At 56.8% G+C, this 57671-nt stretch carries 44 protein-coding genes, 2 tRNA genes and 3 rRNA genes (2 of these 49 running past the window's edge); 26 read left to right on the forward strand and 23 right to left on the reverse strand.

The features are described from left to right. Positions 1-27 carry the start of a helix-turn-helix domain-containing protein gene (locus AC3CHX_RS09570; RefSeq protein ID WP_488643792.1) on the reverse strand. Its footprint begins 723 nt before the window's first position, so the window shows 27 of its 750 coding nt (coding positions 1-27); it begins with the start codon at positions 25-27; its stop codon lies beyond the left edge, outside the window. A gap of 297 nt (positions 28-324) precedes the next feature. Between AC3CHX_RS09570 and AC3CHX_RS09575 the strand changes: the two genes are divergently transcribed. Beyond that, entirely contained in the window at positions 325-762 is a 438-nt protein-coding gene (locus tag AC3CHX_RS09575) for a sll1863 family stress response protein (RefSeq protein ID WP_488643793.1), read from the forward strand. A gap of 49 nt (positions 763-811) precedes the next feature. Continuing rightward, the gene (locus AC3CHX_RS09580) at positions 812-1945 is read left to right on the forward strand and encodes an SLC13 family permease (RefSeq protein ID WP_488643794.1); all 1134 of its coding nucleotides are present in this window, start codon (positions 812-814) and stop codon (positions 1943-1945) included. Positions 1946-1972: 27 nt separating this feature from the next. Here AC3CHX_RS09580 and AC3CHX_RS09585 read toward each other — a convergent pair whose 3' ends face one another. Next, positions 1973-2569, reverse strand: coding sequence for a YceI family protein (locus AC3CHX_RS09585; protein WP_488643795.1), 597 nt, complete (start codon positions 2567-2569; stop codon positions 1973-1975). Between the two features lie 79 nt (positions 2570-2648). Here AC3CHX_RS09585 and arfB point away from each other — a divergent pair, with 79 nt between their 5' ends. Next, positions 2649-3086 carry an alternative ribosome rescue aminoacyl-tRNA hydrolase ArfB gene (gene arfB / locus AC3CHX_RS09590; RefSeq protein ID WP_488643796.1) on the forward strand — a complete coding sequence of 146 codons (438 nt, stop codon included), beginning with the start codon at positions 2649-2651 and terminating at the stop codon, positions 3084-3086. Positions 3087-3148: 62 nt separating this feature from the next. On the opposite strand, the gene AC3CHX_RS09595 is transcribed toward arfB, so the two are convergent. The 5 genes from AC3CHX_RS09595 to AC3CHX_RS09615 all read right to left on the reverse strand — a co-directional run bounded on the left by AC3CHX_RS09595 (position 3149) and on the right by AC3CHX_RS09615 (position 11509). Continuing rightward, positions 3149-3400 (reverse strand): transcriptional regulator, encoded by a 252-nt coding sequence (locus AC3CHX_RS09595; RefSeq protein WP_488643797.1) that lies wholly within the window; start codon positions 3398-3400, stop codon positions 3149-3151. 267 nt (positions 3401-3667) lie between these two features. Continuing rightward, positions 3668-4279 (reverse strand): 4'-phosphopantetheinyl transferase family protein, encoded by a 612-nt coding sequence (locus AC3CHX_RS09600; protein ID WP_488643798.1) that lies wholly within the window; start codon positions 4277-4279, stop codon positions 3668-3670. A gap of 25 nt (positions 4280-4304) precedes the next feature. Then, positions 4305-8342, reverse strand: a complete 4038-nt coding sequence (locus tag AC3CHX_RS09605; RefSeq protein WP_488643799.1) for a Pls/PosA family non-ribosomal peptide synthetase — start codon at positions 8340-8342, stop codon at positions 4305-4307. A 200-nt stretch (positions 8343-8542) separates the two neighbouring features. After that, positions 8543-10174, reverse strand: coding sequence for an HAL/PAL/TAL family ammonia-lyase (locus AC3CHX_RS09610; protein WP_488643800.1), 1632 nt, complete (start codon positions 10172-10174; stop codon positions 8543-8545). 69 nt (positions 10175-10243) lie between these two features. Further along, entirely contained in the window at positions 10244-11509 is a 1266-nt protein-coding gene (locus tag AC3CHX_RS09615) for an allantoate amidohydrolase (RefSeq protein ID WP_488643801.1), read from the reverse strand. 169 nt (positions 11510-11678) lie between these two features. On the opposite strand from AC3CHX_RS09615, the gene AC3CHX_RS09620 reads away from it, so the two are divergent. Next, the gene (locus AC3CHX_RS09620) at positions 11679-13037 is read left to right on the forward strand and encodes a C4-dicarboxylate transporter DctA (RefSeq protein ID WP_488643802.1); all 1359 of its coding nucleotides are present in this window, start codon (positions 11679-11681) and stop codon (positions 13035-13037) included. 218 nt (positions 13038-13255) lie between these two features. Further along, positions 13256-13945: a GntR family transcriptional regulator gene (locus tag AC3CHX_RS09625; protein WP_488644784.1), complete on the forward strand. Its 690-nt coding sequence runs from the start codon at positions 13256-13258 to the stop codon at positions 13943-13945. Positions 13946-14196: 251 nt separating this feature from the next. On the opposite strand, the gene pgm is transcribed toward AC3CHX_RS09625, so the two are convergent. Beyond that, positions 14197-15852, reverse strand: a complete 1656-nt coding sequence (gene pgm, locus AC3CHX_RS09630) for a phosphoglucomutase (alpha-D-glucose-1,6-bisphosphate-dependent) (RefSeq protein ID WP_488643803.1) — start codon at positions 15850-15852, stop codon at positions 14197-14199. A gap of 856 nt (positions 15853-16708) precedes the next feature. On the opposite strand from pgm, the gene AC3CHX_RS09635 reads away from it, so the two are divergent. From AC3CHX_RS09635 to rrf, 5 genes are all read left to right on the forward strand, one after another. Further along, positions 16709-18241: ribosomal RNA gene (locus tag AC3CHX_RS09635) — 16S ribosomal RNA — on the forward strand. Positions 18242-18366: 125 nt separating this feature from the next. Then, positions 18367-18443: transfer RNA gene (locus AC3CHX_RS09640), tRNA-Ile, on the forward strand. 8 nt (positions 18444-18451) lie between these two features. Then, a tRNA-Ala gene (locus tag AC3CHX_RS09645) sits at positions 18452-18527 on the forward strand. Between the two features lie 293 nt (positions 18528-18820). Continuing rightward, positions 18821-21696: ribosomal RNA gene (locus tag AC3CHX_RS09650) — 23S ribosomal RNA — on the forward strand. Between the two features lie 173 nt (positions 21697-21869). After that, a 5S ribosomal RNA gene (rrf, locus tag AC3CHX_RS09655) occupies positions 21870-21982 on the forward strand. Together the 16S, 23S and 5S rRNA genes with 2 tRNA genes alongside form the textbook arrangement of a ribosomal RNA operon. A gap of 200 nt (positions 21983-22182) precedes the next feature. Here rrf and tnpC read toward each other — a convergent pair. From tnpC to tnpA, 3 genes are all read right to left on the reverse strand, one after another. Next, on the reverse strand, positions 22183-23718 hold the full coding sequence (gene tnpC / locus AC3CHX_RS09660; protein WP_488629138.1) for an IS66 family transposase: 1536 nt from the start codon (positions 23716-23718) through the stop codon (positions 22183-22185). 68 nt (positions 23719-23786) lie between these two features. Further along, positions 23787-24122 (reverse strand): IS66 family insertion sequence element accessory protein TnpB, encoded by a 336-nt coding sequence (gene tnpB / locus AC3CHX_RS09665; RefSeq protein ID WP_488629139.1) that lies wholly within the window; start codon positions 24120-24122, stop codon positions 23787-23789. Then, positions 24119-24529: an IS66-like element accessory protein TnpA gene (gene tnpA / locus AC3CHX_RS09670; RefSeq protein WP_488629140.1), complete on the reverse strand. Its 411-nt coding sequence runs from the start codon at positions 24527-24529 to the stop codon at positions 24119-24121. Before tnpA ends, tnpB begins: the two co-directional genes overlap by 4 nt. 291 nt (positions 24530-24820) lie before the next feature. Here tnpA and sbcD point away from each other — a divergent pair, with 291 nt between their 5' ends. After that, on the forward strand, positions 24821-26053 hold the full coding sequence (gene sbcD / locus AC3CHX_RS09675; protein ID WP_488643804.1) for an exonuclease subunit SbcD: 1233 nt from the start codon (positions 24821-24823) through the stop codon (positions 26051-26053). Next, on the forward strand, positions 26050-29496 hold the full coding sequence (locus AC3CHX_RS09680; RefSeq protein ID WP_488643805.1) for an AAA family ATPase: 3447 nt from the start codon (positions 26050-26052) through the stop codon (positions 29494-29496). Before sbcD ends, AC3CHX_RS09680 begins: the two co-directional genes overlap by 4 nt. A gap of 55 nt (positions 29497-29551) precedes the next feature. On the opposite strand, the gene AC3CHX_RS09685 is transcribed toward AC3CHX_RS09680, so the two are convergent. Both AC3CHX_RS09685 and trpS read right to left on the reverse strand, forming a co-directional pair. Next, entirely contained in the window at positions 29552-30439 is an 888-nt protein-coding gene (locus AC3CHX_RS09685) for an alpha/beta fold hydrolase (RefSeq protein ID WP_488643806.1), read from the reverse strand. Positions 30440-30477: 38 nt separating this feature from the next. Beyond that, positions 30478-31500 (reverse strand): tryptophan--tRNA ligase, encoded by a 1023-nt coding sequence (gene trpS / locus AC3CHX_RS09690; protein ID WP_488643807.1) that lies wholly within the window; start codon positions 31498-31500, stop codon positions 30478-30480. A gap of 602 nt (positions 31501-32102) precedes the next feature. Here trpS and AC3CHX_RS09695 point away from each other — a divergent pair. After that, a complete protein-coding gene (locus AC3CHX_RS09695; protein ID WP_488643808.1) occupies positions 32103-32420 on the forward strand; it encodes a hypothetical protein in 318 nt (105 codons plus the stop codon). A gap of 73 nt (positions 32421-32493) precedes the next feature. Here the strand turns inward: AC3CHX_RS09695 and AC3CHX_RS09700 are convergent, their stop codons facing one another. After that, complete coding sequence (locus AC3CHX_RS09700; RefSeq protein WP_488643809.1) at positions 32494-32916, reverse strand: Lrp/AsnC family transcriptional regulator; 423 nt, start codon at positions 32914-32916, stop codon at positions 32494-32496. 228 nt (positions 32917-33144) lie between these two features. On the opposite strand from AC3CHX_RS09700, the gene ocd reads away from it, so the two are divergent. Both ocd and ctlX read left to right on the forward strand, forming a co-directional pair. Beyond that, positions 33145-34224, forward strand: coding sequence for an ornithine cyclodeaminase (gene ocd, locus AC3CHX_RS09705; RefSeq protein WP_488643810.1), 1080 nt, complete (start codon positions 33145-33147; stop codon positions 34222-34224). Positions 34225-34324: 100 nt separating this feature from the next. Next, entirely contained in the window at positions 34325-35254 is a 930-nt protein-coding gene (ctlX, locus tag AC3CHX_RS09710; RefSeq protein ID WP_488643811.1) for a citrulline utilization hydrolase CtlX, read from the forward strand. Between the two features lie 187 nt (positions 35255-35441). Here ctlX and AC3CHX_RS09715 read toward each other — a convergent pair whose 3' ends face one another. Beyond that, the gene (locus AC3CHX_RS09715) at positions 35442-35879 is read right to left on the reverse strand and encodes a DUF1810 domain-containing protein (RefSeq protein ID WP_488643812.1); all 438 of its coding nucleotides are present in this window, start codon (positions 35877-35879) and stop codon (positions 35442-35444) included. A gap of 245 nt (positions 35880-36124) precedes the next feature. Here AC3CHX_RS09715 and alkB point away from each other — a divergent pair, with 245 nt between their 5' ends. The 4 genes from alkB to AC3CHX_RS09735 all read left to right on the forward strand — a co-directional run bounded on the left by alkB (position 36125) and on the right by AC3CHX_RS09735 (position 41389). After that, positions 36125-36778, forward strand: coding sequence for a DNA oxidative demethylase AlkB (gene alkB / locus AC3CHX_RS09720; RefSeq protein ID WP_488643813.1), 654 nt, complete (start codon positions 36125-36127; stop codon positions 36776-36778). 246 nt (positions 36779-37024) lie between these two features. Then, a complete protein-coding gene (locus tag AC3CHX_RS09725) occupies positions 37025-37705 on the forward strand; it encodes an ABC transporter ATP-binding protein (protein WP_488643814.1) in 681 nt (226 codons plus the stop codon). A 7-nt stretch (positions 37706-37712) separates the two neighbouring features. Then, positions 37713-40301, forward strand: coding sequence for an FtsX-like permease family protein (locus tag AC3CHX_RS09730; RefSeq protein ID WP_488643815.1), 2589 nt, complete (start codon positions 37713-37715; stop codon positions 40299-40301). Then, on the forward strand, positions 40301-41389 hold the full coding sequence (locus tag AC3CHX_RS09735; RefSeq protein ID WP_488643816.1) for a lipocalin-like domain-containing protein: 1089 nt from the start codon (positions 40301-40303) through the stop codon (positions 41387-41389). The genes AC3CHX_RS09730 and AC3CHX_RS09735 overlap by 1 nt, the downstream gene beginning before the upstream one ends. Here AC3CHX_RS09735 and AC3CHX_RS09740 read toward each other — a convergent pair. Continuing rightward, on the reverse strand, positions 41316-41657 hold the full coding sequence (locus AC3CHX_RS09740) for a hypothetical protein (RefSeq protein ID WP_488644977.1): 342 nt from the start codon (positions 41655-41657) through the stop codon (positions 41316-41318). The genes AC3CHX_RS09735 and AC3CHX_RS09740 overlap by 74 nt on opposite strands. Between AC3CHX_RS09740 and AC3CHX_RS09745 the strand changes: the two genes are divergently transcribed. After that, on the forward strand, positions 41602-42081 hold the full coding sequence (locus AC3CHX_RS09745; RefSeq protein ID WP_488643817.1) for an acyl-CoA thioesterase: 480 nt from the start codon (positions 41602-41604) through the stop codon (positions 42079-42081). The genes AC3CHX_RS09740 and AC3CHX_RS09745 overlap by 56 nt on opposite strands. 27 nt (positions 42082-42108) lie before the next feature. On the opposite strand, the gene AC3CHX_RS09750 is transcribed toward AC3CHX_RS09745, so the two are convergent. Beyond that, complete coding sequence (locus AC3CHX_RS09750; RefSeq protein ID WP_488644785.1) at positions 42109-42321, reverse strand: DUF3820 family protein; 213 nt, start codon at positions 42319-42321, stop codon at positions 42109-42111. A 176-nt stretch (positions 42322-42497) separates the two neighbouring features. On the opposite strand from AC3CHX_RS09750, the gene AC3CHX_RS09755 reads away from it, so the two are divergent. Next, complete coding sequence (locus AC3CHX_RS09755) at positions 42498-43667, forward strand: acyltransferase family protein (protein ID WP_488643818.1); 1170 nt, start codon at positions 42498-42500, stop codon at positions 43665-43667. A 4-nt stretch (positions 43668-43671) separates the two neighbouring features. Next, a complete protein-coding gene (locus AC3CHX_RS09760) occupies positions 43672-45024 on the forward strand; it encodes a TAXI family TRAP transporter solute-binding subunit (protein WP_488643819.1) in 1353 nt (450 codons plus the stop codon). A gap of 60 nt (positions 45025-45084) precedes the next feature. On the opposite strand, the gene AC3CHX_RS09765 is transcribed toward AC3CHX_RS09760, so the two are convergent. From AC3CHX_RS09765 to AC3CHX_RS09785, 5 genes are all read right to left on the reverse strand, one after another. After that, positions 45085-45693: a PqiC family protein gene (locus AC3CHX_RS09765; RefSeq protein ID WP_488643820.1), complete on the reverse strand. Its 609-nt coding sequence runs from the start codon at positions 45691-45693 to the stop codon at positions 45085-45087. Then, entirely contained in the window at positions 45690-47321 is a 1632-nt protein-coding gene (locus AC3CHX_RS09770) for a PqiB family protein (protein WP_488643821.1), read from the reverse strand. Before AC3CHX_RS09770 ends, AC3CHX_RS09765 begins: the two co-directional genes overlap by 4 nt. Further along, a complete protein-coding gene (locus AC3CHX_RS09775) occupies positions 47314-47997 on the reverse strand; it encodes a paraquat-inducible protein A (RefSeq protein ID WP_488644786.1) in 684 nt (227 codons plus the stop codon). Before AC3CHX_RS09775 ends, AC3CHX_RS09770 begins: the two co-directional genes overlap by 8 nt. 50 nt (positions 47998-48047) lie before the next feature. Then, positions 48048-48671, reverse strand: a complete 624-nt coding sequence (locus AC3CHX_RS09780; protein WP_488643822.1) for a paraquat-inducible protein A — start codon at positions 48669-48671, stop codon at positions 48048-48050. A gap of 73 nt (positions 48672-48744) precedes the next feature. Further along, the gene (locus tag AC3CHX_RS09785) at positions 48745-49431 is read right to left on the reverse strand and encodes a TetR/AcrR family transcriptional regulator (RefSeq protein ID WP_488643823.1); all 687 of its coding nucleotides are present in this window, start codon (positions 49429-49431) and stop codon (positions 48745-48747) included. 292 nt (positions 49432-49723) lie between these two features. Between AC3CHX_RS09785 and AC3CHX_RS09790 the strand changes: the two genes are divergently transcribed. The 4 genes from AC3CHX_RS09790 to AC3CHX_RS09805 all read left to right on the forward strand — a co-directional run bounded on the left by AC3CHX_RS09790 (position 49724) and on the right by AC3CHX_RS09805 (position 56454). Beyond that, on the forward strand, positions 49724-51283 hold the full coding sequence (locus AC3CHX_RS09790) for an efflux transporter outer membrane subunit (RefSeq protein ID WP_488643824.1): 1560 nt from the start codon (positions 49724-49726) through the stop codon (positions 51281-51283). 49 nt (positions 51284-51332) lie between these two features. Next, the gene (locus tag AC3CHX_RS09795; protein ID WP_488643825.1) at positions 51333-52496 is read left to right on the forward strand and encodes an efflux RND transporter periplasmic adaptor subunit; all 1164 of its coding nucleotides are present in this window, start codon (positions 51333-51335) and stop codon (positions 52494-52496) included. A gap of 23 nt (positions 52497-52519) precedes the next feature. Next, positions 52520-55585: an efflux RND transporter permease subunit gene (locus tag AC3CHX_RS09800; protein ID WP_488643826.1), complete on the forward strand. Its 3066-nt coding sequence runs from the start codon at positions 52520-52522 to the stop codon at positions 55583-55585. A 443-nt stretch (positions 55586-56028) separates the two neighbouring features. Beyond that, positions 56029-56454, forward strand: a complete 426-nt coding sequence (locus AC3CHX_RS09805) for a hypothetical protein (protein WP_488643827.1) — start codon at positions 56029-56031, stop codon at positions 56452-56454. A 142-nt stretch (positions 56455-56596) separates the two neighbouring features. Here the strand turns inward: AC3CHX_RS09805 and AC3CHX_RS09810 are convergent, their stop codons facing one another. Beyond that, positions 56597-57671: the 3' portion of a DUF2863 family protein gene (locus AC3CHX_RS09810; RefSeq protein WP_488643828.1), read on the reverse strand. The gene runs 134 nt beyond the window's last position; 1075 of the gene's 1209 nt are visible here — the last part of the coding sequence; its start codon lies beyond the right edge, outside the window; the stop codon is at positions 56597-56599.

Genomic DNA, 57671 nt, shown 5'->3' on the forward strand with positions numbered 1-57671 from the left:
GGAAAGGAATGTCGTTGTGGCGACCATCTTGACTGGTCCAATTCCAGGAATAAGAAAAGACGAGGACTGAGTACGCAATAGCAAGGTCAGCAAGCTACGCAATTTGTTTGTTTATTTGATCTGTTTACTTGACTCAGATCAGTAAAGCATAGTGTCTTAATTGCTACGATTGTAATCGTTATCGGCTGCACTTCAAGCCCATTTTTGGGTTTACCTGGAATCTGATTGCCGCCATATTTCCTTGTGGAAATCATTGCCCAGCTTGAGTCTGCGCGTTCAAAGACATAGCTTGCCAACACTATCGGGCGGAATGGGAGAAATCAAATGAAGCGCTATATCACGTTAGTCAAACCGGGCAAACGCGTTTTACTGTTGTGCCTGGTATCGCCATTGTGGCTTTGCGCCAATGCGGTGGCACAGGTGCCGCCGCGCCATCCCGAGGCGAAGAGTCAGGCGCCGTCGGATGCCAAGGAAAAAGTGTATGGATACGAGGCGCAGCGTGATATTTATTTAAAGGAAGCGCGTCAGCAAATTACCGAATTGAAAAATAAAATAGACCTGCTTAAAGTCAAGGCGAAGAAGTCCGGCGCCACCGCGAAAGCCAGAATGGAGAAAGAGATTCAGGGTTTCGAGAGTGATCTGCATGACCTTGATAAAACGTGGACGGATCTGAAGAACAGCGGTACCAATACCTGGGATGATTTAAAAGCCGCTCTGGAATCGTCCATCAAGAAATTGCGGGACGCGATTGACGGTAAGTAGTGAGTTGATACAATACGCCGCGATAAACAATAACCTTGCAAAAAAGCTGATGACAAGTAATGTTGATATTTATGTAACTCCGTCCATATTCGCCACACTACGCAAGGATTATTTTTTCTGGACTTTGCTCTTCCTGTTGTTGTTGTTAACGGTCATCGCACCTGCCCGGATTGCAGAATATCCCGGTCTGGTCGACTGGACAACCATCGCCACGCTGACCGGTTTGCTCGCTTTGACCAAAGGGGTGGAACTAAGCGGTTATTTGTCGCATCTGGGCGGGCATTTGACGGCCATGATGCCGACCGAGCGCGCACTGGCAGTTTTTCTGGTGCTGGCCACCGCCTTGCTGTCGACGCTGTTGACCAACGATGTCGGCCTGTTTGTGATGCTGCCCTTGACACTCGGTTTGCGCACTACCATCAAATTGCCGATAACCCGCCTGATCATCTTTGAAGCACTGGCCGCGAATGCCGGATCAGCGCTGACCCCGATTGGCAATCCACAAAATCTTTTCCTCTGGCAGCTCTCGCATTTGTCGTTTCAGGACTATGTCAGCGCCATGTTGCCGATGGTTTGCATACTGATGATCCCATTGGTTTTGCTCACCATCGTTGCCTTCCCCGGCCTGAAACTGGCGGTCGAGGAAGATCGGACGGCCGCACCGATAAAAAAGAAATTACTGTTTTTGTCGTTGGCCATGTATGTGCCGTTCCTGATCCTGACCGATCATCATTACGCCATCCCGGCCTTGCTGTTCGTATTGGCGGCCTTTCTATTTGCACAGCGCGATGTAGCGGCGCGCATCGACTGGCCATTGCTTCTGGTATTCATTCTGATGTTTGTCGATCTGCGTTTGCTGGCGCAGTTGCCGCTGCTGCATACGTGGATAGAAAGCGTGGGTCTGGCGCACCCCCAACGACTATATCTGGCCGGCATCGTGGCATCGCAATTCATCAGTAATGTGCCGGCGGCGATATTGCTGGCGGAGTACAGCAAGGACTGGCGACTGATTGCCTTTGCCGTTAACGTCGGCGGTTTTGGCTTCATGCTGGGCTCACTCGCCAACATTATTGCGTTGCGCATGGCGCCAGACAAAAAAGCCTGGATCAACTTTCACGCCTACTCGATTCCGTTTCTGCTGGTTGTCGCTGCTCTGGTGTATGTATGGTTGTTTGCTGTCTAGACAGAATGTATTGACCTGCCGCATTCGTCAGCTACCTGGATATTCCTTAATCGCTTCAACGATGACATGCAGCGTCACCGCGTCGCTGACAAACGGCACAAAGCGTCCCAGGTTGTAGTCGCTGCGTAGAATTTTGACAAAGCCGTTAGCGCCGCATGCGCGCTTGCCGTAGGCCAACATGAAGCGGCAATTGAAATTGGTGATCTCCAGCGTCACCGCGCGCGTGACGTCTTTGATCGTCAGCTCGCCATCGACCTGCTTCAGGTTTTCGCCGTCGAAAATCAGGCGTGAAGAGGTAAAACGGATGGTGGGATACTTTTCGACATCAAAAAAGTCGCTTGAGCGAAGCGCCTTGTTGAATAGCTCGGTGCCGGTGCTGACGGACGCCGCATCAATCTCGATTGCGATCTGGCCGGTTTCCGTGGCCGGATCAAGTTCGATAAAACCGCTGGTACGATCGAAACGACTACGCTGCATCGATAAGCCCCAATGGCTATATTCGAAAAAAGAAAAGGTGTGTTGCGGGTCGATTTTGTAACGCTCCGCAGCAAAGCCAGGGGTGCTGAAAGAAATAGCGAACAGTATCAATAACCAGCAACTTTTTTTTATCAATCCGGTGCGCATAACGAAATCTCGTTGGTGTTGACTGGGAATCAGTTGCATGTATCGGGTACTTCGAAACAGCCGCCTTATAATAGGCCAAATGTCTATTCCAAACGATCAAAATTTGCTGCACATCGCCGCAGGCCTCGCTATCTCCCTATCCGAGATCGAGATGACTGGCGTGCGCGCTCAGGGGCCGGGTGGCCAGAATGTGAATAAGGTCTCTTCGGCGATTCACTTGCGCTTTGATATCAATGCGTCGTCGCTACCGGAGGTCTACAAAGAAAAGCTACTGGCATTGAACGATCAGCGGATTACCAAGGATGGTGTCGTTATTCTCAAGGCGCAACAATCGCGCAGCCAGGAACAGAATAAGCTTGATGCCTTGCAACGCTTGCAGGAGTTATTGCTGGCGGTGACGGTGGTGCCTAAACGACGCCGTCCAACCAGACCCAGCTTTACCTCGCAGCTCAAGCGTGTCGATAAAAAAACCAGGCGCGGCAAAGACAAGGCGATGCGTGGCAAAGTGATGGTGTAGCGCCGGACATTTATAGAGAGGCTTGAATCAATTGATTTGATTCTCGCTGCAATGACGGGAATTCAGTTAAAAAATCCTTCAACAATATCCCGCTCAAATTCAGTGACCCACACCGAGCCATCGCCAATAGGGTATTGCTTTTCCTTGCCGGTAGATATTCGCGCCACGGTAAGAGTGCCCATCAGTGCGAATATTTCGTCTGTTTTAGGATCGGTAGTATCTATCTCACTGAGTTCAAAATCGTCTCTGTCCAGATTGTGCAGGGCCAATAGCGCTTCAAAATCTTCTTTTTCATCCGGCTCGACAAGTTTCATTTGGTACTCCTTAACGGGCAATGGAAAGGGCGATCTTTCTTCGGTGACTTTTAGATTTTTTCACCGTCTTCGAGATTGCCGCTACAGCTTTCACTATAGCGCTTGTTAACCTTCAAAAAAAGCTCAAACCAGCGCCACCACCAGCAGTCTCGCTGCGAATTCCATCTACGGTCTTGTCTTGACTGGATGCGGCAGTATTGGTGGTGCGACATCTCAACGACGGTGACTTATATGGAAACTGTCCGGCTTTTTTCAACGGAGGGATTTTTAAAGCAGAGTGGCGACCGCGCCGACACTACCGTTGGGCAGAGTCAGTTCAGTCACGCTACAACGTCGCAAGTTGTTTTGCAGCGCCGGATGCCATTCATTGATGCCGAGGCCGAGGCATTTAAGGCTTGCTTCGTAACGCGTCCACGCTTGCGCGAAGGCAAGCGCTTGCCGGTTTTCCGGATGCTCCAGGATGCGTTGGCATGCTTGGGGGCCGAGATAGTCGTGCGCAATCTGTTGCCAGTCGGGAACAGCGTCAGGCTGCATCAAGTCGATGCCGATGGCGCCGCGCAGGTTTATCGCCGCGACTGACAAGCCGGGTTGGTGGCTTATCGACAGCCCGCTCTGCTGGTTGGGTAAGGCGATGCGGATTGCCTCCCCAGGCGCGGAAATCAGCGGTACCGATTGCGCCGGCAGATCGAGCAGGATGCCCAGCGCTTCGCGTAGCGCGCTGCGGATACGCTCACGGGCAATATGCCGGATCGTCGTCAGCGGCGTCGTGACACTGACGACGATATTGGTCGGCGTCCTGTCCGTGTTGCGCGTTTGCTGTAAAAATTGAACGGACTCCGGCCACGGCAAGACGGTGAGGCAGGGTCCGTTAGTCAGCATATTATTTCAAAGCGTTCAACTGCATTCAGCTGCGCGCCGGCGCTGCCGGACAGCCGCGCCAGCTGGTACCGGCCGGAATTTGTTCACCCTTCATGACGAGCGTCAGGGCCCCCAGCTTGGCGTTATCGCCGACGATCGCGCTGTACAGCACGGCACTGCGCGGGCCCATATAGACACGGCTGCCGATGGTGACATGATCGACTTTCATCACACGGTCTTCAAACAAATGGGTTTGCGGACAGGCCAGGGCGTTGAGTTCACTGTAGTCACCGATGGTCACGCAGTCGAATTCGGTGATGTCGGTGGTGTTCAGATAGACTCCACGCCCTATGTGGCATCCCAAAATATTGAAAGCCAGCGGCAGCCACGGTGTGCCGCGCAGATAATTCAACAGATTCGGCACGGCAATGCCCTCGTACAGGTTGGTGACGCCTTCCGACAGCCAGACAAACGGGGTCCACATTGGCACACTGCACTTGCGGTAGCGTCTCAGCAGCAGCCACTTCATGCCCGCGATGCAAATGAACGTGCCGACGCCGTACATCAGACCCGACAACGTCAGTAACCAGATCACTTCACCCCAGCGCTCGGCGCCGGCAAGTGGCATCAGGTTCAATACCAGGGTATAGCCGACAGCGATGACGATGGCGTGCGGCGAAACGATACGGAATGCTTCCACCAGGCTGCGGCCAAGACGGCGTCGCTTGGACGGCCGGAACGTCAGATGCTCCGGGAAGCCGCTGGTTTCTTCGCGGGCCGGCAGATTGATGGGCGGCGAGCCCAGCCAGGTGTCGCCATTGCGCATCTTGTCGTTATCCGGTGCGCGCGAGTGGACCCCGATCAGGACGTTTTCCGGCAGCGTGGTGCCGTCCGGAATATACGCGCCATTGCCGACAAAACTGCGGCGCGAGATCACCGTCGGTTGCATCCGCATCCAGCCGCCGTCGATTTGTTCGTCGCCCAGCAGGACGGCGTCGGCGATGAAAGTCTCGTCACCCAGAGTCAGCATATCCGGCACCACGCCCAGCGCGGTCGAAATTTCCGCGCCGCGACCGACTTTGGCGCCCAGCAGGCGGTACCAGAACGGGGCATAGACCGTGGCGTAGACACCATGTAGCACGCTCAGGCTGGATTCCTGAATCTGGTTGACCAGCCATTTGCTGCAATATTTATTGCTGCGTACCGGCCAGCTACCAGCCTTCAGGCGCGGCAGGACACTCCAGCGAATGCCGGCAGAAAGCAGTGCGGTACAGATGATCAGTACTGCCGTGGCCGGGAACGCCATGACGAAATATTTGGACAATTGGAAGGTCAGCCCGTTACCTTGCAACCATGGGAAGCGGTCAACATCGTCGAACCAGTCGATCAGGATAAAACTAGGAAATACCGGCATGAAGAACAGCGTGGTGATCAGCAAGGCGCCGAACAGGAAGAACACCGACTCGCCGACCTGGCGCGCACATGTCACCGGTGGCCGCGGCGGGTTGGCATTGTGGTCAAAAGCGCCGATATCGCGTGCCGGCGAGCCGCCCCAGATGCGACCTGCAGGGATGGATTGACCATCGCTGAGCGCTGACTGGCCTTCCAGATGGCCGAATTCGCCGATCGCAGTATTGCCTTCCAGTACGGCGTAAGAGCCGACACAGGTTTCACGCGCAATGGTGATCTTGCCAAGCCGCAATTCGCCATGTTCGACCCGGGCGTTTTCAAAATTGACGGCATTCCCTATCGTTGCGCCGTCCTCAATGGTCAGCAAGTCATGCACGCGTAAGGTAATTGAACCAATCACGACTTCGGAGCCGATGCGCGCACCGAGTGCTCTCAGCCACCAGGTGTAAATCGATGAGCCGCTCAGCAAGTAGGTCGGCGCTGCCTCGATCAGGCGGTCGGTGAGCCACCAGCGGTAGTAGGTCAGTCCCCAGAGCGGATAGCGCCCCGGCTTGACGCGGCCGAGGATCAGCCACTTGGCGGCGATGGCAATCCCGAATTCAAACAATGTCGCCAGCAAAAAAACGCCTACCGAAATCGCGATGGCGCGCGGGATCGAGTCGCCGGGATCGCCGGTAAAGAAATGGTAGGTAAAAAACGGCGCCAGCCACTGCATCATTCGCATTGACACCAGCCATGGCACTGCTGCGGCTTGAGCGGCGCCACAGACCCAGCGTTTGAAAGAAGAGGGGGCGCTCCAGCTAGTATCGACGGCCGCAGCAACTTCGTGTGGTTCCGACAACACTGCGGCAATGCGGCCGACTACCCGGTTCATATAAATATCGCGCACGGTGACATGGGCAAAGCGCAGATCGGTACGCAGAGCCGATGCCAGCCGCGCTGCAAATAGCGAATGGCCGCCAAGGTCGGTAAAAAAATCGGCATCGCGACGAATGGGCTGGCCGGGGAACAGCTTGGCCAGCGCAGCGAACAAGGCTTCCTCGGCCGGTGTTTCCGCGGTGTCGGAGCCGCCGCCTGGATGGTCGGCATTCGCCACGGTCAGTGGCCGTATCTTGAGTGCCTTGCGGTCGATTTTGCCTGAGGTCAGGCGCGGCATCTCGCTCATCAGCTCGAAAAATCCCGGCACCATGTACGGTGGCAGGTGTTCGCCGAGGCTGCTGCGTAGCACGCCGGCGGCAATCGCGGCGCCGTTTTCGGGAACGATGAAGGCGATCAGCTGATCAATCCCATCGTCGTGGCGCAGCACGACCGCAACGGTGCCAACGCCGGGTTGTCGGGTCAGCACTTCTTCGATCTCTCCCAGTTCGACCCGAAAGCCGCGGATCTTGACCTGGTCGTCGGTGCGGCCCAGGCATTGCACGCGGTCATCGGCTTCGATCCGCGCCAGATCGCCGGTGCGGTACAAGCGGCTGTCATGTTCGCCGCTGGCCCAGGGATTGGTCAGGAACTTTTCCGCCGTCAGGTCGGGGCGGCCCAGGTATCCTGCGGCGACGCCAGGTCCGATGATGCACAGTTCGCCGACATCGCCGCGTGGCAGCAAGGTCAGGCCATTTTCAATTGCCGGATGGATGACCAGCATGCCGTAGTTTGGCAATGGCGCGCCGATCGTCACCGGTTCGTTGGCGCGCAATGCGGCCAGGCTGGCAGAAACGGTTGCCTCAGTCGGGCCGTAAGTATTGAAAATTTGCAGGCCGGGTTTGGCCCATCGATTCACCAGCGCCTCCGGACACATCTCTCCGCCCAGATTGATCAGGCGCAGGCTAGGCACCTCCTGATTGAACAATGCCAGCAAAGTTGGCACTGCATGTAACACAGTCACGCCGTTTGCGGCCATCGCGAGCGGCAATGCTTCGGGATCGGAGGCGAGTTCTTTTGGCGCGATCCATAGCGTCGCGCCAACCAGATAGCTGATCCAGATTTCCTCGAAAGACATGTCGAACGCGACTGAAAACCCTTGATACACGCGGTCCGTGCCACGCACGCCGAGCACCGCGTTTTCGCTGCGCAGAAAGTGGCAGATGCCGGCTTGCGTGATCTCGATGCCCTTCGGTTTGCCGGTCGAGCCGGAGGTATAAATCACATAGGCCGGGTGTGTGCCGAGCAGGCCGCAGCGCTTTTGTTGCGGTGCGGGTGACGGCGCCAGCAGATGTTCTATGGTCCATACGCTGCGTCCAAGGTTTTCCAGCCGCGCAGCAAACGGCGTACAGCTGACGATGCCCGGTGCATTTGCGTCTTCCAGGCAGACAGCGATGCGCTCGACCGGTGTGTCTGCATCCAGTGGCAACCATGCCGCGCCCGCTTTAGCGATCGCCGCTTGCATGATGAGCAAATCAATTCCGCGCGGTAGCCACAAGCCAACGATTTGTCCCGGTTCTACACCTGCTTGAATCAGCCCTGAAGCAGCCTGGTCGGCAGCCTGGTTGAGTTCTTGATAAGTAACGCTGCGTTCAGCGAAAATCAACGCAATCTGGTCCGGCACGCGCGCAGCGGTGGCCTCCAGTAGATCGGCGAGAACTTCATTGCGTATCAGTTCGGGTTGTATCGGTCCGAGCAGGATATCTGGATGGACAGCAGCAGTCGTTGCCGCGATTTTGGCGAGCGGGGATAAGGTCATGAAGGGATGAAGCGGGACAAAGCGGGGATGTTAACACGGCGGCAATGCGCTGGCGTCGCCACTAAAACAATATCGTCACGTTTTCATCAATTCCGCAACAACGGGAGATGCGAGTTGCCAGATCGGAAACCGATTTCCGAAAATAAAAAGCCCCGTCAATAATATGACGGGGCTTTTATTCTATAAAAGGACGTTATCAATCAGACAAATTTGCCGATTTTTTCCACCACGGCATCCCGCACCGAACCGCTGACCACAAACGACTGCGCCATCAGGATGTCGTCATGGAACCAACGGTCGCCGTCCAGGCAAGCCGGAATCTGGCGCCGGATTTCCTGGTAAGCCGCTTGCGTGCCCTGACCCAGCACGAAGCCTGGCAGCAAGTCTTCGGTCATGGTCAGCGCCTGGGCCGCCAGCAACATTTCCACGCCGATGATGTATTGCGTGTTGGCCACCACGGTGGCGGCCTTGCGTGCGCACCAGGTCGAGTTGGACACGTGGTCTTCGCTGTTGCCCTTGGCCGGAATGCTGTCGACGCTGCCCGGCATGCACAGCGTGCGGTTTTCCATCACCAGCGAACTCAGCGAACATTGCACCACCGGATAGCCGGTATTCACCCCGCGCACACCGCTCATCAGGTTGCGCGGCAAGCCCCAGGACAAGGTCGGATCGATCAGGCGCGCGACGCGCCGTTCGCAGATGCTGCCCAGATCGGTGATCGCCATCGCCATCAGATCCATGGCCTGGGCCAGGTATTGACCGTGGAAATTGCCGCCGGAGATGATTTCGAAGCCGCCGCCTTCCTTGTCGAAGATCAGCGGATTGTCGGTGGCCGAATTGATTTCCTTGTCGACGATGTTGTCGATGTAGTCCAGCGCATCGAATACCGGGCCATACACTTGCGGCGCGCAGCGCAGCGAGTAGACGTCCTGGATCCGTGCGCTGTAGGGAATATCGGTGCGGCGCGACTCTTCCGGGAACTGCACCGCGCGTGCGGCGTGCGTGGTGCGGGTCGAACCTTTGAGCAGGGTGCGCACCACTGCGGCGGTCTTGATTTGACCGGCGTGCGGGCGCGCTTGCTGGATGCGCGGATCGAAGGCGGCCATCTCGGCGCGCATCGCTTCCAGCGTCAGCCCCAGCGACAGGCAGGCGTCGGTCAGCAGATTGCGGGCATCGTGCGCCACCAGGACCGCGACCGCCAGCGAGGCGGTGCAGCCGTTGATCAGGGCCGACGCATCTTTGGCTTTCAGGTCGAACTTGACCGGGCCGATCCCGGCCTGGGTGATGGCTTGCGGCGCGCTCATGCGCTGACCTTGATACATCACTTCGGCTTCGTCGAAACCGGCAATCGCCGCGGCCAGGTAGGACAGCGGGGCCAGATCGCCGGAGGCGCCGACCGAGCCTTTTTGCGGCATGAGCGGATGGATCCCGGCGTTCAGGAAGGCCAGCAGGCGATCGACCACTTCGACCCGCGGCGCCGAGTAATTACTGGCGAAAGCATTGGCGCGCAGCAACATGGTGGCGCGGCTGACTTCTTCCGAAAACGGTTCGCCGATCCCGGCGCAATGGGCCTTGATCAGCTGGGTCTGGAACAGTTCGATGTGTTCGACCTTGATGCGGGTGTCTTTCAGCAGGCCGACGCCGGTGTTGAAGCTGTACATCATCGGCGCTGCGTCGTGCATCCAGGTCGATTCGATGTAATCGCGGCTTTCTTTCAACGCGGCGCGGGAAGACTGCGCCAGCGTCACCGGCAAATGGGGCGCGCGGGCCACGCTGACGACTTGGGCTGCGGTAAGGTTGAAGCCGTCGATGGTGATGGTTGTGTTCGTCATTTTCTTTCCAATTTCGAAGTTGCGTTGTTGGTCGGGTTGAGGCCCGCGCTTGCGTCAGTTCTGGCGACGTTATTGCGCGCTACCGCCATTTGTTTTAAAGTTTTCGACAAAATTACTAAATACCTGAGAGGCGAGGGCGGCATCATCTGCCGTCATGATTTCATCCGGGTGGTGGCTAATGCCGCCGTTGCCGCAACGGACAAACAACATCGCCACATCCGTAATCGCGGCCATCGCCATGGCGTCATGACCGGCGCCGGAGGGGAGGTGGCGCACCGGCAATGCGACGGATGCAATTGCCGCCGCCAATTGTTGTTGCAACCACGGCGCGCAGGGAACACTGACTGCTGCATGGGTTTTGCGGGTTTGGATACCGACATTGCGACGTTGCCCGATCTTGTCGATTTCGCTGAGTACGTCGGCCACCGCCGCCAGCCTTACCGCATCGTCTCCAGCACGGATGTCAATCGAAAAAACCGCTTTGCCCGGCACCACATTGGCGGCGCCGTTCGGAACATTGAACTGGCCGACAGTGCCGACCAGTCCCGGCGTGCCGTGACAACGCCGCTCTATATACAAGCCGATTTCGGCCGCCGCCATGGCCGCATCGCGCCGCATTTCCATCGGCACCGTGCCGGCATGTCCGGCCAGGCCTTCGACCTCAACCATGAAGCGTGAGGCGCCGGAGATGGCCGTGACTATGCCCAGCGGCAGATTCTCGTTGAGCAGCACCGGGCCTTGTTCGATATGGACTTCGACAAAGGCCAGCACCGATTCAGGCGCATACGCAGCTTTGGCCAGGCCAACCGCGTGGAAGCCGGACGCCGCCATCACTTCGCGCATGGTGTGACCGTCTTCATCCCGGTTGTCGAGTACCGCCATGTCGAAGGTGCCGGCGGCGGCACGACTGCCCAGCAAGGTTGCTTTGAAGCGCACGCCTTCCTCTTCGGCGAAGCCGATGACCTCAAGCGCGAACGGGAAGCGCTTGCCCTCGGCATGCCATTGTTGAATGCAGGCAATTGGCAGCAGGATGCCAAGATTGCCATCATATTTGCCGCCGTTTCGCACCGAGTCGAAATGCGAGCCGGTGACCAGCGCCGGGGCATCTGCGGTATTTGCCTCATAGCGGCCGATCACGTTGCCGGCCATATCGCGCCGGACATTCATGCCCGCCGCGCACATCCGTTCGGCCAACTGCGCCGCCGCCGCGTGGTGCGCAGGTGTCAGGTAAGTACGGGTCAGCATGCCTTCTGCTTCAGTGTGTTGCGCCAAATCATCCGACCATCGCATGATTTGATCGCCACAGTTCAAGTACGACGTTTGATTGCATTTCATGTTTGTCTCCTTTTTGCGTTTTTTGGATATTACTCTTGAATTCAGTTCTTGCATACAAAAAATGGATGCACTATATTGAGTCCAAGCCAGCCACTTTTTCAACATGCGATTGTGGTGAGGTCTTATTGGTAAAAGCCTAATAATTAAATCTAGGAACTAGGAGACAAACGTGCGGCGCATCTATAAATCACTTTTTGGCCAGGTAGTTATTGCACTGGTAATCGGCATCATCGTCGGAGTGTTGTATCCGAAGTTTGGCGAGAGCATGAAACCGCTCGGCGATGGTTTTATCAAGTTGGTCAAAATGATCATTCCCATGATCGTATTCTGTGTTGTGGTGCATGGCATTTACGGTGCCGGCGAACTGAAAAAGGTCGGGCGGGTTGGTTTAAAGGCCCTGATCTACTTTGAAGTGGTGACGGCCATTGCCCTGGTGCTGGGGCTGCTGCTGGCCTTTGTTTTTCATCCCGGCGCGGGCATGAACATCAACGCAGCCTCACTCGACGCGAGTTCGCTGACCACTTACGTGGACACGGCGAATAAGGTCAAAGGCGCCGGTTTCGCGGATTTTGTGATGAAAATCATCCCGAATACCGTGGTCAGTGCGTTTACGTCGGGCGATGTGCTGCAAGTGTTGCTGTTTTCCGTCATTTTCGGCTGCGCCTTGTCGCTGATCGGTGAAAAGGCGGCCCCGATAGTCAGTATCGTCCACAGCATGTCGGCGGCATTCTTCAAGTGCATGTCATTCATCATCAAACTCGCGCCGTTGGGAGTATTCGGTGCGATTGCCTTTACCGTGGGCAAGTATGGCGTCGGCTCTCTGCAGCAACTGGGCTATCTGGTAGCTTTGTTTTATATGTCGGTGATTATTTTTGTTTTTGCCATTTTGGGCACGATTCTCAGACTGACAGGATTCAGTATTTTCAAACTGATCAAATATTTGCGCGAAGAGCTGATGGTGGTATTGGCGACCGCATCGTCAGATGCCGTCCTGCCGCAAATCATGAGAAAGCTTGAGTACCTGGGCATCAAGGATTCCACCGTTGGGTTGGTGATTCCAACCGGCTATTCCTTTAATCTGGATGCTTTCTCGATCTACCTGACCTTAGCCGCAGTGTTTATTGCGCAGGCGACCAATACTCATCTGGCGCTCACTGATTTACTGGCAATCCTTGCTGTCGCGTTGATTACGTCAAAAGGGGCGCATGGCGTACCCGGCTCGGCGATTGTGATTTTGGCCGCCACCTTGTCCGCGATTCCTGCCATTCCGGTGGTCGGCCTGGTACTCGTGCTGTCGGTCGACTGGTTCATGGGTATCGCGCGCGCACTCGGTAATCTGCTCGGCAACTGCGTGGCAACGGTGGTGGTGGCGGTATGGGAAAAAGACATTGACAGAAAACGTGCGCATGCCGTGTTGAATTGCGACCTGGCAGCGATTCAGGCATACGACGATGATCAAAAAAATCGTAACGATGCGGTCGCAAGTATGCGGCCGGAAACCGCTTTGCATCTCCAGGCAGAACGTTAAACAAAGCGCGGAGTAAAAGACGGGTCAAGTGACTGAAGTAAGTGCACTAAGCAAGCGACCCGGCGTATATCTCGCATGTTGAATGTGTTGATACATAGGAAGCGCCTGGTGCCGGATATCGCCAGGCGCACATCGTTCTTCGTAAGGAATGGCATAAAGCAAGTACAATTTCGGCCTTGAAACAACTCTTCCGCGTTTAAGGTGCAACAAATATGAACATGCCTTCAAGCCCAGTCATTGCCGATAGTTCGGACGATATTGCCGCCGATATCACGATGGCGATCGCCGAACAACGGCTGCCACCGGGCACCAAATTGCGGGAAGAAGCGCTGGCGCGCCTGTATTCGGTGAGCCGCACCAAGATTCGTGCCGCGTTGGTGATGCTGGCAAAGGATAAGCTGATTGATCTGGTGCCGGACAAAGGGGCTTTCGTCAGCCAGCCGACCGAAGAAGAAGCGCGCGAGATATTTTTTGTGCGACGTATTCTTGAAGCGGCGCTGGTGCGCGAATTTATTGCCAAGGCAAGCGCGGATGATTTTTTAGCGATTGATCGGCATCTGGAGCAGGAGCGTGACGCGCTCTCGAAAGGGAGCCCGCAAGCTCGTTCGAGGCTGCTGAGTGATTTTCATATTCTGTTGGCGAAGACGGTGGGGAATCAGGTGCTAACCGATATTTTGATGAAGCTTGCCGGCCGTAGCTCGCTCATTACCATGCTGTACCAATCAACCCGTGACGCTGTCTGTTCATCCGATGAACATCTTTCGTTTATTCAGGCGGCCAAAGCTGGTGATACCGAAAAAGCGGTGCAACTGATGATGCATCACTTACATCACGTTGAGTCTGCGCTGCAGTTTGAGATACAACCGGAAGGCGATAAAAAGGATTTTGTGAAGGCGTTACTGGCTTAAGGCTGATGTACCGACTTTCCCGGGAAGGCCGGTATGGCGCTGGCACAGGACACTTCAGCGCGCCGGTGCTGCCTGAAAAATTGCCATAGCATCCTCGTCGCATTGGGGGCGCGTTATAGCGCACCGTGCAGTCGCCGCCACTCCACGCATGCCCAGTTGAAAAGTTTTTACGCGTAAAAAAAGCACGTGTAATCTTGCTTCTCCTCTTTTGACGGTGTTTCCGCTAATTTAGTAAAGCCGCCTCTGTCGTCCTACTCGCGCTCTGCCGAAGCGAGCGCGGCATCGACGATTGTCTGCGCCTCCTTGAGGATCTGCCGTAAATGATCGGCGCCACGGAAGCTCTCGGCATAAATCTTGTAAATCTCTTCGGTGCCGGATGGCCGCGCTGCGAACCAGCCATTTTCTGTGCTGACCTTGACGCCGCCTATCGATGCCTGGTTGCCTGGTGCCTCGGTCAGGATGCTGAGGATATTTTCGCCAGCTAGTTCGGTGGCAAGTATTTGTTGTGGCGAGAGTGCTGCCAGCATGGCTTTTTGCGCCGCTGTGGCATGGGCCTCAACCCGATCAGCGGCTGGGTCACCTAATTCCTGGGCGAGTTTCCGGTAGATCTGGCCGGGGTCGTCGCCGGTGCGTGCGGTGATCTCAGCTGCCAGCAAGGCTGGCGCCAGACCATCCTTGTCGGTAGTCCAGACCGAGCCGTCAAGGCGCAGGAACGAAGCACCGGCACTTTCTTCGCCAGCGAAGCCAAGCGAACCATCGAACAGGCCGTCGACGAACCACTTGAAGCCGACCGGCACTTCATACAGCTTGCGTCCCAGCCTGGTGCATACGCGATCTATCATCTGGCTGCTGACCACGCTCTTTCCTACGCCGGCCTGTTGACTCCATTGAGGGCGGTGCTGGAACAGGTAGTCGATGGCAACCGCCAGATAATGATTCGGCGGCATCAGGCCGCTGTTGCGGGTAACGATGCCATGGCGGTCGTGGTCGGTGTCGCAAGCAAAGGCGACATCAAAACGGTCCTTGAGATCAATCAGGCGCTGCATGGCATATGGCGACGACGGGTCCATGCGAATCTTGCCGTCCCAATCAAGCGTCATGAAGCTGAAACTCGGATCGATCGTTGCACTGACCACACGCAGGTTGAGCCGGTAGTGCTCGGCAATTCTGGTCCAGTAATGGACCCCGGCACCGCCGAGTGGATCGACCCCTAGCCGTATGTCTGCGCAACGTATCACCTCCATGTCGATGACATTGCCGAGGTCGGCGACGTAGTTATCCAGATAGTCGTAGCGATGGGTAGTGGGGGCGCGTAATGCTTTCTCGAACGGCATGCGGTGTACGCCTTGCAGGCCATGTTTCAAGAAGTCGTTGGCGACAGTTTGTATCCAGCCGGTGATGTCGGTGTCGGCCGGTCCGCCATTCGGCGGGTTGTATTTGAAGCCGCCGTTATCGGGTGGGTTGTGCGATGGGGTAACGACAATGCCATCGGCCAGGACGGCCTTGCGACCATGGTTATAGGTCAGTATCGCGTGCGAAATTACGGGAGTAGGGGTGTACTCATCGTTCTCTGCCAGCATCACGTCGACGCCGTTGGCAGCCAGCACTTCGAGTGCACTGGCAGCGGCAGGTACCGACAGCGCGTGGGTATCGATGCCGAGAAACAGTGGGCCGCTGATGTTCTGTAGTTTGCGGTACTGACAAATGGCCTGAGTGATGGCCAGCACATGCCACTCGTTGAAAGTATTCCGAAACGCTGAGCCGCGGTGACCGGAGGTGCCGAAGGCTACGTGCTGCGCAGTTACCCCAGGATCGGGGCGATTGCTGAAATACGCAGTGATGAGTTTTGGCACATTGACCAATGTGTCGGACGGCGCTGGTTTGCCTGCAAGGGGGCTTATATTCATGGCGCTATCCTTTTATGCGGTTTGTTTGCCTGGCCTCTGGCACGATTTTCACGTTGTGCTGCTTGTCACTGGATATCGGCATCATCGTATCGTAATTGGATAGACCGCCTGCTGATGGGCGGAGTTCAGTGAGCGCGATCAGGTTGTTCGCACTGCTTGGTAAGGATTTTCGACCGACGCGTATCAGAGCAAAATGGGATTATAGAAATTAAGCGTTGCTGTATATATGGGATATTTCCCGATGCGTGGCCACCTAGTTTGCCCTTCTTGCTGACGGTATTGGATATTTATAATGCCCCCAAAAGCGGGGAGCCTATCCATCACCTGGTGCGTTATTAAAAATTGTGACAAAACCGCTTGCCAGTGGCGGAGCGCCTTGCTATAGTTCGGCCTCTGTTGAAAACGACGCGCAATACCGGAAGCAGCGCAGGCTGATTTGGGGCGAAGTTGGAGATGGAAACGAGGTTGCAGTGTGGGTGTTTGCAGGGTGTGGAAGCGTTAAAAGCATTTAAGTTGTTTGTAAAAATGATTTAAAAAGCAGTTGACGAAAAGCACGCAACACCACATAATCTCATCTCTCTGCTGCCGGCAAACAAAACGATTTGTCGGTGCTGCGAACACTACGGTGTGACGCAAAGCAGGGGAAGTTCTTTAACAATTAACAGCCGATAAGTGTGGGCGTTTAATGGAAGTGCAGCGTGAATTGCTTCGGCGGTTTGCGTAAAACTTAAAACATTAAATGTTCACAAAAGAAGAAAATAGGATGCTTCGCAAGGTCAAACTTGGGGAGCGCCTGTCAGTATTTTGAGTGAGCGATAGCAGCGATGCTAGGCAGCAATGCCACAAAACAGAGATTAAACTGAAGAGTTTGATCCTGGCTCAGATTGAACGCTGGCGGCATGCCTTACACATGCAAGTCGAACGGTAACAGGGAGCTTGCTCCGCTGACGAGTGGCGAACGGGTGAGTAATATATCGGAACGTGCCTTTGAGTGGGGGATAACTAGTCGAAAGATTAGCTAATACCGCATACGATCTACGGATGAAAGTGGGGGATTCGCAAGAACCTCATGCTCATAGAGCGGCCGATATCTGATTAGCTAGTTGGTGAGGTAAAGGCTCACCAAGGCATCGATCAGTAGCTGGTCTGAGAGGACGACCAGCCACACTGGGACTGAGACACGGCCCAGACTCCTACGGGAGGCAGCAGTGGGGAATTTTGGACAATGGGCGCAAGCCTGATCCAGCAATGCCGCGTGAGTGAAGAAGGCCTTCGGGTTGTAAAGCTCTTTTGTCAGGGAAGAAACGGTTCTGGTTAATACCTGGGGCTAATGACGGTACCTGAAGAATAAGCACCGGCTAACTACGTGCCAGCAGCCGCGGTAATACGTAGGGTGCAAGCGTTAATCGGAATTACTGGGCGTAAAGCGTGCGCAGGCGGTTGTGTAAGACAGGTGTGAAATCCCCGGGCTTAACCTGGGAATGGCATTTGTGACTGCACGGCTAGAGTGTGTCAGAGGGGGGTAGAATTCCACGTGTAGCAGTGAAATGCGTAGAGATGTGGAGGAATACCGATGGCGAAGGCAGCCCCCTGGGATAACACTGACGCTCATGCACGAAAGCGTGGGGAGCAAACAGGATTAGATACCCTGGTAGTCCACGCCCTAAACGATGTCTACTAGTTGTCGGGTCTTAATTGACTTGGTAACGCAGCTAACGCGTGAAGTAGACCGCCTGGGGAGTACGGTCGCAAGATTAAAACTCAAAGGAATTGACGGGGACCCGCACAAGCGGTGGATGATGTGGATTAATTCGATGCAACGCGAAAAACCTTACCTACCCTTGACATGGCTGGAATCCTTCAGAGATGAGGGAGTGCTCGAAAGAGAACCAGTACACAGGTGCTGCATGGCTGTCGTCAGCTCGTGTCGTGAGATGTTGGGTTAAGTCCCGCAACGAGCGCAACCCTTGTCATTAGTTGCTACGAAAGGGCACTCTAATGAGACTGCCGGTGACAAACCGGAGGAAGGTGGGGATGACGTCAAGTCCTCATGGCCCTTATGGGTAGGGCTTCACACGTCATACAATGGTACATACAGAGGGCCGCCAACCCGCGAGGGGGAGCTAATCCCAGAAAGTGTATCGTAGTCCGGATTGTAGTCTGCAACTCGACTACATGAAGTTGGAATCGCTAGTAATCGCGGATCAGCATGTCGCGGTGAATACGTTCCCGGGTCTTGTACACACCGCCCGTCACACCATGGGAGCGGGTTTCACCAGAAGTAGGTAGCCTAACCGCAAGGAGGGCGCTTACCACGGTGGGATTCGTGACTGGGGTGAAGTCGTAACAAGGTAGCCGTATCGGAAGGTGCGGCTGGATCACCTCCTTTCTAGAGTTTGTACGGACATTAAGCGTCCACACTTATCGGTGTGTTAATAAAGAAGAACAGTTATTAGGTGCGCTGTTTGTGAGCGGAAGATGCTGACGGACTGCCTGCTGATTACTGATCCAAACGGGTCTGTAGCTCAGTTGGTTAGAGCACCGTGTTGATAACGCGGGGGTCGTTGGTTCGAGCCCAACCAGACCCACCACAAGTTTCGGGGGCTTAGCTCAGCTGGGAGAGCACCTGCTTTGCAAGCAGGGGGTCATCGGTTCGATCCCGTTAGCCTCCACCAAAAATCAAACCTAAGTCGAACGCGCGAGCGTTTGGATTTAGGTTTGATCTTTTTAAGATCATTGGCTGTTTTGTTCTTTAACAATCTAGAAGAAGTAAAGATTCGTCCATGATGCGACAGCATTGTGGATGGGTATGATTGTATCAAATCAAAAAGTATGTAAAGAGTTCTCAAAAGAGCATGCGCTAAGCATGCAATGCGAAAACACTTTGGATACGGCAAACGCTAAACTCATAGAAATACCTCTATAACCGCTTTTTGTCTGTGAACGCAGGCAGAAGCTAACGTTATAGGGACAAGTGAATAAGTGCACATGGTGGATGCCTTGGCGATTACAGGCGATGAAGGACGTAGTAGCTTGCGATAAGCTGCGGGGAGCGAGCAAACACGCATTGATCCGCAGATTTCCGAATGGGGAAACCCACCCTTTTAGGGTATTGCATACTGAATACATAGGTATGCAAGGCGAACGTGGCGAACTGAAACATCTAAGTAGCTACAGGAAAAGAAATCAACCGAGATTCCCAAAGTAGTGGCGAGCGAAATGGGAACAGCCTGCAAGATTTAGCATCAGCGATAATGGAACACCCTGGAAATGGTGGCCATAGAGGGTGATAGCCCCTTACATGAAATCGGTGGTGTGGAACTAAGTTTGCGACAAGTAGGGCGGGACACGTGTAATCCTGTCTGAACATGGGGGGACCATCCTCCAAGGCTAAATACTCGTAATCGACCGATAGTGAACCAGTACCGTGAGGGAAAGGCGAAAAGAACCCCGGAAGGGGAGTGAAATAGATCCTGAAACCGTGTGCATACAAACAGTAGGAGCGGACTTGTTCCGTGACTGCGTACCTTTTGTATAATGGGTCAGCGACTTACATTCAGTGGCAAGCTTAACCGTATAGGGAAGGCGTAGAGAAATCGAGTCCGAATAGGGCGTTCAGTCGCTGGGTGTAGACCCGAAACCAAGTGATCTACTCATGGCCAGGATGAAGGTGCGGTAACACGCACTGGAGGTCCGAACCCACTAATGTTGAAAAATTAGGGGATGAGCTGTGGGTAGGGGTGAAAGGCTAAACAAACTTGGAAATAGCTGGTTCTCTCCGAAAACTATTTAGGTAGTGCCTCAAGTATCACCATCGGGGGTAGAGCACTGTTATGGCTAGGGGGTCATTGCGACTTACCAACCCATTGCAAACTCCGAATACCGATGAGTGCGAGCTTGGGAGACAGACGCCGGGTGCTAACGTCCGACGTCAAGAGGGAAACAACCCAGACCGCCAGCTAAGGTCCCAAAGATTGGCTAAGTGGCAAACGAAGTGGGAAGGCTAAAACAGTCAGGAGGTTGGCTTAGAAGCAGCCATCCTTTAAAGAAAGCGTAATAGCTCACTGATCGAGTCGTCCTGCGCGGAAGATGTAACGGGGCTAAGCCAGTCACCGAAGCTGCGGATATCAATTTATTGATATGGTAGGAGAGCGTTCTGTAAGCCTGCGAAGGTGTCTTGTAAAGGATGCTGGAGGTATCAGAAGTGCGAATGCTGACATGAGTAGCGATAATGGGGGTGAAAAGCCTCCACGCCGTAAGCCCAAGGTTTCCTGTTCAACGTTCATCGGAGCAGGGTGAGTCGGCCCCTAAGGCGAGGCAGAGATGCGTAGCTGATGGGAAGCAGGTTAATATTCCTGCACCGTCGTGTGATGCGATGGGGGGACGGATCGCGGAAGGTTGTCCGACTGTTGGAATAGTCGGTTTTTGGCTCAGAGAAGGCTGTTAGGCAAATCCGGCAGCGTAATTCAAGGGGTTGAGACGAGTGAACTTGTTCACGAAGCAATCGGAAGTGGTTCCAAGAAAAGCCTCTAAGCTTCAGTCACACGAGACCGTACCGCAAACCGACACAGGTGGGCGAGATGAGTATTCTAAGGCGCTTGAGAGAACTCGGGAGAAGGAACTCGGCAAATTTGTACCGTAACTTCGGGATAAGGTACGCCCCGGTAGCTTGATTGGCTTGCGCCATGAGGGTGAAAGGGCTGCAATAAAAAGGTGGCTGCGACTGTTTAATAAAAACACAGCACTATGCAAACACGAAAGTGGACGTATATGGTGTGACTCCTGCCCGGTGCTGGAAGATTAAATGATGGGGTGCAAGCTCTTGATTGAAGTCCCAGTAAACGGCGGCCGTAACTATAACGGTCCTAAGGTAGCGAAATTCCTTGTCGGGTAAGTTCCGACCTGCACGAATGGAGTAACGATGGCCACACTGTCTCCTCCCGAGACTCAGCGAAGTTGAAATGTTTGTGATGATGCAATCTACCCGCGGCTAGACGGAAAGACCCCATGAACCTTTACTGTAGCTTTGCATTGAATTTTGAACCAATCTGTGTAGGATAGGTGGGAGGCTTTGAAGCGTGAACGCTAGTTTGCGTGGAGCCAACCTTGAAATACCACCCTGGTTTGTTTGAGATTCTAACCTTGGTCCGTTATCCGGATCGGGGACAGTGCATGGTAGGCAGTTTGACTGGGGCGGTCTCCTCCCAAAGTGTAACGGAGGAGTTCGAAGGTACGCTAGGTACGGTCGGACATCGTGCTAATAGTGCAATGGCATAAGCGTGCTTAACTGCGAGACTGACAAGTCGAGCAGGTACGAAAGTAGGACATAGTGATCCGGTGGTTCTGTATGGAAGGGCCATCGCTCAACGGATAAAAGGTACTCTGGGGATAACAGGCTGATTCCTCCCAAGAGTTCATATCGACGGGGGAGTTTGGCACCTCGATGTCGGCTCATCACATCCTGGGGCTGTAGCCGGTCCCAAGGGTATGGCTGTTCGCCATTTAAAGTGGTACGTGAGCTGGGTTTAAAACGTCGTGAGACAGTTTGGTCCCTATCTGCCGTGGGCGTTGGAAATTTGAAGGGGGCTGCTCCTAGTACGAGAGGACCGGAGTGGACGAACCTCTGGTGTACCGGTTGTCACGCCAGTGGCATTGCCGGGTAGCTAAGTTCGGAAGAGATAACCGCTGAAAGCATCTAAGCGGGAAACTTGCCTTGAGATGATATTTCCCGGGAACTAGATTCCCCTAAAGGGTCGTTCGAGACCAGGACGTTGATAGGCTGGGTGTGGAAGCGTAGTAATACGTTAAGCTAACCAGTACTAATTGCCCGTGAGGCTTGTCCCTATAACCTTAGCAGGTTATATGGTGAGCTTATTTGTTTGCCAGAAATGTGCAATCATACCCAGTGCTGCAGGCACCTGATCAATCAGGTCTCTGCAGTACAAAAAACATACTTTACTTCTTCCGGATTGCGTTGCTTGTTGCCCCATTGGGAACAAACAACACTACAGTTTATGCCTGATGACCATAGCGAGTTGGTACCACCCCTTCCCATCCCGAACAGGACCGTGAAACGACTTTGCGCCGATGATAGTGCTGCAACCAGTGTGAAAGTAGGTCATCGTCAGGCTCTTATTAGAAAACCCTCCCCGAGCAATCGGGGAGGGTTTTTGCTTTGGGGCAGCGCTTCCTGCCAGGGTCGCTGGAATATCTTCAGCACGCAACATGGTTTTTTACGGACGCTGTCCTTTCGCTTGCCTCAAAAGCTTTCCGTTGCTCTAATGACGGTAAGCCCCCGGCGATCCCATCTTGACGACAAAGCCGTTAAGGCTAGATCGGGACCGCCGGCTTCCAACGGTGCGGCAGCAATTCGCCGATGTCGCTCGCTCGTTGCGTCGGCAGCCGCGTGATGACATCCTTGAGATAGGCATACGGATCGTGACCGTTGAGCTGCGCTGACCGGATCAGACTCATGATGGCCGCCGCGCGCTGGCCCGCCCGCAATGAGCCCGCGAACAACCAGTTCGAACGACCAATGGCCCACGGCCGGATTTGATTCTCGACCCAATTATTGTCAATGGGAACAGATCCGTCATCCAGGTAACGCGTGAGCGCCGCCCATCGCTTAAGGCTGTAATCGAGTGCCTTCATGATGGCAGAACCTTCCGGCACCCGTTCGCGCTGGCCAATCATCCATCTGTGCAACGCGTCGGCCACCGGTTTGGCGCGTTCCTGGCGAACCGCGCGCCGGTCGTACGGGTTGATGTCGGCAATGTCACGCTCGATGTCGTACAGCGTGCCGAAGAACTTCAAGGCTTGCTCGGCAATCTGGCTCTTGTTGGTGGCGTGCAGGTCGAAGAACTTCCGGCGCGCGTGGGCGGCGCAACCGATTTCGGTAATACCCTGCTGGAATCCGGCTTTATAGCCACCGTAATCGTCGCAAACCAGCTTGCCCTGCCACTCACCGAGGAAGTTGCGGGCATGCTCGCCGGCGCGACTTTCTGCAAAGTCATACACAACGGCACGTAAATCGGTGAATTGCGTTGCGGTATAGGCCCACAGGTAGGCACGATGGGTCTTGCCCTTGCCCGGACTGAGCATTTGCACCGGCGTCTCGTCGGCATGCAAGACCGCTTGCTGCAAGAGTTCTTCACGCAGCGTTTCGACGATGGGCTGCAAGCGCACGCCGCATACGCCAACCCATGCGCCAAGTGTCGATTGGGGAATGGCGAATCCGGCCCTGGCAAAGATCCGCTCGAGCCGGTACAGAGGCAAGTGGTCGGCGTACTTTGACACCAGAATCCATGCAAGCAGCGCTGCGGTGGGAATGCCCTTGTCGATCACATGCGCGGGAACGGGTGCCTGAATCAGTGTTTCACAGGGCTTGCAGACCCACTTGCCACGAATATGGCGTTCGACCGTGAACACGCCTGGCGTGTAGTCGAGCTTCTCGCTGATGTCTTCGCCGATGCGAACCCGTTGGCAGCCGCACGCGCAGGTGAGGTCATCGGGTTCATGGTGAATGTCGGTGCGGGGCAGGTGCGCCGGCAAGGGTGCGCGTTTCGGCTGCTCGCGTGGCTTGCGCTCGGATGCCGGCGATTGCAGCGCGTCGAGTTCGATTTCCAGCGCGGTCAGATCCGCGTCGACGCTTTCCTCGAGCAGGCTGGCCTGTCCGACACTGAGTTGCTCACTACGCTTGCCATAGCGAAAGCGCTTGAGCATGGCAAGTTCCTGCGTGAGCAAGTCGATGCGCGTTTGACGGTAAAGCAATTCAGAATCGCGCCGGCCGACCGTGACGATCAGCTCGGCAGCCAGTAGGCGAAGCTGTTCCGGGCTGAGGGTGTCGAGGTCTGCGATGGAGGTCATGCACCCAAGTTTGCCAGAACCGGGCGCACCAGGGAATCGAAACAGTTTACGTCTTTGTGCAGAAAGTGCTACACCACCGCAATTTCATGGTCGTCAGCCAGCGTCTTCCACGGCAGCCCGATGACGAGCGCATGAAGCTGCTCGGCGTTGAGCGGCACGGCGATGGCCGTCTGCCCATTGGTCCAGACGAACCGCCCCTTGTTCAATCGACGCGCGGCGAGCCAGATGCCGAAGCCGTCATAGACGAGTACCTTCATGCGCGTCGAACTGCGGTTGGCAAACAAATAGGCATGGTGCGGCCGGGCCGCACCGAACACCTTGACCACCCGCGCCAGCACCGTATCGGTGCCGGCCCGCATGTCCAGCGGCTCGGTTGCCAGCCAGATGGTGTCGATGCGGATCACCGCAACCAGCCTTGTAGCCAGGTTGCGCAGTCGGCAGCCGCCGAAGTCGGCCAGCGGACCGTGACCGTCGCAGCGCCACGCCGGACTTCGATCACGATCTCCTGCATGGCTGCGGCGGACGGCGCCGGGGGCAGTTGCAGTGGTACGAATTCGGGAACCGCAGCCGTCATCGCTTGTCGCGCCTGGGCGATACCATCTCGTTGCGCCTGCGCAGCGACCCAACGTCGCAAGAGATTGGCATTCAATCGATAGCGCAGTGCGACTGCTGCGACTGAAATACCTGGTTGACTGCAGGCTTTGACGACCTCCGCCTTGAACTCTGGGCTATGTTGCCGGCGCCTGGCCGGTGAAACATCGATATGCTCTTCCATGGCGTACACGTGTCCACTTAAATTGTTGGTGGACACGATCCTCGCAGAAGCTAGCACGTCACTTCAAGATGGGATCGCCGGGGGCTTACTAATGACGGGCTGCTTGCAGCGGTCCACCATCGCTGGCGCTGCATCCGTCCACAGTGATGAACCGATGAGTAACGTCGGTATGGCCAGGATGAGTGGTGAAATGGCAGGGGTGAGGCGAAAATTCTTTTCAAATCTCGTATCAAGCACGACCTTAATTGCTGGAAACTTCTTCGATTCAGCTGCAAGCAAGGAAATACAATAGCCGTTTTGAGCATTTCCTTCATCTACGGAGTATTAATGCGGATTCTTCACAGCTCGGATTGGCATCTGGGCCAGTATTTCATGGGTAAGTCGCGTCAGGCAGAACACCATGCATTTTTCGCCTGGCTCATTGAGCAGATTCAGATTCACGCGGTCGATGCATTGATTGTCGCCGGAGATATTTTCGATACCGGCGCGCCGCCGAGTTATGCGCGTGAGCTATACAACAGCTTCATCGTTGCGCTGCGCGATAGCGGTGCCGAATTGGTGGTGCTGGGCGGCAACCATGATTCGGTGGCAATGCTGGCGGAGGCGAAGTCACTGCTGGCTTGTCTAAATACGCGCGTGATTCCTGCGCTCAGTGAAGATCTGGCCGATCAGTTGCTAATACTGCACACACGGGACGGCCAGCCCGGTGCCATCCTGTGTGGGATCCCGTTCATCCGCCCGCGCGATGTCATGCAAAGCCGGGCGGGGCAGAGTGCGCAGGAGAAGCAACTCTCTTTGCAGGAGGCGATACACCTGCACTATCAGCGCTTATATAGCCTGGCCGAAAAAAAGCGCGACGAACTGGGTGCGTCGGGTAGCAAGCCGTTGCCGATCATCGCGACTGGCCATCTGACTACTGTCGGTGCCAGCGCCAGCGACTCGGTGCGGGAAATCTATGTCGGCTCGCTGGAAGCTTTCCCGACCAGTGCTTTTCCGCCGGCGGCGTACATCGCGCTGGGACATATTCATCGACCGCAAAAAGTCGGTGGGCTGGAGCATATTCGCTATTCCGGCTCGCCGATTCCGCTGAGTTTCGATGAGGCCAAACAGATCAAGGAAGTGTTGCTGGTTGAGCTGGACGGTATCAATCCACCGAGCATCGCGCCGCTGTTGGTGCCGCGCTTTCAAGCCTTGCTGTCGGTGCGGGGAACGCTGGCCGAACTGCAATCCAAGATTGAAGCTGCAGCCAAAGAAGGGCAGCCAGATGCGCCGGTCTGGTTAGAGGTGATAGTCAGTACCGACGATTATTTGAGCGATTTGCAAGCGCGCATCCATGCGCTGACGGATGGTCTGCCAGTCGAGGTGCTGCGGATAAAGCGTGAGCGCAGCACGGCACAGCAGGTGTTGCAGAGCAAGGCCAAAGAGACACTGGACGAACTCAGTGCCGACGAAGTATTCATACAGCGCCTGGCGGCAGAAGAGTTGGATGACGCTCTGCAAAATCGTTTGCAGTCGCTATACCGCAAGGTGATTAGGGACGTCGAAGAGGCCAAGGCATGAAGATACTTACCTTGCGCCTGAAAAACCTGAATTCGCTCAAAGGCGAATGGAAAATCGATTTCACGTCGGCACCGTTCAAGGATAGCGGGCTGTTCGCGATCACCGGCCCGACAGGCGCCGGCAAGAGCACGTTGCTGGATGCGATTTGCCTGGCGCTGTATCACCGCACGCCACGCATGAGTACGCTATCAGCCGCTGGCAATGAATTGATGACGCGCCACACTTCAGACTGTCTGGCCGAAGTCGAGTTTGAAGTTAAAGGCCAACGTTACCGGGCATTCTGGAGCCAGCGGCGCGCGCGCGACAAAGCCGATGGCGCACTGCAGGCACCCAAGGTCGAACTGGCCAGGGGCGATGGCAGTATTCTGACCGACAAAATTAACGACAAGCTGCGCCAGACCGAGACCCTGACCGGCCTTGATTTCGAACGCTTCACCAAGTCGATGCTGTTGGCGCAAGGCGGCTTTGCGGCATTTCTGGAAGCGAACGCGAATCAGCGTGCCGAGTTGCTGGAAGAACTGACCGGAACCGATATCTACGGCCTGATTTCACAGCGCGTCTACGAACAGACCCGCGACGTCAAAACCGCACTCGATCAACTGCGCGCCAGGGCGGATGGCGTTGAATTGCTGAGCATCGAACAACGCACGAATCTGGATCTTGAAGCGGTCGCATTGAGCGCACAAGAGGCGATGTTGAATGCTCAGCAAAGCACTGCATTGGCGCAACGTCAATGGCGCGATGATCTCGGCAAGGCAATTGTTCTGCAACAAGCGGCCGAGCATAATCAGCGACAATCGCTGCAGGCGCTGGAAGCTGCCAACCCGGAATTGGCGCAGCTGGCGGCAGCAGAGCCGGCGGCAAAACTGCAGCCAGCGCATGCCTCCCTGCAGGATGCCCAGCAAGCTGTCGGGCAAACCGAGCAACTGCTGACGCAAGTCAGAGCCGAACATCAGCAAGCAATACAGCAGGTAAGTCAGAGTGTATGGCGGGCCAGTCAGTTCAGCCGGCAGATCTTTGAGGCGAGATGCACTCAGCGCGATAAACTCGGCGAGCAACGTCGTCAACTTGACGCCGGGCTGGCCGCACAACCACAACGCGGCAAGTTAGGCGAACAACTGGGTAGCTGGCGCAATCAGTTCGAAACACGTCAGCAACTCGGTAGCGAGATTGCCGCGCTGGCAGCCAAACAGCAACAAGAGCAGCAAGGCGCACAGGCATTAGCTGCGCAGCTCGGCACGCAAAGCGCTGCACTAATCAGCGAGCAGGAAAAAGTCGATGTGGCGCTGAAAGGTGAAACGCTGCAGCAAACACGCTTGACAGCATTGTTGGCAGGCAAGACCGAGCCGGCATTACGTCAGCAATGGCAGCAGCTTAACCATCAGCAAAACAGCCTGACGCAACTGCAACAGAATCACCAGGCCAGCCAGCAACTAGGTGCACAGATCACGCAACTGAATACCACCCTGGTTGAAACAAGTCGACAACACGTTGAGAAGGAGGCGCTGCTGGTGACCTTGCGCGCTCAGTATGCGGACCTGAAACAGCAGATTCTCGATAAGGAAAAATTGCTGGAGCAGGAACAGCGGATTCAGTCGCTGGAGAGCTATCGTGTCAACTTGCAACCCGGCGAGGCCTGTCCGCTGTGCGGCGCCAGCGAGCATCCGGCGATTGCCGCTTATCAGGCGCTGGATGTCTCGGATACGCAAAAAGCACTGACTGAAAAAAGAGTGGAAGAGGTGGCGCTGAAAGTAAAAGGCGAAGCGTTGCGCGATGCGGTCACTGTGTTGACGACGCAAATTCAGCAACATCAGCAGCAATTGAGTAGTTGGCAACGCGAGCAAATTCAGCAGACTGCGCGCTGGCAGCAACTTTGTCAGCAACTGGGTATCAATCTTGCCGATGGTCAGGCATTGGCCAGCTATCAACAGCAACACAGCGTGCAATTCGAGGCGGTGCAGGAGCGGCTGGTGGAACTGGATCAGGTCAAGGTAGCGCTGGAAGCGGCGCGAGCGGCGCGTCTGGCGCTCGAGAAAAACAACGCCGCCGTCGCGCAGCAGCTTGCACTACTGAAACAGCGCCAGCAAACCGGACAACATCAGCAGGCCGAGGCCAGCTTGCATTTGGAGCAACTGAGCGCACTGCAAGGCAAGCGTGAAATCGAACTTGCCGCAGCCCTGGCGGAAATGGGTTACGCCTTGCCAACGGATAGCGTCGTCTGGCTCAGGGAGCGCGAGCAGGAGTGGCAAGTCTGGCAGCAGGCGCAGGCTCAACGCCAGCAATTGGCAATCCAGCAGAGCGAGCTTGAACAGCTGCTGAAAGCGGCTCAGGAGGTTGCCGACCAATGGCAGCAACGCTGGTTGGCGTTGGCCGAACCAGACGAACATGCAGCGCCGAGTCCATCCAGCGACGCGGCTGCCGCGCTGCAACAGGAAGTGCCGCAACTGCACGCCGCACAGCAACGCGGCAACGAATTGCAAGGAACGCAAAAAACACTCAGCCAGCGCCTTGCCGAAGAACGATGTAACCACGATACAAGAAAACAATTCTGGCTGCTAGCCCTGGCGGCTAGTCCTTTTGCTGACGAGTCAGGATTCAGGTCGGCATTGCTGAGCGAGGAACAACGCGCCGTCTTGCAGCAGCGCAAAGCGGGTTTGGAGAAAGCCCTGACAGAAGCGCAGGCGCTGAAAACCGCGGCTGAACTGGCGCTTGCCGAGTTACAGTCCACGCCCCTGACAGAGTTGAGTCGCGCACAGCTGGATGAGCAACTGCAGACACTGAACGGTCAGATCAAAACGCTGAGTCAGCGCCAGGGCGAAATACGGGCGCAGTTGCAGGGAGATGCTGCGCGCCGTCAGAATCAGCAAGCATTGTTCAGTGAAATTTCGGCGCGAGAAGGGGAGTACGATCTTTGGCAGCATCTCAACAGCCTGATCGGATCCGCCGACGGCTCCAAATATCGCAAGTTTGCGCAAGGACTGACGCTTGAACATTTGGTGTATCTCGCCAACCGGCAACTTTCGCGTTTGCATGTGCGTTATCAACTTCGGCGCAAATCCAGCGGCGAACTCGAACTGGAAGTCGTCGACACCTGGCAAGGCGATGTCGCCCGCGACTGCAAAACGCTTTCCGGGGGCGAGAGCTTTCTGGTCAGCCTGGCGTTGGCGTTGGCCCTGTCGGATCTGGTTAGCCACAAGACCTCAATCGATTCACTGTTTCTGGATGAGGGCTTCGGCACGCTGGATGGGGAGACACTGGAAGTGGCGCTGGACGCACTCGACAGCCTGAATGCCTCCGGCAAAATGATCGGGATCATCAGTCACGTCGAAGCGTTAAAGGAAAGAATTCCGGTGCAACTACGCGTGCACAAATCGCCTGGCATGGGATACAGCGCGCTGGACAAGGTGTTTGCTGTCGGCGACCAGGGTTCAAGCAGGACTTGATTTCGCCAGCGGTTTCAAGTTTTCTGATATGTTAGTCACGGTCGATGCAATACAATCAATGCCGCAATACTGAAAATATCGCTGCGGCAAAGTCGTGCGGGGCTTCCTGCGGGAGATTGTGGCCGACTACCGGGATCACCTCGCGTTGATAGGGGCCGCTAAAAAGGTGGTCGAGGTGTTCGTCGGCGCCGATCGGGCTGACGCCATCGGCAGCGCCGTCCAGCGCCACGGTTGGTACTGAAATTGGCGGTTGTTCAGCCAGCCGCCGCTCAATATTTTCAAGCGCAGGGTCGCCTGGAACGAGGCCGAAACGATGGCGATACGAATGGATCACCACGTCGACGAAATCGGGGTTGTCGAAAGCCGCAGCCGTCCGCTGATACGTCGCATGATCAAACTGCCAATTGGGAGACCACAGAGTCCACAATAACTTGCACAATTCGTGGCGATTTTGTGCGAGGCCAGCGCGGCCGCGTGCGCCGTGGAAGTAATATTGATACCAGTAACGAAATTCGTTCTCCGGTGCCAGCGGCTTGATCGATCCCGGGATATCCTGAATGTTGTAACCACCACCGGACACCAGGCCGGAGACCCGTTCGGGCCACAACGCAGCGACTATGCAGGCTGCGCGACCACCCCAGTCGTAGCCGGCCAGTACTGCCCTCGGAATTGCCAGCGCATCCATGAAACTTAACAAATCCTGGGCTAACGCGGCTTGCTGACCGGAGCGAGGTGTGTCCGGCGACAGAAAACACGTCGCACCATAGCCGCGTAAATACGGCGTAAAAACCCGGCAACCCGCCGTCACCAAAAGATGGGTGACTTCGTCATAAGCGTGAATGTCGTAAGGGAAACCGTGCAAAAGCAGCACCGGGATAGCATCAACGGCGCCACTGTCCTCATAGGCGACGTTTAAAACTCCTGCTTCTATCTGCTTCAACATGATTACCTTTTCACAGGTTTAGTGCTTGAGGATAGGCATCAGAAATAGCGTAAGCCCAATACCGCCTTCACCTCATCGGTGGTCTGTGCCACTACTTCGCGCGACTTGGCGGTACCATCTTTCAACAACTGCAGGATATAGCCGCGGTCCTGACTCAGTTCCTGCCGACGTATCCGGATCGGCGCCAGCAGTTCCTGCAAGCAGGCTTCCAGGCGCATCTTGACCACGCTATCGGCCAGCCCGCCGCGCACGTAATGTGCCTTCAGTACCGCCAGCCCATCCTGATCCGGGTCGAACGTATCCAGATAGGTAAAGGCGACATTGCCTTCCAAATGCCCGGGATCCTGCACGCGCAGATGCAACGGGTCTGTATAGATTTTTTTGACTGCGGCACGAATTTCGTCCGGTGTTGCGCTCAGGTTAATCGTATTGTTGAGGGACTTGCTCATTTTCGCCTTGCCGTCGATGCCCGGCAGCCGACCGAGTTCAGGTACCAGCGCCGTTGCTTCGACCAGCACCTCGCGCCCGGCAATACGGTTGAGTCGGCGCACGATTTCATTGGTTTGTTCGATCATGGGAATCTGGTCCTCACCAACCGGCACCAGCGACGCCTTGAATGCGGTGATATCGGCTGCCTGGCTGGCCGGATAGGTCAGGAATCCCGCCGGAATATCGCGTCCGAAGCGGCGCAAACGAATTTCTTCCTTGACGGTTGGATTCCGCTCCAGTCGCGCCACCGTCACCAGGTTTAGATAATAGAAAGTCAACTCGGCCAGTTCCGGTATCTGCGACTGGATTAACAGCGTCGACAACTGCGGGTCGATACCAACTGCGAGGTAGTCCAGTGCCACTTCGACGACATTTCGATGTACCCGGTCCGGGTCATCCATATAGTCAGTCAGCGCCTGGGCATCGGCCAACATGATAAATTGCCGGTAATCGCGTTGATAGGCCACACGATTGCGCAGGCTACCGACCAAATGGCCAAGATGCAGCGGACCTGTAGGGCGATCGCCGGTCAGGATCGTCGGGGGATTATGTGGTACTGCCGGTTGCTTCATGTTGATTCCTTTGAGTCGCCCTCGTCGGAATGCATGAATAAAAATGCCGCCCAACGATGGCGGCATTGATCGAAAATCACATCACAACAAAGTCGCCGCTCCGGTTTGGCGGAGCCGCCAATATTGGCATGTCGGATGTACGGTAGAAAATAGCATGGGGCAATAATCGCAATTCGGCTGGTGCTTGTCAAGGCTGCATAGCGACTGTCTCCCAAGATGACGACCGCCAATTTTCTGTGCGGTGATTACTCCCGTCCGTGACCAAATAGGACTAGGATGACGCTATGGCGCTCAACTTTCCCAACCCCAGCCGCACGACGACGCATCTGGACACCGTGTATGTTTCTGGGGCTCGACAAAGCGTGCGCGACGCCTTCCTGGTAGACGACGCGCTGCCTGAGCACTGTGATGGGTTTCGACGGACCCGCTGTACCGGCGGCCTTCAGGTAGCCGTGCCGATGCTAACGTCCGCTACGCCGGAGTGCCGGACGAGTTGATGAGCATGGGCGGATCGTACGAAGGTCGATGACTTGATATGGAGGTGAGCCATCATGACCGCAATAGCGCTACACTCAGAGCGAGACGAACCTGGGAGGAAAACCATGCCTGATATTGACCCTAAAAGCAGCTTCCGCGGACTTCCTCTGACTGCGGAACAAGACGCAGAAGTCAGACACTACATAAAAAAGAAAAAGCAGCAAGGCAAGCCGTGGGATACACCGGAGTTGACGGCCATGCTTAAAGACATGCTGGAGCCGCCAAGCGACGACGACGACGGACTGGGCGTCAGTGCTGACGAAACGCAAGCGGCGGCAGAACGCGCGGCGACTTTCATCGACGAGGCCATGGATCCGATTGAGGCCAGTGAGGAGTGGCATGCCGCGATGGAATTGGAGAGCATGAAGGGACCGAAGCGTTAAAACCCAGGCAACGCGCCCGAGATGCGCCCAGCCTGGAACGGAACCCCCGCGGGCGTTCGGGCGGCACCGGTGCTTATATCTTGTGCGTGGATAACAAGATGCTGGTTTCCGAATTTGCTATGCCTGGAATCGAACGGATACGGCCAAGCACGGTATTGAAAGCTTCCAGATGATCGGCACGTATTTCCGCTATCACATCCCAGCGACCGTTAGTGGTATGCAAGGTATGAACGTTAGGTTCGCCGCGCAAGGCTTGCAAGACACCCACCGCATTATTTCCCTCGACAGCGATATTCATCCAGGCACGTATGCGGTGTAACTCGGCCTCCGGCTTGAGTCGCACCGTATAACCCACAATAATCCCACCATTTTCCAGCTTGGCAATTCTGTTTTGCACGGTGCCCCGGGAGACATGCAGTTTCTTGGCAAGTGCAATCACCGAAATGCGGGCATTGTCGCGTAACAAAGCCAGTAATTGGCGGTCTGTGTCGTCCATGATTTAAGCAAAGTGGCAGTTGGGACTAACATTTTGTCATATTCCTCGACAAATCTGACCTTTTCTTCGGCTATTTATTGACTTGCTCAGGGCCCAGAATATGTGTACTGCCACTTCTGAGCGGATCGAAAGAAGTTGTTGGCTTGACCTGTGAATACCTGGTCGCCGCAGCGCGCACGCTCAGGAAGCAACGATTTTTGTATTGAATAACAAAACTGGAGAACCGAAATGACCCGATTTATCGATGTTGCTGACATTCAGCAGATGGTGAGTTCTGTTGGCGCGGAATCTTTCATGACCGATTTGGCCGAATATATTCGTGCCGATTATTTGCGTTGGGAAGAGTTCGAGAAATCCCCGCGCGTGGCCAATCATGTTCCGGGTGGGGTGATTGAATTAATGCCGACGGCCGACCGTACGCTGTACGGCTTCAAGTATGTCAACGGCCACCCCAAAAATACCGCCCAGAATATGTTGACCGTGATGGCCTTTGGCGTACTGGCGGAAGTCGAGACCGGCTTCCCCTTGCTCTTCAGCGAATTCACCATCAGTACGGCGCTGCGCACAGCGGCCACCTCGGCGCTCATGGCCAGCGTCCTGGCAAGGCCGGAATCAACGGTCATGGCGCTGATCGGCAACGGCGCACAAAGCGAGTTCCAGGCCCTGGCATTTAAATCGATTGTCGGTATCAAGGAGATTCGCGTATTTGATATCGACCCTGCTGCAACCGATAAATTCGTCCGCAACATGGCGCAGGTCGAAGGATTGACTATCGTGCAAGCGAAATCGGTGCAAGAGGCAGTGCGCGGCGCCGACATCGTCACCACCGTCACGGCGGATAAGAACTACGCCACCATCCTGACCCCTGACATGATCGAAGCCGGCATGCACATCAATGGCGTCGGTGGCGACTGCCCGGGCAAGACCGAACTCCACGCCGATATTCTGAGAGCGGCCCGGGTGTTTGTGGAATTCGAGCCGCAAACACGCATCGAGGGCGACATTCAGCAGCTGCCCGCCGATTTCCCGGTGACCGAAATGTGGCGCGTGCTCAGCGGTCAGGTAAGCGGCAGGGAAAGCAAGGAGCAAGTGACCGTATTTGATTCAGTCGGTTTTGCGATTGAGGATTTCTCGGCCTTACGCTACCTCTACGATCTGGCGCAAGCGCAGGATATCGGTGCGCAGATCAGTCTCATTCCGGATCCGGCCAATCCCAAAGACTTGTTCCAGTTTGTTGCCGGCGCAGCACCGACGTTGTCGGGTAAGGCCGGATTTGCCAGGTCTGCGCTGGGGTCGACTGTGCAATAAGTGGCGCATTCAAGCCGGGCAACGCCTGTGCGTTGCCCGGAATAAGCGCTGCGCTGGTCAACCCAAGCGAGATCGGACCAATGAGACAACGAGACTTAACATGAAGAGTAAATCGATTCAAGCGCCAGGCGCAGTGGTGATGATCAGGCCGCATCACTTCCATCCCAATCCGGAGACCGCCGATGACAATGCTTTTCAGCGCAAGGATACCGGCGCATCGGCACAAGAGATTGCTGAAATTGCCCGCGACGAAGTCACTGCGGCGGCGGCGGCACTGGAAGCCGCAGGCGTCACGGTACATGTTTTTGACGATTTTGGCGACCAGGAAACCCCTGACTCGGTATTTCCAAACAACTGGTTCTCCACCCACTCCGGGGGGCATGTCGCGATTTATCCGATGTATTCCCCTAATCGCCGTCGGGAACGTCGCAGCGACGTGATCGACATGCTCAAAGCACACTATCGCGTGCAGGATGTGATCGACTATTCCGGCCTCGAATACGATGGCCTGTTCCTGGAAGGTACCGGCGCCATGGTGCTGGATCACCTTGATCGGGTTGCCTACACCGCACGCTCCAACCGCGCCAATGCGGTGGCACTGGAACGATTCTGTACCCACTTCAATTTTGAACCGATGGCGTTCTCCTCGGTGGATTCTGCCGGTTGTCCGATCTATCACACCAACGTGCTGATGTGTATCGGCACCGAGTTCGCGCTGATTGGGCTGGACATGATCACAGACCCGCTGCGGCGCAGTGAAATCCTGACGCGCTTGCAGGCAACGGGGCGCGAGGTGATCGCCCTGGACGAACGGCAGATTAACGAATTTGCCGGAAATGCGATTGAACTCTCCGCCGAAACCGGACGGATACTCGCCATGTCAGCCCGTGCAAAAGCGAGCCTGAACCCGGATCAGATTGGCATCATTGAACGCTCGGCACGCATCCTTCCTTTGTCCGTTCCGACGATTGAGATGGCCGGCGGGTCGGTCCGTTGCATGCTGGCGGGTATCCATCTGGCGCGGCGTTAAATTTACACCACGCTAATTTTTTAATCCTTAGGAGGATGTTATGCAATTCAAAATGAAAATGATGCCGCTGGCTGGCGCGATTGCGGTCGTATTTGCAGGCACTGCTTACGCGCAGGAAGTCGTGAAGATCGGTGAGGTCGCCCCAATTTGCGATTAATACAATTCCTCGCCTGCCCATTATTGGCTGTCAACCGGCATCCGGCGAATCTAGTTGCGACAGCGTCAATGGGTCAGGTTCTCCGTTGAAATACTTCTGGAGGCAATCGTTGAAGACTTGATTGTCGGAGGCGGTTTGCGCGAACAAGGTCATCGAGGAACGAAACTTCATGTCATCCGGATAGCCAAAAATCTCGTCGATTGTGCGTCCGTCCACCGCGGCTACCAGGCGGCAGCACTCTCGCAGCCGGCTCCCAAGAATCGGGTGTTCCAGATAGGCGCCGGCTTCGGCAACAGACGAAATGGCGAACCTTCTTGCCAGATCGCTATGGCCCAATCCCTTGATCTGAGGAAAAATGAACCACATCCAGTGCGTGCGTTTGTCACCAGCGCGTAGTTCGGCGCATACGCGTTCGAAGACCGGCTGCTGGGCATCCACGAAGCGTTGCAGATGGTATTGATCGTTCATGTCATTCTCCCAAGTTGTTGCGAGATGATCCGAGGGCCGGGTGTGTCGCATGACGGCCCTGTGCAGCACTTTGCAGTCCTTCAGCGCGGGAATCCGCCACAAATACCAGAATGCTACGGTTTGAAAAGGACTGCAAGACGCGGGTCGCCGGATTTGAAAGCAGGGGCCGGCGTGCGGTGACCTGTCACCGTTGATAAACTTCAGTTCCGGGATCATTTTTCATGATGCAACGTGAGAACAAGTAAATGACATTGAATTTATTCGACGATGCCGAGCAGGGCCGGACCTGGCGCGAGGAATTGTGTCCCGGCGCGGTGGTGTTGCGCCGCTTCGCGTTGCCGGACGAAATCGCCATTTTCGCGGCGCTGCGCGAGATCACCGGCACAGCGCCATTTCGCCATATGGTGACACCCGGCGGCTTTCGGATGTCGGTGGCGATGACCAACTGCGGCACTTATGGCTGGGTGACGGATCGCAGCGGTTACCGCTACGACAAGCTGGATCCGGACAGCGGTGCGCCATGGCCCGGCCTCCCGGACGCGTTCCAGAAACTGGCGCAAGATGCGGCGGCGAGCGCCGGTTTTGCAGGGTTCGAGCCGGATGCCTGCCTGATTAACCGCTATGTGCCCGGCGCACGGCTGTCGCTGCACCAGGACAAGAACGAACGTGATCTTGGTGCGCCCATCGTTTCGGTTTCGCTCGGCATTCCGGCGATCTTTCTGTTCGGCGGCGCACGGCGGGAAGACAAGCCCATGCGTGTGCAACTGACGCATGGCGACGTAGTGGTGTGGGGCGGGCCGGCCAGACTGCATTACCACGGCGTGCTGCCGCTGAAGGATGGGTTTCACGCGCTGGCGGGCGCCCATCGCATCAATCTGACATTCCGTAAAGCAGGCTGATTCACTTGCTCGGTTAAAAATGCAAAGGCCGCGATCTGCATCCGGTCCGGGAATGCACGATGCCTTCCATCACATCGAAAGACGCCGCATATCTTGACGCAAAGACACAGGATAAGGTCTACTCTCATTCACTTCCACTTTTCAAGGAAATAGTTTTGGGAACCTCTGCACGTGAAACGGTCGAGCGGTTGAAGAGCCGATGCCAGAGTCCGACGATGAATCGCGCTGGCGGGGATGGCGATAACCATGCCTGATGCAGCCGTTCCGGCGCTGGAATGTCGCGGCCTGCGCAAGTCTTATGGTCACGGCCGGGTTGTGCTGGCCCAACTCGACTTCACACTTGGAGCCGGGGAATATGTCGCGGTGATGGGCGACTCCGGGGTCGGTAAGTCGACGCTGCTGAACCTGGTCGCCGGACTGGACACTGCCGATGCCGGGACGGTGCTGATCGACGGCGTGGCAATCTCCAGCCTGGATGACGATGCCGCCACGCGCTTGCGCCGACAAAAACTCGGCTTCATCTTCCAGGCTTTTCACGTGCTGCCGCACCTGACGCTGCAACAGAACGTGGCGTTGCCGCTGCTGCTCAACGGGGTCGGGCCGGAGCGCGCGTTAGAGATGCTGGCGGCAGTCGGCCTGGCGGGTCGAGGCGACGACTTTCCACGGCAACTGTCGGGCGGTGAAATGCAGCGTGTCGCCATCGCACGGGCACTGGTGCATCGCCCTAAACTGATTCTGGCGGATGAGCCAACCGGCAATCTGGACCCTGAAACCGCGCATGAAGTGCTAACCCTGCTGCGCAATGAAATCAAAGCCAATGGCGCTTCCGCCATCATCGTCACGCATTCGCCGGCAGCCGCTGCCAGCGCGGACCGGATCCTGGAGCTGAGCGCAGCCGGCCTGCATCCGCTGGCGCTCAGCGCATGAGCCGGCGATGACGCAGGCCGCCGTGACCGCAGCTGCTATCGGGCCTTTGCATCCGGGTTTCAACCCCATCCGTTTGCTGTCGCGCTGGCTGCTGTTTGCCGAGTGGCGCGCCTATCCGATACGCTCGCTGGTGGCGCTTGTCGCCATCGCGCTCGGGGTCTCTCTGGGCTACGCAGTCGACTTGATCAACGGCGCTGCCTTCAACGAATTTTCGGCTGCGGCGAAGAGCCTGTCCGGACAATCCGACCTGCAAGTGCGCGGTGTGCAGCCGCTGTTCGATGATGCCTGGTATCCGCAACTGGCGCGCCGGAAGGGCGTGGCGCTGGCGAGTCCGGTATTGGAACTGGATGTCACTGTGCCGGGTCAGCGCAGTGCCTTGAAAGTACTCGGCACCGATGTCTTTCGCGCGGCCCGCATCGCGCCCGACCTGATCGGCGTGCCGGATGCGGAACACCCGTTCGACACCTTGGCCGACGATGCAATATTCCTGTCGCCGGCAGCGCAGGAATGGCTCAAAGTGCATCCCGGCGATCGGCTTGCTTTGCGTAGCGGCACTGGCCTGGTCGATTTGCGGGTCGCCGGTGGCCTGGTGCGCGCCAGGGCCGGGCAACGCATTGCGGTCATGGACATTGGCACCGCGCAGTGGCGTTTCGCCCGTCTGGGCAAACTGTCTGCGCTCGATCTGAAGCTGGAACCGGGTGTCAACCGGGAAGCCTTTCGCCGCACGCTGCAAGCACAGACGGGCGGCCAGTTGCTGGTGTCGGAAAGTCAGGACCAGGAAGATCGTACCAATAATATGTCGCGCGCTTACCGGATCAATCTGAACGTGCTGGCGCTGGTGGCGCTCTTCACCGGCGCATTCCTGGTGTTCTCCACCCAGGCGCTAGCGGTGATTCGGCGGCGCTCGCAGTTCGCCCTGTTACGCGTGCTGGGCCTGACACGTGGTCAGCTGTTGCGCCAGATTCTGCTCGAAGGCGGTTTGCTGGGTGGACTGGGCTCGTTGCTCGGGCTGGCCCTGGGCTACGCGATGGCGGCCACGGCATTGCATTTCTTTGGCGGCGATCTGGGGGGCGGGTATTTTCGCGGCGTGCAGCCGAGCGTGCAGTTCGACGCTCCCGCGGCGCTGATCTTTCTGCTGTTGGGCAGCGGTATTGCACTGCTCGGCAGTCTGGCGCCGGCGCTCGAAGCATCGCGTGCGCGGCCCGCTGCGGCACTCAAATCCGGTAGCGAAGAAGGTGCGTTAGCGCGGCTGGCGACACCGTGGCCGGCGTTGCTGTGCCTGCTCGCCGGCGGACTCCTGACGCAGATGCCGCCACTTTTCGATCTTCCGATCTTCGGTTATCTGGCGGTGGCATTCCTGCTCATTGGCGGGATTGCGCTGATGCCGCGCCTGTCGGCGCTGGTGTTTCCGCTCGCCCAGAAACTCTGTGCGGGACGTCGCCGGGGTGTCATCGCGACGCTGGCGCTGGCGCGGCTAGCCAATGTGCCGGGGCAAGCCTCCATCGCGCTGGGCGGGGTGTTGTCGAGCTTCAGCCTGATCGTGGCGATGGCGATCATGGTGGCGAGTTTTCGGGTCTCGGTCGACGACTGGCTGACACAATTGCTGTCAGCCGACTTGTACGTGCGCTCGGCTGGCAGCGGCGAAACCGGGGCCATGCGGCGTGCCGAACAAGTCTTGCTGGCGGCGGTGCCGGGCGTTGAGCGCGCCAATTTCTTGCATACTTCTAGCTTGACGCTCGACCCGACCCGCCCGCCGGTGACGCTGATTGCGCGCGACATCGATGCGTCAGACCCCGGGCGCACCTTGCCGATGGTCGGTAAGGTTATCTTGCCGGCAGCGTTTGCACAGGATGCGCTGCCGATCTGGGTTTCTGAAGCGATGCTCGATCTCTACGGCTACCGGCTTGGTCAGCGTGTGCAGTTGCCGGTCGGCGCACATGCCCAGTCTTTCGTGGTGGCGGGTGTCTGGCGCGATTATGCGCGGCAAACCGGCGCGATCCAGTTGCGCCTGGGCGACTATCGTCGCCTGAGCGGCGATACCGAGGCCACCGATGCGGCGCTTATCTTGCAGCATGCTGTAAGCCCAGCCGCGGTAATTGCCGCCATGCGTGCGCTGCCGTTCGGCCGGGCGCTGGAGTTTTCCGAGCCAGGCGACATCCGTGCACTGAGCCTGAAGATTTTCGATAGAAGTTTTGCCGTTACCTATTTACTCGAAGTGGTCGCCATCGTGATCGGCCTGTTCGGCGTGGCGGCAACATTTTCGGCACAGACGCTGGCGCGTGCACAGGAATTCGGCATGTTGCGCCATGTCGGCGTCACGCGAGGGCAGATCCTGGCGCTGCTGGCGGTCGAGGGGAGTTTGCTGACCGCGGCCGGGATTGCGGTCGGATTCCTGCTGGGCTGGGCTATCAGCCTGATCCTGGTATTCATCGTCAATCCGCAGTCGTTTCACTGGACCATGCAGTTGCATATGCCGTGGCGCGGCCTGGCGCTGGCAGCGCTGCTGTTGCTGATTTCCGCCAGCGTCACGGCCGTCGTCTCGGGGCTGCGGGCGGTGGCGATCGATGCGGTACGCGCAGTGCGGGAGGATTGGTGATGCGACACGGATTCTGGCGCCGGCGGTTGAGCGCGCTGCTGCTGGCGTTGTCAACGTCGATAATGGTAAGCGCGGCCCCGCCCCGGTTCGCCCAGGTGACGCCGGAGCGGGCGGTCACGCTAGCGCAGGATAGCGGCGCGCATCCGGATTTCCGCACCGAATGGTGGTACGCCACGGGCTGGCTGAATACCTCCGACGGCAAGCCGCTTGGCTTCCAGATTACCTTTTTTCGCTCCGCCACCGAGCATGACCGCGCTAATCCAAGCGCCTTTGCAGCGACCCAGTTGATCATCGCCCATGCGGCGCTATCCGATCCCAGCCTGGGTAAGCTGCTGCACGATCAGAAAAGCGCTCGTGCCGGTTTCGGCCTCGCTTACGCCAGGCAAGGCAATACCGATGTGGCTCTGGATAACTGGCGGCTGGTGCGCGGCCCTGACGGTCGTTACCAGGTCAGCGTCGTCGCCAATGATTTCACGCTGAATGTTGCGTTGACACCGACGCAACTGCCGCTGCTGCAGGGCGAACATGGCTATTCGCGCAAGGGACCGCGGCCGGAACAAGCCAGTTACTACTACAGCGAACCGCAATTGCAAGTCAGCGGCAAGGTCATGCGCGCGGGTCGCGAGGAAGCCGTCAGCGGCACCGCATGGCTTGATCACGAATGGTCGACCAGCGTGCTGGATGCCGATGCGGCCGGCTGGGACTGGCTAGGCGCCAACCTGGACGATGGCGCGGCCTTGATGGCATTCCAGATTCGCAGCCGCAGCGGTACCAAAATCTGGGCGCATGCCGCGTTGCGTGACGCGCATGGGAAAACCACCCAGTTCGGACCGGATCAGGTAAGTTTTTTGCCGCAACGCAGCTGGCGTTCGCCGCGCACGGACGCCGCGTATCCGGTGCAATCGACGCTGCGGACCGGTGCCTTCGAATGGCTGCTTAGCCCGTTGCAGGACGATCAGGAACTCGATTCGCGGGAGTCGACCGGATCGGTCTATTGGGAGGGCGCAGTGACCGTCAGCCGCGCAGGAAAGCGGGCCGGGCGCGGCTATCTGGAACTGACCGGATACGTGAAGCCGCTGAAATTCTGAGGATGGGGTTAATTTTCTGTAAATAAAAATGCAGCGCTGCCGCCTGAATGCGCAAACCGATGTTTTGTGTGCGCAACGCGGCGGCCGGATATTCGCGTATGGCATTATTTTTCCAGTTGCTTCGGATCGGCTCTGCTGCATAATATGCAAAAACCAAATCTGTGATCGCCGCTGCGGTCCAGCCCAGCAACGCAAGTAAAGGTAAGGTATTTATGATCGCATCTGCTTCACACGAACTGACGATGACCGTGCTGATGACCCCCGACATGGCAAATTTTGCCGGCAATGTGCACGGCGGCACCGTACTCAAATACCTCGATAGCGTGGCCTACGCTTGTGCCAGTCGTTACTCGGGCACCTACGTGGTAACGCTGTCGGTCGATCAGGTTGTATTCCGCGAGCCGATTCATGTCGGCGAACTTGTGACTTTCCTGGCTTCGGTTAATTACACCGGCACCACGTCCATGGAAATCGGTATTAAAGTCGTGACCGAAAACATCCAGAAGCGGCTGGTTCGGCATGCCAATAGCTGTTACTTCACGATGGTAGCTGTCGACGAAAACCGTAAGCCGATTCCGGTGTCTCCGCTGAGTCCGGTGACCGAAGAGCAGCGTCAACGATTCAGCAATGCGATCGTGCGCCGGGAGTTCCGTAAAAAAATCGAAGCGAATCGGCAGGCTGCCATGGTGTGATGTCGGCGCGTGCTGTATCGACGATGATCAGCGCTTTCGCAGAGGATCGAGCAGATGCCGCAGGGCGTTGTGGTCCAGTTCGTACATCAGGGCTAGCAGGCCGCCAAGTTCGCCTGACGGAAAACCTTCACGCGCAAACCAGCCAAGGTAATGCCCTGGCAAATCGGCGATCAGGTGGCCTTTGTACTTTCCGTAAGGCATTTCGCGGCTGACTAAAAGCTGTAACTGTTCGGGGTTCATGGTTGGGCAGGGAGCAATATTCGGTGAGGAAAGCTGTGTATTGTGCCAAAAATTGTGGTGTGGCGCAGCTGTCAACTGTTTGTCAGGATGATAACTGGTAAAGTCAATTCCACTGGACAGTGCCGATGAAAGCAGTATCATAAGCGCCCGTCCGAATTGGAAATGTCAAAGTAACAATGAGCGTTTTCCCGTCCTTGCTCGGGTCGTCGAATACCCTGGATCGCGGCCGCAGTTTTGAATTCGGCTTTATCGACTTCCTGAAGGTTATTGCAGCGCAATTAATTGTGCTGCACCATTTGGCGTTCTACGGGCCGATGGCTGACTACGTCCGGCCCATTGCGCCAGGCCTCATCGGTTGGCTGGATGCCTACGCGCGCATTGCAGTGCAGGTTTTTCTGGTAATCAGCGGCTTTTTGGCGGCCAAGTCGCTGTGCCCGCAGGGAGCGCCAGGCGTCGTTGATCCGCTGCGCACGGTATGGCGGCGCTATGTGCGGCTGGTGCCGCCGTTCATGGTGGCGACCGGGTTGGCGGTCGGCGCTTCCGCCTTGGCCGGGTTATGGATGACGCATTACTCCATTTCCGCGCCGCCGACGCTGCCCCAATTGGCAGCGCATGCGCTATTGCTGCATACCGTGCTGGGCTATGAATCGGTGTCGGCTGGAGCCTGGTACGTCGCCGTCGACTTTCAGTTGTATGCGTTATTGACGCTGTTGCTATGGCTGTCCGGCAAGCTCGCGGCCCGCCGTCCGGTGCCGTGGCTAACGCCGGTGCTGGTCATCGGCGGCGTCGGCGCATCGCTGCTGTACTTTAATCGGGATCCGGCCTGGGACGCCTGGGCTCCGTACTTCTTTGGCAGCTACGGCTTAGGCGTCATTGCATGGTGGGCGCGCGACCCGGCACGCCAGCGGGCTGTGGTGGTGCTACTGCTTGCGGCTATATTGTTGCCAACGCTGGGCGCGTTGGTATTCGATTTTCGCAGCCGGATCGCTGTCGCTTTAGTCATTGCATGCGCGCTGGTGTTGGCCAGCCGACGCGGGTTTTTGGGTTCCGGCCAACAATTCGCATGGATTCGCGCCTTGGGCCGGATCTCCTACGCGATATTTCTCGTTCATTTCCCTGTATGCCTGATTGTAAATGCGGTCTTCACGCGCTTTGTCTCCCCCCAGCCGTTGTTGCAGGCGGCCGGTATGTTGCTGGCGTGGACGGCAAGCGTGGTGGCGGGCGCTGCGTTCTACCGCTGGGTACAGCTGCCGCTCAGTCGTCTCTCGTTGCGTTCGGTCGGCCGACCGCGTGCCGATCGCCAGGCATCGCGCTTTCGGCAACATGCTCTTTCGACGTTAAAATAGGGCCATGGCCATTCAAGACACCTTGTCAAAACAAAAACAATCCGCTAAAAACATCAAGGCGCGATTCGTCGCGATTTCGTGGCGCGACCTCGCCATCAGCTTTGGTCCGATTGTGCTGCTCGCTATCATCGCCATCTGGCTTGCGATCTGGTTTATCGATCCTGCACCGCCTAAATCAATCACGATCACCACCGGCCCGGAGCACAGTAATTTCTGGAACGTTGCCGAGAAATACCGCAAGATCCTGGCGCGCAACGGCGTCAAACTGAACATCGTGATTTCGGAAGGATCGTTGGACAATCTGAGAAAATTGAATGATCCGACCAGCGGCGTCGATATCGGGTTTGTTCAGGGCGGTGTATCGGCCGACATGTCGACCGATAAATTGATGTCGTTGGGAAGCATTTCGTATGTCCCGGTCTCGGTGTTCTATCGCGGTAAAAAGGCGATCGGCCGGCTTTCCGAACTGCAAGGAAAACGTGTTGCAATTGGTCAGCAAGGAAGCGGGGCGCGGGTTCTTGCACTGACGCTTTTGAAGGCCAACGGGATTGAGTTGGGCGGCAAGACTACATTGCTGGATATGGGCGGCGACGAAGCTGCCAAGGCACTGACCGAGGGCAAGATCGATGCAGCTTTCCTGATGGGAGACTCGGCCGCGCCGCCGACCATGGGCAAGTTGTTGCGCGCACCCGGTATCCATCTTCTCGATTTTGTGCAAGCAAGCGCCTATGCCCGTCGTTTCACCTATCTGAATGAATTGAAAATACCGAAAGGGGTGTTCGATTTCGGCAAGAATATTCCCGACCATGACATTCGACTGATTGCGCCGACCGCTGAGTTGGTCGCGCGCGACGACCTGCATCCGGCATTGTCGGATTTGCTGATTGACGCCGCCAAGGAAGTGCATAGCGGCGCCAGTGTACTGCAACGCGCCGGCGAATTTCCGGCGCCGCTGGCGCACGAGTTTCGCATTAGCGACGATGCGACACGCTATTACAAGTCGGGCAAGGGATTTTTTTATCGCACCTTGCCATTCTGGCTCGCCAGTCTGGTAGACCGCACCGTGGTCGTGCTGCTTCCCCTGATTCTGCTGTTGATTCCCGGATTCCGTCTGGTGCCGCAGCTGTACGGCTGGCGTATCAAGTCACGCATTTATCGCTGGTACGGTTCGCTGATTGCCCTGGAGCGCGCTGCGATTTCGCATACGCCGGAAGAACAGGCGCAGATGCTGAAACGGCTTGATCAGATCGAAGAAGCGGTCAACCGGATGAAAATGCCGCTGGCGTTTGCGGATCAATTTTATGTCCTGCGCGAACATATAGGCTTCGTCCGGTCCAGACTCGAGAATCGCGCCTGATGTCAACCGCGATCTCGCGCGTGCTGCGCCGGGAAGGGCGCCGGATGATGAACGTTGCTTCTAATTGCAATGCGCGACATTGCCCGCAGCCAAGGTCGTTACGTCTGCGGCAATACCGGTCACGGCGTCCGCCACTGCACGTTGTACTCCGGCCACCAGTGCATCAACGCCAGTACCGACCGGTTCTGCAACCGCCAACTGACAAGTCGCGCCGCGACCATCGTCCGAACGGCTGATCGTCCAGCCGAATAACGCTTGTACCTTGTCACCGGGGGCGGCGTCGAATTCACGCAATTCAATCGCGATACGGTAGGTCGGCTGCCCGGATGGACGGCCGCCGCGTGTGACATCGCCTGCGCCCAGCCGGTTGGCAAGGCCGCTGGCGAGGGCGTCACGCAGTTCGTAATTGAAGGGTGACGACCAACGATCCTGTTCCAGGATGTCGACCCGGGTATTTTGCGTACGCACCACCAGTTGCGGTCGTGCCAGACGCTCCGGCAGGCCGATGGGAGGCACTTCAATAAAGATTTTCGGAGCCGACGCCGCGACTGTGCCGACTTGTGCCGGCGCCGCCAGCGTGTAAAACCGTGTCGGCGCAGTGCTGCAGCCTGCCAGTGCCACTACGGCGCTTATGCCAACTATGCCAAGGGCGCGAGATAGTAATGTCATTTGTTTTCCTCTTGCTTGCCCCGGATCAACGATTCGGGATGGCGTTCCAGATAGTCGGTCAATACCCGCAATGAAGCGGCCGAGCGCGAAAGTTCCTGCAGGGTCTGGCGGATATCCTGCTGCAGCGGCGCATCGTCAGACAGCGTTCGCTGTGCCGCGGTCAGGGTTTTGCGTACATCCTTCATGGCAGCGGCAATTTCCGGTGCAACATCGTTGTTCAGACTCTTGGTCAGTTGTTCGGCGCTGGTGAGAGTGCGGTTGAGCGTGCCCAGTGTTTTCTGCAGATCGCTGCCGATCTGGTCGAATGGCACTTTGCTCAGTTTGCGGGCGATCTCGGCGATTTGCGACTGGACTTCGTCCAGGCTGTTGGGGATGGTCGGCAGCTCCAGCGGTATCCTGGTCACGTCGACTTGCACCGGCGGCGCTTTCGGGAAAAAGTCGAGGGCGACATAAATCTGGCCGGTCAGCAAATTCCCGGTGCGCAGTTGTGCGCGCAGTCCGTGCCCGATCATGTACTGCAGGCGCTGCTGCTGGGTATACCGCGACTCGTGCTGGTCATCGACCATATGACGCCCGAGTCGCTCAGGATAGATCTGGATCAGCACCGGCATCAGGAACTCGCGCCGTTTGCTGTCGTATTCAACCCCGATCGACTTGACTTCACCCAGCTCGACACCGCGGAAGTCGACTGTCGCTCCTGGCGTCAGGCCGCGTAGCGACTGGTTGAAGTAGAGCAAGATGGTCTGGGCCGGGCCATCCGGCGCTTTCATTGCGGCGTTTTGATCTTCGGCCAGCACAAACGCGGTGTTTTCCTTGGCGATCGGACCGATGTCATCGTCGGGCGCCTGCAGTGCAATACCGCCCAGAACCACGGTGGCCAACGATTGTGTGCGCAACTTGAAGCCACTCGCATTGATCTGCATGTCGAAGCCGCTGGCATGCCAGAAGCGCGTATTCATGCCGACAAATTTCTGGTACGGAGAGTTAATGAAAATCCGCAATGTCACACCTTTGCCATCGCTGTCCAGATCGTAGGCGGCCAGTTGCCCGACCTTGATGCGGCGATAGTAGACCGGCGAGCCGATATCCAGTGAACCGATGTCGCTGGAATGCAGCAGGTATTGCTGACCCGAAGAATCGCGCGTGACGATAGGTTGCACTTCGAGCCCGGTAAATGCATCTTTGGTTTGCTCGGAACTGCCCGCATCGGCACCGATATACGCGCCCGACAGCAAGGTGCCGAGACCCGATATGCCAGAAGCGGCAACGCGCGGACGCACCACCCAGAAGCGGGCGTCCTTGGCGGTGAAGCTTTTGGCTTCTTTCAGTAATTGCACTGTGGTTACTACGTGCGAGCGATCTTTGCTCAGCCGGATCGTTTCGACCGTGCCGATATCCACGTCTTTGTACTTGACCTTGGTTTTGCCGGCTTCCAGGCCTTCGGCGGTACGGAACGTCACCGTAATGACGGGGCCGCGTTCAATCAGTATTTTTGCGACCAGGGTCAGGCCGACCACGGCGGCGACAATCGGAATCACCCAGATCAGCGAAGGTAGCCAGTCACGCTGGCGCTTCAACTGCGGAGCAGGCAGGTCCGGTGCCGAAGGTTTTTCTTTTTCTTCACTCATCTTGTGCTTTCAGTTGATTCTGTTCGGGGTTCCGGTCGGCGCCTTCGGCCGTTGTGTCCCAGGCCAGACGCGGGTCGAAGCTCAGCGAGGCCAGCATGGTCAGCACCACGACCGAGCCGAACGCCGCCACGCCGATCCCTGCGGTAATGCTGGCGAAACCTTCGATTTGCACCAGGCCGGTCAGCAGCGATACGACAAAAACGTCCAGCATCGACCAGCGGCCTATCACTTCGACGATGCGATATAGCCTGGCGCGCTGCAGGCGGCGCCAGCGGCTACGTCGTTGCGCCATGAATGTCATCAGGATCATGGCGCTGATTTTGAATAACGGGATGAGAAAACTGGCGATAAAAATAATCGCGGCCAGTTCCCAGGCTCCCGACACCCAGAAATAAATCACGCCGCTCATGATGGTGTCCTGCTGGACGCCCCCGCGCAGCGTCCTGGTGATCATGACCGGCATCAGATTGGCGGGAATATACATGATGCAGGCGGCCATCAGCAAAGCCCAGGTGCGATTGATGCTGTCTGGCTTGCGTGTGTGCAGCGGGGTGTCGCAGCGCGCGCAGCGCTCGTGCTCTTTGACTTCTTGCCACACGGTACCGCAATGATGACAAGACAGCATGCCAAGGCTGGCGGCGGTCTGCACCGGGATATCACTGTCGTCTGCGCACATTTGCCGACCAGTGAGATCGGCGCCGGCAGTCTGATTCGCGCTATGCGTCGTCATGGGATTTCTCCTGGCTGTTTGGCAAACGCCATCTGCCAGAAATAGCGCGGATTGAACGAAATGACCGCCGTCAACAATACCGTTAACGCCGCGAATGCCCACAACGCGATGCCCGGTATGACGGTCGCCATATTCGATAATTTGACCACCGCCACCAGCACTCCCAGCACAAAAACTTCGATCATGCCCCACGGCCGCAGGGTTTGCATGGTGCGTACCAGCCAGTTAAAGCCGGGCGGCCGCAGCGCGTGCGTGCGCGGCAGCAGCAGGTAGAACAGAAACAGTAGCTGGATCAGTGGAAACAGGATGGTGGTCGCCAGCACCAGCAGCGCAACCGGCGACATGCCTTCCGAGCTTAGCGTCAGCACCGCGCCAAACAATGTGGTCTGGTTGCGCGAACCTTGCAGTTCGATTTCGACAATAGGAAATGCATTGGCAATGATGAACATGATCAGGGCCGCCAGCGTCAGCGGCAGGATATGTTCGCGTTGCCGACCGGGATTACGCTCCAGTTCAGTGCCACAACGCAAGCAAACCGCAATTTCGCCGTTGCCAAGGGTCAGTTTCTGATAGATCGCATCACATCCTTCGCAAGCGATCAGGTCGGGGAGTTCGCGCATGATTAGTCAGGGCCGACGGTTGATAATGGCGAAGCGGCCGGGATCAATTTCTGAAGATGCATATCGGTTCCCATTAGCGTGGCATGGTGCCGCGCAGAAACAATTTTACGGCGCCTTGAATGTTACGTTCCAGATACGGTTGTTCCATTCGCTGCGTCAGGCCAAACAGCGCATGCCGGAGTGGGGCAGCGGTGACCATGCTGATAAACAGCTGCGCGGCTTGCACCGGGTCTTCGATTTGGAGCGTGCCCCGGCGCATTTGTGCCTCCAGGTAGGTGGCGACCAGTGCTTCAGTGTGCATCGGACACGCCTGGAACACCTTTTCCGCCAGATCGGGAATCCGCGCTACCTCTGCCAGCCCCAACCGATACAGGCTAATGGCATCGGCGGAGGTCGCTCTGGTGACGAGAATGGTGCCTAGCGTGGTCAGGGCGCATTCAGGTGTGGCGCTGTCCAGTACGCCATCTTCAATCACGCTAGTTAGTTCATTGACTACCAGCCGTTTGACGACCGCTACCAATAGCGCCGACTTATTGTTGAACTTCTCGTAAATGGTGCGGGTGGAGACGCCTGCGGCCCGGGCAATCCGGGCAATGCTGGTCAGTCCGTATCCTTCTTTCAAAAAAATCGTGGTTGCGGCATCGAGCAGTCCGTCGAGCCGCTCAGCTTCCGTGCCCGAGCGCGGTCGGCCGGCACGTTTTTTTTCTGCGCTGGATGGTGATGCTGACGGGGTGGCGATGCGGTCTTTTTTTTGTCGCACAATTTCCCTGGGGAAATAAAACGCTTGGTTTTTTAATTCATGCTACATTAGCACACTTCATTCTCTGATCCGTTGTGAGCCTGGAACATAAGGGGGCTGCAGACGATTTCTGAGAGTAGTCCGATACATTTCCTGTGCCTGAAACAGGTTGCAGGATACATCAGCGAAGTAAACGATTTACCTTTGTCCGCGCAGTATTAGGTAGAATCTTAGGCAGGTCCGGTCATTCGAAGACTCACTTTTTTAACGTTGTGGTCACTATGGCATAACGAAATAAAGTCGGATAAGAACCATGTTTTCAGGAATCAGACAACCCAAAATCGGCCTGCGCGGCCGCTTTCCTTTGCTGGCCGGACGTGCGGGTCTTGGCTTTGCCGTCGGTCTGGTCCTGGCGGGCTGCGCAGTCGGCCCTGACTTCAAGGCGCCCGATGCGCCTGGCGGTGGCGATAACTACACGCCGTCGCCGTTGCGGCAGGAAACCGATGCAGCTCCCGGCGCGGCAGGTCTGGCACAGCATTTTTCAGTTGGACAGGATATTCCGGCACAGTGGTGGTCGCTGTTTCATTCCGTCGCGCTGGACCAGATGATCCGCGACGCACTCAAGCGCAGCCCCGGCATGGCTGCTGCCCAAGCGGCCTTGCGTCAGGCGCATGAGAATCTGAGTGCCCAATCCGGCAGCCTGCTCTATCCCAGCGTCGCCGGCCAACTCAGTGCTACCCGCGAAAAGGCGAGCCCGATCAGTGGCCAGGGCAACGGCGTTTTTAATTTGTACAATGCCTCGGTCAACGTGTCCTACACACTCGATGTGTTCGGCGCGAATCGCCGTCAGCTGGAAGGTTCGCAGGCCAGCGTCGACTATCAACAGTTTCAGCTCGAAGCGACCTATCTGACGCTGACCTCGAATCTTGTGACGACCGCGATTCAGGAGGCGTCGTTGCGTGCGCAGCTTCAGGCAACCCGCGAGATACTCGACGCACAGGAGCAGCAGTTAGCGGTGATCGAGAAGCAGTTGAACCTGGGCGCGATTTCACGCTTGACCGTCCTGACCCAGCGCAACACAGTGGCGCAAACACGCGCGACCATACCGCCGCTGGAAAAATCCTTGGCGCAGACGCGCCACCAATTATCGGTCTACGCCGGCCAGCTGCCGAGTGAATCGGGACTGCCCGAATTTGAACTGGCATCGCTGCAGTTGCCGCCGGACTTGCCGGTGTCGTTGCCTTCTGTGCTGGTGCGCCAGCGACCCGACATCCGCGCCAGCGAAGCGCTGCTGCATCAGGCCAGCGCCCAGATCGGCGTCGCCACCGCCAACCTGTATCCCCAAATCAATCTGACCGGTAGTTACGGTCCCTTGGCCACGCAGTTCCATGATCTGTTTACCAGCGGCGCTGTCGTGTGGAGTCTGGCTGCCGGTCTGACCCAGCCGATCTTCAACGGCGGCGCCCTGAACGCCAAACGGCGTGCCGCGCTCGCTGCCTACGATGTGGCCGCCGCTAACTATCGGTCAACGGTGCTGACGGCATTTCAGAACGTTGCCGATAGTTTGCGGGCGCTGGATTACGACGCCTCGACCTTGAAGCAGCAAGCCGAAGTCGAATCGTTGGCGCATGAATCGCTGGACCTGAGCACGCATCAATATCAGCTTGGCGCGATCAGCTATCTGACGCTGCTGGATGCACAGCGTACTTACCAGCAGGCCAGGGTCAGTCTGGTCAGGGCGCAGGCCGCACGCTACGCCGATAGCGCCGCCCTATTTCAGGCGCTGGGCGGCGGCTGGTGGAATCGTCAGTCATTGGCCGCGGCATCCTCCGCCACCACGTTGCCGGCACCGGTACCCGCAAGCAAAGACTGATCAATGCTAGTCCTAACATCTGAACATAGAACGGTAAAGGGATGTATTCATGACTAAACGCATGCTCATTATGCTAGGAGGTGTGGTCCTGCTGATCGCCATACTGGCTTTCGGCTTTTTTCTGCATGTCAGGCAGATGATTGCCAATTCGCCCAAGCCGAGCGCACAGACCGTCTCTACCACCACGATCAAGAAACTGGAATGGCAGCCGCACCTGTCGTCGGTCGGTACGCTGGTCGCAGTGCGCGGCGTCGATGTCACCAGCGAAATTGCCGGCTTGGTGCGCAGCGTGAATTTCAAGTCCGGCGAAGATGTCACAGCCGGACAGTTGCTGCTGCAATTGAATGCCGATTCCGATCTTGCGCAGTTGCATGCACTCGAAGCCAGCGCCGAACTTGCGGCCTCGGTACTCCAGCGTGACAAGGCGCAACTTGCGGTCCAGGCGATTAGCCAGGCGCAGATCGATAGCGACGTCGCGGATCTGAAAAGCAAGCGCGCGTTAGCGGCGCAACAAGCTGCCACGCTGGAAAAGAAAACCATCCGTGCACCGTTTGCCGGCAAGTTGGGGATCACCACCGTCAATCCGGGTCAATATCTGAATCCGGGCGACAAGATCGTGACGCTGCAAACCATCGATCCGATCTATGTCGATTTCTATATTCCGCAAAAGCAGCTGGGCGGCTTGCAGGTCGGGCAGGTGTTGAATCTGGCGAACGATGCGTATGAAAGTACGGCGTTCAACGGGAAAGTCACCGCCATCAGCTCGAAGGTCGATCCGGCCACGCGCAACGTACAGGTTGAGGCGACGGTCGCCAATCCCAAGCGCCAGCTGTTGCCGGGCATGTTTGCCGATGTCAATGTTGAAGTCGGCGCCAAGAAGTCCTATCTGACGCTGCCGCAAACAGCGATTACCTACAACCCATATGGGGCGACCGTATTTGTGGTGAAGCCGGCCGAGAAAAAACCGGCACAAAAAGATGCGCCCAAAGATGCGGCCGCGAATGCGCACAAGGAGGGCGAGCTGGTAGTACAGCAGGTTTTTGTGACGACCGGCGAAACCCGTGGCGATCAGGTTGCCATCCTGACGGGACTGGAAGAAGGCCAGCAAGTGGTCACCAGCGGTCAGATCAAGCTGAAGAATGGCACCGCGGTGGCGATCAGCAATACGGTCTTGCCACTCAACAATCCGAGCCCGACTCCACAGGAACACTGAGCAGGAACCATGAGGCGTAACCCATGAACTTGACCGATATCTTTATCCGCCGGCCGGTTCTGGCCATGGTGGTGAGCCTGCTCCTGGTGGTGCTGGGCTTGCGTTCGTTGTTTAGTTTGCCGATCAATCAGTATCCGAAGACGCAGAATGCGGTCGTCACGATTTCGACTACTTACTATGGCGCCGATGCGCAGACGGTGGCCGGTTTTATTACGCAGCCGCTGGAGTCCGCGATTGCGCAGGCGCAGGGGATAGATTATTTGTCGTCTTCCAGCAGCAGCGGCGTCTCGACCATTACCGCCACCTTGCGTCTCAACTATGACGCGAACCGGGCGCTGACCGAAATCAATACCCAGGTCAGCTCAGTCAAGAACCAGCTGCCGGCGCAGGCGCAGCAGCCGGTGCTGACGGTGCAGACCGGCCAGACGACGGATGCGATGTATATGGGGTTTTATAGCAATACGCTGCCGACCAACAACGTCACCGATTTCCTGAGCCGGGTGGTGAAGCCGAAGCTGGATTCGGTTGAGGGGGTGCAGACCGCAGAGCTGCTTGGGGCGCGCCAGTTCGCGCTGCGTGCCTGGCTGGACTCCTCCAGGATGGCGGCGCATGGCGTGACTGCCGCCGACGTCAGTGTGGCGCTGGGGAATAATAACTATCTGGCGGCGCTCGGTTCGAGCAAAGGGCAGATGGTGACGGTGCCGTTGACCGCCGGTACCGATCTGCATTCGGTCGACGAATTCAAGCAGCTGGTGGTCAAGCGCAGCGGCGACTCCATCGTTCGGCTGGAAGACCTGGCGACGGTCTCGCTTGGATCGGAAAATTATGATTTCAACGTGGCCTTCAGCGGCGTGCGTTCGGTATTCATCGGTATCAAGGTGGCGCCGGAGGCGAATATTCTGGACGTCGCCAAGCGCGTGCGCGCCGGCTTTCCAGAGATTCGGTCGCAGTTGCCGAACGGCGTCACCGGCGAAATCGTGTATGACTCCACCGAATTCATCAATACCTCCATCAAGGAAGTCATCAAGACGCTGGTCGAGGCGCTGCTGATTGTGACCGTGGTGATCTTCCTGTTCCTCGGCAGTTTCCGTGCGGTGCTGGTCCCGGTGATTGCGATGCCGCTGTCGCTGATCGGCACCTTCTTCGTGATGCTGGCGCTGGGTTATTCGATCAATCTGCTGACGCTGCTGGCAATCGTGCTGGCCATCGGCCTGGTGGTCGACGACGCGATCATTGTGGTGGAGAACGTCGACCGCCACATGAAGGAAGGCCAGCCGCCGATGCAGGCTGCGTTGCTGGCCGCACGCGAACTCGGCAACCCGATCCTGGCGATGACGGTGGTGCTGATTGCGGTGTATGTGCCGATCGGCTTTCAGGGTGGCCTGACCGGTGCGCTGTTCACCGAATTTGCCTTCACGCTGGCGGGTGCCGTTGCGGTCTCCGGGGTGGTGGCCTTGACGCTGTCGCCGATGATGTGTTCGCGCGTCTTCCGACCGGAGCAGGACAGCGGCCGTTTCGTGCTGGCTATCGACCGTGTGTTCGAAAAAGTCCACCATACCTACCAGCGCAGCTTGCATGGCTTGCTCGAAACCTGGCCGGTATTGGTCGTGATGGCGGCGATATTGATGCTGGTCCTGGGTTTGATGTTCAAGATGTCGCAGTCTGAACTGGCGCCGGAAGAAGACCAGGGCATCGTGCTGGCGCAGGTAGTCGGGGCACCGACCGCGACCTCGGATCAGATGCAGAGTTACGCCGAACAGATATTCAGGATCTCCAAAGCCATGCCGGAATATAGCCAGCTGTTCCAGATCACCGGGGTGCCGACCGTGAATGCAGGGATCGGCGGCATGCTGCTGAAGTCATGGCAAAACCGGGTTCGCAGCGCCAAGCAGGTGCAACAGGACTTGCAGGAGCGCTGGAACAAGATCGCCGGCGCCCGGGTGGCTGCGTTCCAGTTCCCGGCATTGCCGGGCTCATCCGGATTGCCGGTGCAGTTCGTGATTGCCACCACGGAACCTTTCGAAAACCTGAATCTGGTAGCGCAGCAGGTATTGGATAAGGCGCGTGCTTCCGGCAAGTTTTTCTTTGTCGATGGCGACCTCAAGATCGACAAGCCGCAGGCTACGGTGGTGGTGGACCGCGACAAGATTGCCGCGCTCGGCATGACGCAGCAAGATGTCGGCAGCGCGCTGGGGGCCGCTCTGGGCGGCGGCTACGTGAATTATTTCTCGATTGCCGGTCGTTCTTACAAGGTGATCCCGCAGGTCCTGCAGGTCGATCGTCTGAATCCTTCCGAGGTGCTGAATTTCTACATCAGGACGCCGGACGGTTCGATGATTCCAGCCAGTACCATCGCCCACATCAAGTATGACGTGGTGCCGGAGTCGATTAACCGTTTTCAGCAGCTCAATTCGGTGACGCTGGCGGGAGTTTCCGGTTCTTCGCAAGGAGAGGTGCTCGACTTCATGCGTAGCGCGGTGAAAGAAGTGGCGCCAATCGGGTATTCGGTGGATTACTCGGGGCAGTCGCGCCAGTTCATGCAGGAGTCAGGTGGTTTCGTGGTGACCATGTTGTTCGCCGTGATTATTGTGTTTCTGGCGTTGGCTGCGCTGTTTGAAAGCTTCCGCGATCCGATCGTGATTCTGGTATCGGTGCCGCTGGCATTGTTCGGCGCCACGATGTTCATCTTCCTCGGCTTCGCCTCGATCAACATCTACACCGAGGTCGGGCTGGTGACGCTGATGGGACTTATCAGCAAGCACGGTATCCTGATCGTCGAAGTGGCCAATCAGTTGCAGAAAACCGGCAAGAGCAAACGGCAGGCGATTGAAGAAGCTGCCGCCGTGCGGCTCCGGCCAATCCTGATGACTACTGCGGCCATGGTGTTTGGCGTGGTGCCGTTGGTGATTGCGTCAGGCGCGGGTGCGGCGGGGCGCCACGCAATGGGTCTGGTGATCTTCACGGGCCTGTCGATCGGCACGCTGTTTACGCTGTTTGTGGTGCCGGCGATGTATCTGTTCCTGGCGGCGGATCATCAGGCGATTGCGGCCAAAAAGAATGCCTTGGCGAAGACGCTGCCGGCCAGTTGACCAGGCGGGTGCAAATAGTTGTTTGACGATTTCACGTTTGTCCATAAAAGAGCGTCGATATATCCATAAAACAAAGATAAACAGGGCGTTGCTGGAACAACCGTATCGATTTACCGAACAATTACTGCAATGCGTTGCGTCTGCGCAAATGCATAGGACCTGGCAAACCCTGCTCAGATAGATCAGGAGTATTCTTGTACATAGCGAATATCGACTTCCGGTCGAATACCGCGATCATATGGAGCCTCTGCTTCGCCTCATAGCTGACATGCATCTCGTATCGTCTCTGTCTGGGCGATGACTATGACATTCAGACTTCCAGTACCGTCGTCATCGATATTCTCCATATCATCGGCGTTCAGTGGCGAAGCAGGCTGCTACTAAAGGAGGTTATGATGCAATTCCCTCGATATCTGATTCACACATCAAGGAAATCGGTTGGTGTGGCGCACAAACGAATTCGCTTTTTAGTTTTTGCATTGGTCGCCTTGATCGGCATACTGTTTGCGACGTCGGCGCTGGCCGCGGACCGCAGCAAGCTATCCGACGCCAATGCCGCTTACCAGCACGAGCGCAGTGTTTGCCTCAGCGGCAAGTCGAACCAGGATCGCGCCACCTGTCTGCGCGAAGCCGGCGCTGCCCTGGACGCCGCAAAGAGAGGGCGACTGAACGATGGACAAGCTCAGTATGAGAAAAATAGTCTGATGCGTTGTAATGCGTTACCAGAACGAGATCGTCCGGATTGCATGCGCCGCATGCAAGACGATGCGGTGGTGGGAGGTAGTGTCGAAGCCGGCGGTGTCTTGAGAGAAAGCGTGACAACCGTGGTGGGGCAACCTGTCGATGCGGCACCGGGCCCCGCCAAGTAATTCCCGGTTCAAGCGCATGCCTGGTTTTGCCGGCAGACCGATGCTGGCAAGCTAAGATAAGTTCAGAACTCTGCTCAAATTTCCTGTTTTGCGCGGCGGCGTCAGCCGCGCTTATTTTCCGGCGCCGGTCAATCAACTTCTCTCACTCTTCGTAAGCCCGCACCTCAAGCGCCTTTCCCTCAGCATCAAATTTCATCGCAATAGCCAATGATTTGACGCCGATAGTCTGCAATGCGTCGTACGTGTCATCGACTTCAATCTGCAGGTCGCGCATCACCGCCGAAGGTTTTTCCGACGAAGCCACCAAGGCGCCGTCTGTCTCTGCATACAAGTTCACACGCAACACCATGTCGCCACGTACCTCGGCGGGTCCGATGATGGCTTTGGTGCTTGCGGCCGTGATGCCGTGTTGCTCCAGCCCGTGATTTAGCTCGGACATCATTTGCAGCATGAAGTATTCGGCGATGCCGCGTTCCTTTCCGCCATGGAACAGATCCTGGTACAGAAAATTGACATCGATTGTGCTACCGTCTGTGACCAGGCAACGCTTTACCAGCGGTGCAACCTGCTCGGTCCAGTGCTGAAAACGCTTTTCGCGTACCTCAAAATAGGCGTCGGCTGCGGCATCCTTTTCGGGCACGTGATAGAACGCATCGTCGGCTGTCTTCAGCGTGAATCCCAACAAAAAACGCAGTTCGACCGCCATATCCTCAGGTGCGAACTGGCTTGTTGGCCAAGCGCCGAAACTGCGGTCGATTGCCGGTGTCGCCACCACTTTTTTATCGGTCATCGATGCAAATGCATCGCGTATCATTTCGTTGAGGTGGCTGAACGTGATGCCGTCGATTTCATCCAGATGGTAGGCATAGCTGACCAGGACCACCTTGGCGTCCGGGCTTTCCAGTTGCGCCTGCTGCAAGCTTTTGGTCAGCAAGTCGAACGCCTCCTGATCCTGAAAAGCCTGCTCGCTGTGGAGGCCGCCGCTGGTCCGCACGAACAGCGGGATCACAAAGGCATTGACTTCGACTGTGATGCCTTCGTCGCGTCGGATCAGGACGACTTCGGCGGCCTCTTCGATCCGTTCCTTTAACAGTTGATAGGCGGCGCTGTCGGCGTGTTTTATGCGATCGAGGGCTTCATACAGGATGTCGTCTTTCTTCTGATGCAGGCACTTTTTGATGATCTTGTAAAAATCGCGTTCCTGTTGCTCCGGCGTA

This window comes from Glaciimonas sp. OK215, from assembly GCF_057787885.1.

What these genes read in the sequence shown, in the direction of transcription:
- AC3CHX_RS09575 (WP_488643793.1), top strand. Translation starts at nt 325, where the DNA reads ATGAAGCGCTATATCACGTTAGTCAAACCGGGCAAACGCGTTTTACTG.
- AC3CHX_RS09580 (WP_488643794.1), top strand. Translation starts at nt 812, where the DNA reads ATGACAAGTAATGTTGATATTTATGTAACTCCGTCCATATTCGCCACA.
- AC3CHX_RS09585 (WP_488643795.1), bottom strand. Translation starts at nt 2,569, where the DNA reads ATGCGCACCGGATTGATAAAAAAAAGTTGCTGGTTATTGATACTGTTC.
- arfB (WP_488643796.1), top strand. Translation starts at nt 2,649, where the DNA reads ATGTCTATTCCAAACGATCAAAATTTGCTGCACATCGCCGCAGGCCTC.
- AC3CHX_RS09595 (WP_488643797.1), bottom strand. Translation starts at nt 3,400, where the DNA reads ATGAAACTTGTCGAGCCGGATGAAAAAGAAGATTTTGAAGCGCTATTG.
- AC3CHX_RS09600 (WP_488643798.1), bottom strand. Translation starts at nt 4,279, where the DNA reads ATGCTGACTAACGGACCCTGCCTCACCGTCTTGCCGTGGCCGGAGTCC.
- AC3CHX_RS09605 (WP_488643799.1), bottom strand. Translation starts at nt 8,342, where the DNA reads ATGACCTTATCCCCGCTCGCCAAAATCGCGGCAACGACTGCTGCTGTC.
- AC3CHX_RS09610 (WP_488643800.1), bottom strand. Translation starts at nt 10,174, where the DNA reads ATGACGAACACAACCATCACCATCGACGGCTTCAACCTTACCGCAGCC.
- AC3CHX_RS09615 (WP_488643801.1), bottom strand. Translation starts at nt 11,509, where the DNA reads ATGAAATGCAATCAAACGTCGTACTTGAACTGTGGCGATCAAATCATG.
- AC3CHX_RS09625 (WP_488644784.1), top strand. Translation starts at nt 13,256, where the DNA reads ATGCCTTCAAGCCCAGTCATTGCCGATAGTTCGGACGATATTGCCGCC.
- pgm (WP_488643803.1), bottom strand. Translation starts at nt 15,852, where the DNA reads ATGAATATAAGCCCCCTTGCAGGCAAACCAGCGCCGTCCGACACATTG.
- tnpC (WP_488629138.1), bottom strand. Translation starts at nt 23,718, where the DNA reads ATGACCTCCATCGCAGACCTCGACACCCTCAGCCCGGAACAGCTTCGC.
- sbcD (WP_488643804.1), top strand. Translation starts at nt 24,821, where the DNA reads ATGCGGATTCTTCACAGCTCGGATTGGCATCTGGGCCAGTATTTCATG.
- AC3CHX_RS09680 (WP_488643805.1), top strand. Translation starts at nt 26,050, where the DNA reads ATGAAGATACTTACCTTGCGCCTGAAAAACCTGAATTCGCTCAAAGGC.
- AC3CHX_RS09685 (WP_488643806.1), bottom strand. Translation starts at nt 30,439, where the DNA reads ATGTTGAAGCAGATAGAAGCAGGAGTTTTAAACGTCGCCTATGAGGAC.
- trpS (WP_488643807.1), bottom strand. Translation starts at nt 31,500, where the DNA reads ATGAAGCAACCGGCAGTACCACATAATCCCCCGACGATCCTGACCGGC.
- AC3CHX_RS09695 (WP_488643808.1), top strand. Translation starts at nt 32,103, where the DNA reads ATGCCTGATATTGACCCTAAAAGCAGCTTCCGCGGACTTCCTCTGACT.
- AC3CHX_RS09700 (WP_488643809.1), bottom strand. Translation starts at nt 32,916, where the DNA reads ATGGACGACACAGACCGCCAATTACTGGCTTTGTTACGCGACAATGCC.
- ocd (WP_488643810.1), top strand. Translation starts at nt 33,145, where the DNA reads ATGACCCGATTTATCGATGTTGCTGACATTCAGCAGATGGTGAGTTCT.
- ctlX (WP_488643811.1), top strand. Translation starts at nt 34,325, where the DNA reads ATGAAGAGTAAATCGATTCAAGCGCCAGGCGCAGTGGTGATGATCAGG.
- AC3CHX_RS09715 (WP_488643812.1), bottom strand. Translation starts at nt 35,879, where the DNA reads ATGAACGATCAATACCATCTGCAACGCTTCGTGGATGCCCAGCAGCCG.
- alkB (WP_488643813.1), top strand. Translation starts at nt 36,125, where the DNA reads ATGACATTGAATTTATTCGACGATGCCGAGCAGGGCCGGACCTGGCGC.
- AC3CHX_RS09725 (WP_488643814.1), top strand. Translation starts at nt 37,025, where the DNA reads ATGCCTGATGCAGCCGTTCCGGCGCTGGAATGTCGCGGCCTGCGCAAG.
- AC3CHX_RS09730 (WP_488643815.1), top strand. Translation starts at nt 37,713, where the DNA reads ATGACGCAGGCCGCCGTGACCGCAGCTGCTATCGGGCCTTTGCATCCG.
- AC3CHX_RS09735 (WP_488643816.1), top strand. Translation starts at nt 40,301, where the DNA reads ATGCGACACGGATTCTGGCGCCGGCGGTTGAGCGCGCTGCTGCTGGCG.
- AC3CHX_RS09745 (WP_488643817.1), top strand. Translation starts at nt 41,602, where the DNA reads ATGATCGCATCTGCTTCACACGAACTGACGATGACCGTGCTGATGACC.
- AC3CHX_RS09740 (WP_488644977.1), bottom strand. Translation starts at nt 41,657, where the DNA reads ATGTCGGGGGTCATCAGCACGGTCATCGTCAGTTCGTGTGAAGCAGAT.
- AC3CHX_RS09750 (WP_488644785.1), bottom strand. Translation starts at nt 42,321, where the DNA reads ATGAACCCCGAACAGTTACAGCTTTTAGTCAGCCGCGAAATGCCTTAC.
- AC3CHX_RS09755 (WP_488643818.1), top strand. Translation starts at nt 42,498, where the DNA reads ATGAGCGTTTTCCCGTCCTTGCTCGGGTCGTCGAATACCCTGGATCGC.
- AC3CHX_RS09760 (WP_488643819.1), top strand. Translation starts at nt 43,672, where the DNA reads ATGGCCATTCAAGACACCTTGTCAAAACAAAAACAATCCGCTAAAAAC.
- AC3CHX_RS09765 (WP_488643820.1), bottom strand. Translation starts at nt 45,693, where the DNA reads ATGACATTACTATCTCGCGCCCTTGGCATAGTTGGCATAAGCGCCGTA.
- AC3CHX_RS09770 (WP_488643821.1), bottom strand. Translation starts at nt 47,321, where the DNA reads ATGAGTGAAGAAAAAGAAAAACCTTCGGCACCGGACCTGCCTGCTCCG.
- AC3CHX_RS09775 (WP_488644786.1), bottom strand. Translation starts at nt 47,997, where the DNA reads ATGTGCGCAGACGACAGTGATATCCCGGTGCAGACCGCCGCCAGCCTT.
- AC3CHX_RS09780 (WP_488643822.1), bottom strand. Translation starts at nt 48,671, where the DNA reads ATGCGCGAACTCCCCGACCTGATCGCTTGCGAAGGATGTGATGCGATC.
- AC3CHX_RS09790 (WP_488643824.1), top strand. Translation starts at nt 49,724, where the DNA reads ATGTTTTCAGGAATCAGACAACCCAAAATCGGCCTGCGCGGCCGCTTT.
- AC3CHX_RS09795 (WP_488643825.1), top strand. Translation starts at nt 51,333, where the DNA reads ATGACTAAACGCATGCTCATTATGCTAGGAGGTGTGGTCCTGCTGATC.
- AC3CHX_RS09800 (WP_488643826.1), top strand. Translation starts at nt 52,520, where the DNA reads ATGAACTTGACCGATATCTTTATCCGCCGGCCGGTTCTGGCCATGGTG.